The organism is Rathayibacter sp. AY1E8 (assembly GCF_002931415.1).
Classification (GTDB): domain Bacteria; phylum Actinomycetota; class Actinomycetes; order Actinomycetales; family Microbacteriaceae; genus Rathayibacter.
Map to the genome: position 1 here is coordinate 1 of NZ_PSVI01000020.1, position 53,422 is coordinate 53,422.

The window sequence follows — 53,422 nt, forward strand, 5'->3', positions numbered from 1 at the left end:
CTCCGTTCCGGATCATCCGCGCGGCCCTCCCGCACCTGCCCGCGGGCGCCACGATCATCAACACGGCGTCGGCGGAGGCGCACAAGCCCGCCCCCGACCTCAGGACACCGTGAACCCTCAGGACACCGCGAAAGCCCCCGCCTTCCCCTGGATCGGCCTGCTCACGCTCGCCGGCGCCGTCTTCGTCTCCGTGACGAGCGAGTTCCTCCCGACCGGGCTCATCCCCGACATGTCGCGCGACCTCGGGGTGAGCATCTCGCTCACCGGCCAGCTCGTCACGATCTTCGCCGCGACCGTCGTCGTCGCGACGACTCCGCTGACCCTGGTGACCCAGCGCTTCTCGCGCAAGAGCCTCCTCCTCGTGGCGCTGTGCACCATCGCGGTCGCCAACGTCCTCGCCGCGCTCGCCCCCACCTTCGGGCTGCTCATCGGCGCCCGCATCCTCGGCGGGCTCGCCCACGGCCTCTTCTGGGCGATCGTCGCCGCCTACTCCGCGCATCTCGTCGCTCCGGAGCAGCTCGGCCGCGCGACCGCGATCACGGCGGGCGGCGGCTCCGCGGCCTTCGTCCTCGGCGTCCCCCTGGGCACGGCGCTCGGGCACGCGTTCGGCTGGCGGCCCACCTTCGCGATCCTCGGCGGCGTCGTGCTCGTGCTCGCGCTGATCGTGGTGAAGTTCCTGCCCGCGGTCGACCACCACATCCCGCTGCGGACCGGCGAGATCCGCCTGCCGGCGCGGAAGGACCGGACGCTCCCCCGCATCATCGGGGTCTGCGTCGTCATCCTGCTGGTGCTGATCGGCCAGAACACCCTCTCGACCTACATCACGCCCTGGCTCGAGAACGCCTCCTTCGCCCCCGACACGGTGCCGCTCGTGCTCTTCGCGTTCGGCGGCGCGGGGGCGGTCGGACTCGTCCTGGCCGGCTTCGCGACCGACCGGTTCCCCCGCTCGGGCTTCGTGGTCGCCGCGATCGCGGTCGTGCTGGCGCTCGCGGGCCTGGCCGTCGCCGCGGGCACCGGCGCCGCCACGGCCGTGGTCGTCGCCGCCGTGATCTGGAACATCGCGTTCGGCGGCATCCCGGCGATGCTGCAGACCCGGATGCTGCGCACCTCCTCCTTCCAGCTGCGGAGCCTCGCCGCGGCGCTCCAGACGACGGCGTTCAACATCGGCATCGGCGGCGGCGCGGTCGTCGGCGGACTGGCGATCGACGCGAGCGGGCTCGACGTGCTGCCGTGGGTCGCGATCGTCATCGTCACGGTGGGGCTCGTCGTCAGCCTGATCGTCGACGCCCGGGCGACGGCGGCGGTGCGGGCGGAGGCGGTTCCTACCCGCTGATCGTGTTGATGACGGAGGAAGAAAGTGCTCCGGCGCATGCCGATCCGCGCGTTCACGCTCGAGCTGGAACGATCTTCCTCCGTTGTGAAGACGGCGGCCTCCGGCTTCGTGGACACGGCGGCGTTCCTCCGGCGCGAACACCGGGATGTCGTCCGCACGGCCGACGCGGCGGCGCGGGGAGCAGGGGATACGGTCGAGGGATGAGAGACGGAACCCGATGAGCCCGAGCACCCTCGAGCCGCCGCTGACCCTCCCCTACTACGGGGCTCCGCCGATGGCGGCGCTCCGCCGCTTCTTCGGCAACTACCTCCGCTTCCGCGGGAGGGCGAGCCGGGCCGAGTACTGGTGGATCATCCTCCTCGGCAGCGTCCTCACCGCGCTCCTGCAGCTGGCCGACGGCGGTCCGTGGCGCCTCGACTTCACGCTGACCCCGTACCCGAGCGGCGCGCCGTTCCAGACATTCTGGGTGTCGCTCGCCGCGGGCGCGATCGCCCTGGCGACGTTCCTCCCGTCGCTCTCGCTGATCTGGCGGCGACTGCACGACGTGAACCGCAGCGGGCTGTGGATCCTCGCGATCCTCGTGCCGATCGCCGGCTACGTGTTCCTGCTGATCCTGTTCGTGCTGCCGCCGCGGCCGGAGGGCGCGCGGTTCGACTGAGCGGCGGACGCCTCGGCGGTGGAGTGCCGGACCCGGCCGACGAGTCAACGGCCGGCAGACCGGCCGGCGCCTCGACGGGCGCACCAGGCCGCCACCTGTAAGCGCTGGCGCATCGGATGGAAACCTCCGCGGGTCGCCTGATACCGTGCTGCGCAGGTCAGGGTCTCCGCGCGCATGTCTGGGCGTGAGCGCTAGGAATCCGGCCGCACACCTCGGCCCATTCGACGAGAACTCGAGATACTGCACAGCAGTCCTCTTCGCCGGAGACGGTGGAGGAAACCTCCGGACCTCACGAGTCGACGGACGGCCTGGAGGCCCTTTGTAAAGGCGCAGCGGGGCCGTGGGAGCCCCCCGCCTCATCCGGGTCGGCTCGGGGCTCCAGGAGCCTCACCGCGAGCCGGTCGGTCGCAACGACCGCCCTCGAAGACGCGCCGCATCAAGTGACCGTTGGGCACTCGGCTTCACTGCTCTCCCTCAGGGAGCGGAAGGGTGACGTCGACGGCGCGCAACTCCGTCATGTTCGAGCGCTCGACCGCCCGGTAGACCGCCGAGCGCGTCGCCCCAAACTGCTCCGAGAGCTCGGCCACGATGTAGTTGCCCTAGCGGCACTCCGCCACCAGGTGCGCCTCGATCTTCGGGAAGCGCTTCGGCTGGCGGCCGCGCAGGCGCCCCTTCGCCTTCGCGATCCGCATCCCCTCGCGCGTGCGCGACCGGATCAGGTCGCCCTCGAACTCCTCGATCATCGCCAGCACGTTGAACAGCAGCCGGCCCATCGGGTCGTTCGGGTCGTGCAGCGACCCGCCGATATTCAGTCGCACTCCCCTGCGCGCGAGCTCGTCCACGACGTCGCGTGCGTCGGTGGTCGAGCGGGTGAGCCGGTCGAGCTTCGTCACGAACAGAGTCGAGCCGGCGTCGCACGCCGCCAGGTCCTCGCGCAGCGCGGGCCCCTCGCGGTTGCTGCCGGTGAGGCCGGCGTCAACGTAGATCCGCTCCGCCGGCACACCGGTCGCAAGCAGCGCGTCGCGCTGCGCCTGCGCGTCCTGCTTATCCGTCGAGACGCGGGCGCCTCCGACAAGCTCATGACGTCCGCCTACGACCACAAACCGGGCCTCAGACCGACCGCCCCTCTACGGACCTCGAGCTGATCGCGGTCCAGATCGCGCTGAACCTCGCGTCATCGGCGGCCTTCATACCGAAGAACGAACGGTCACCGTAGGGGGCGAGCACGACCGATCCGCCCTCCTCGAGGACGACCTCGATCGATCGCCGGGTGAAGAACCGGTCGAGCAGCGGAGTCGGCCGGACGGACGCGATTCGCGACCACGGGAAGGTGACCCGCCGCGCATTCGCCTGCGACAGGATGCTCAGCCCGGTCTCGTCCAGGTGAACGACCGGGTACGACCCCATGCTGACGTCCGGGTCCAAGCCCCTCACCAGCGACCGCAGGTGCTGATGGTAGACGCACGCGAAAGCCTCCCCCGAGGTCCCGGGATCAAGTTCCGCCACCCTCCGCGCGGAGCGCCCGGCTGACGCCCTCGCCCAGAGGAAGAGCCCCACCGCCAAAACCACTAGAGCCCCATCGATGACAGCGACCACCGAATATGACCCGCTCCGGCTCAGAACGAAGAAGTGCTGCGCGACGACGGCACCGACCGCGAGCACGAGCGGAAACCAACGAACCCGGAGAGCAGGAATCGCAGAAACGGTCACGGCATTGGTCATTTGTTCCTCGCTTGTCGCCGAAGTAGCGCCGCAGTCTTCCAGTCCAGATGCGGCTCGCCTGCCTCCCGCAGGATGACACCGGTTCTCGAATCCACCGTAGGAACCGTGATGCGCCCGAACCCCAGGGTCGTGTAACTGGCTTCCTTCTCAGCGGTGACCCTGGATGTGCCGATCGCGAGACAGATCATTGACCAAGCGAGAGCGGCGAAGAACAGCACCAGCGGCACGAAAAGGGGCAGACGCGATCCCGGAGGAAGGACCGCGAACCCGATGACGAGCCAGATCCAGGCGATCGCCTGGGCGAGCGTTCCCCACCCGGTGTTGAGAATACGTGTACGCGCAGACCACCCGGGCAGCACTTCCACCCTCCCCGGCACCAGCGCAGGTTCCCTCTCCGCCCCCGACATCACGCGCCCTCCGTCGGCAGCGCCAGGGCGACGGCCCCAGCGGCGCGCGCATCAGCCCGCTGCACCGCCCGATAAACCGTCGAACGCGCGACCTTGAACTCCGCCGCGAGCTCGGCAACGGTGTAGTTCCCGGCACGATGCTCTGCGACCAGATGCGCCTCGATCTTCGGCGACAGCTTCGGCTGACGGCCACGCAGACGCCCCTTGGCCTTCGCGACCTTCATCCCCTCACGCGTGCGGGCGCGAATCAGGTCCCCCTCGAACTCCGCGACCATCGCGAGCACGTTGAACAGCAGCCGGCCGATCGGATCCTCCGGATCATGGACCGACCCCCCGATGCTGAGCTTCACGCCGCGGCGGGTCAGCTCATCAACGATGTCGCGAGCGTCTGTGATGGACCGCGCGAGCCGGTCGAGCTTCGTCACGAGCAGAGTCGATCCGGCGTCGCATGCCGCCAACGCTTCCCGCAGCGCGGGACGCTCGCGGTTCCGGCCCGTCAGACCGGAATCGACGTAGATCCGATCGGATGGAACGCCGGCCGCCCGGAGTGCGTCGCGCTGCGCGGTCGCATCCTGCTTGTCGGTTGAGACGCGGGCGTATCCCACGAGAGCTGCCATGCGCTCAGTGTGTCAGTTGACGCCCCATCATCGGGCATTTCATCGGGCGGGTCTATTGCGACGAACAGCGCCGCGAGATTCCGGTCTCATTGTCAGTTCTCGAGGTCCTCTGCACAGATCTTCGAGGTCGTCTGCACAACTACCGGAGCCGTCATTTGGAGCCTACGCCGGTGTCAGCGAGCTGCGTCTAGGTGCTCTTGCGTCCGAGGACGCGAAGGCCGTCCGGCCGCACTTCGCCGGTTGGCGAGACGTGGCGGTAGAGCGTCTGGCGCGAGATGCCGAGTTCTTTGCAGAGGGCGCCGATGTTCGTTTCCGGCTTGCCCATCGATGCCATCGCGAGTCGCACCTTGGCGGGCGTCATGGTGAACGGGCGCCCTCCGACCCGACCGCGTGCTCGTGCTGACGCGAGGCCCGCCATGGTTCGTTCGGAGATGAGCTCGCGCTCGAACTCGGCGAGGGCCGCGAAGATCCCGAAGACGAGCTTGCCGGCCGCGGTGGTCGTGTCGATCGCCGCCCCCTGCCCCGTGAGCACTTTCAGTCCGATGCCGCGAGCGGTGAGGTCATGGACGGTATTCACGAGGTGGTGAAGGTCGCGTCCGAGCCGGTCGAGCTTCCACACCACGAGCGTGTCGCCCTCACGGAGCGCTTTCAGGCACGAGAGCAGACCCGGCCGATCATCCTTCCGGCCGGACGCGAGGTCGGCGTACAGCTGCGCGTCATCGACGCCGGCCGCGAGCAGCGCATCGCGCTGCGGATCTGTCGTCTGCGTTCCATCGGTCTTCGAGACGCGCATGTACCCGACGAGCATCGCGGACCCCTGTCACTTATACGGCCGAATACGTGACATGGAGCTGTCAGGCCGGCACGCCGAAAAGAGTAGTCACGTAACTGGTCACTCATTCTAAGTGTCGTGAACGGCCAGTATCCGATTCCGTGACGGCGCGCGGTCAGCGAGAATCCGATTGCACCTTGACTGTCTCGCCGTCGAGCGAGAACCGGAGCCCAGTGCCCTGTCGGAACTCGGCTACGAGCTGCGCAGGCATCTCCTCGGCAACGGTCATCTGCACGGCAGCGGGAAAAGACCCGGCGGTGCAGCCGCGCGAGGCCAGCCCTCCGTCTGCCGAGTCGGTAGGGAAAACGAGAAGACAGAACTCTTGGCTGTCTTCAGTTCGGATGACGGTGAGGCCGTAGAAATCATCCGTGGTGAGGGCGTCCCCGAACCCACTGTCCGCCCCCTGCTCCACCTCGCGCAGTTGCAACGCGCCGACCTCACGTCCCCAATCGCCCGTCGCCCACACAGTCGCGGCGAATACGAGCAGTCCGGTCGCGACGATCGACACCGCCCACAAGGCGATTCCTCCCCTGCCGAGTCGTCTCGCGATTGACGCCGGCGCCTGATGCGATCCGTCACCTGATGACTCCGTGTCCGCCCGCGCCGCTGATTGCTGGCCGGATGACGTACTGAGGGTTCCTGTGTGATCGGCGGGCTCCGCGCGCCCCTCGAGGAGTCGCAGGCGCTCTCGCTCCTCGGCGTCGATTCCCGCTGTGGCGTCTCGCCCGTACGCGCGACTTCGAAGGCTCTCCAGTTCGGTCCGCTCTGACTCGTCCATCTGCTGGATTCTTCCAGCAGACAGCGCTCACGACCGGCAGTCGATCCCCTACGGGACGGACACCCGAAGGACGATCCCGTACGGAACGGTTCAGTGGCGCCCGCATCGCGCGTGCAGGGGACCCTGAACATCTAAATGGTTACGGTTGTCTGCACGAGTGGCGCGATAGCGCGAAGAGTCGTACAGGCGACCGCGAGGAACGACAGCAATTGCCAGCACCCGCGCACGCGTCCCGTTGCGGCAGACCCAACCTCCATGAGGCAGTGGGTGTCGTGCTCAGAACGTGCCGGCGGTGGAAAGCGGCAAGCGCTCGAACTGTTCAACTCCGAAGTCGTCGTCCCATCGGAGTCCGAGGACATACATCCGAGCTCGGCTCGGCGCGCCGGGACGAAACGTGAGGGGCACCCCGGCGGGAAGCACCGGCACAGGGATCGTGACACCTACTGGCCGTGGTCGGCGGCCGCGGGTGAAAACGTCGACGCGGAGGTCGTGGACTGGTCCCGGTCCGCGGTGCTCGAGGCTGTATGCGGCAAGGTTCGGCTCGTACGTCACGAACCATCGCGCCGGCCCGTCCCGGTGCACTCGCCTCGTCGCCATTCGGTTCAAGAAGCGCTGTCTGGCGCGACGATTCGCGGCACTCGCCTTCGGAGTCCTCGCTGCGTCGGCAGCCTTACGATCAGCCCGCCGATCCAGCAGCTTGTTCAATCGGTAGAAGACGAAACCCACCACGCCTACCGCCGCAGCGCCGATCACCGCGCCAGGCGCCTCAGCGATGCTGCGCACCATGTCCTCGATCACGTTCACCACTCACTACCGACCTTGAATCGCATGTTGACGACTCCACGGCTCGCCGGATCCGACGGTACCTTGGACTTCCACGCTGAGCGTGTGATCGGGTCAGGAAGGCCGCAGGTGCAAGAAGAGGGCTCTTCGCAGCAAGTCTCTGGGGTCGACCTCCTGGCTGCTGATCTTCGTCGGCTACGTCTGAGAGCGGAAAGTCCGACGCTCGTCCACCTGGAGCAGCTGACGGGAGTCTCGAAGTCGTCGCTGTCAGACGCGTTCAAGGGCAAGCAGCTGCCGTCCGAACGGACTCTCGATTGCCTCGTCCGCGCACTTGGCGAGGACCCGTCCGCGTGGCTGGACCGGCGCACCCTACTAGCGTCCCCCACCACCAAGACGCGCTCGGCGCCCGATGAGCCGGCGCCACCGACCGCCGGTCCGCAGCCACAGCACGCGTTGACTCTTCGCGGGGCTGTGGTTCTCGCTGTCGTAGCGTTCGGGGCGGGAGCCGCAGTCGCGACCGGCATCACTGCCCTTGTTGATCGCCCCGAGGCAGTTGCTGCCACCGAGCCGGATCCGGGAAGCCCGTCGATGCTTCCCGTCGAGAACGGCGTCGACCCCGCAGCGACCTCCTGCCTGGACGACGCCCGACCGGCCGCATCGGAGACACGCAACGAGAGCGTCCTACTCGAAGTCATGTGGTCAGATCGCTGCCAAGCCGCATGGGGTCGGATCACGCGATACGACAACCAGAGCTTCAACAACAGCGTCCACATCGAGATCTACCCACAGAGCGCTGACCGCGACAACCACCGACAGGAATCCACAGTCGAAGGAGTCCAAAGCGCCTACACCGCCCTCATCGTCCGGTCAGACGCCGACACACGCATCTGCGCGCACGGGAACATCACCCTCAACGGCGACACCATCGACGTTGGCGACGCACTCTGCACCTGACTGAACGGACCGGAACCAGCGCAGCTCTCATCCGATCACTCAGGAACGCCCATTCAAGGCCGGCCGGGTCGACATCGACACACCTGGTCAGAGCACCAGGACCCGTCCCACGCCACCCACGCTCCGCTCGCTTCGATGCAGCTGATTCTCCAGCTTTTCCGGAAATGACGGTTCTTCCAACGAGGACCCCAGAACCGCCCCACGCCTGTCACCGTCACGTCGACGGCAGATCGCCGGCTCATCGAGGAGGTAACACCCATGAAAGTTTCCCGACGTCTGGCCTCACTGGGCGCAGCACTCGCGCTCGCAGGTGGTCTCTCAGTCGCCACCGCAACTCCCGCTCTCGCAGCCGACTACGGCGTCAACATCGCCAACTACTGCGCCAGGAACGTCAGCAGCGGCACCCTCGCACCCAGCCAGGCCACCAACATCAACAACCGCTACGACGGCTGGCGCTGCGGCACCCGCTACGGCCTCGTCGGCGTCAACGTCGCCGTCGCCTGCCAGCAGCAATACAACTCCCGAGCGGTCGCCGTCACCGTCAACACCAGCGCCAGCGGCTGGCGCTGCCGCTTCTAACCCGACACCACACCAGCCAGCAGATCAGGGCCGGCCGAGCGCTCAACTCGGCCGGCCCTCCGCCGTGCCCGCGACACCACCGTTGTACCCACGTGCCGCCCTGCGGCCGGCAGGTCGGCTCAGAGGTGCTTCTTGAGCCACTCAGTGGTTGACGCCCTCAGCCCACGCCAGCTACCCGCGCCGCTGAGCTTCAGTACGAGGAGCTTGTCGTTGGCATCGACGTACTTCGTGGCAGCGTCCCTCACCTCGTTGCTGGTCATGTCTGTGACGACGACCCATGTGCTCTCGAGCGTGTGCTTCAGATGAGCGATGAGCTCGTCATAATTACGTCCCGGTGCAGAGAGGTCATAGCTCACGAGGTAGCTCGTCATCGGTTCCTCCATCGGGGGCGGTAAGAGAAGTCTTCCACCATCGCGACGCCGAGCATCCCCGGCGCATCGCCCCGCCTGCGCACCCCGCAGGAGGCCGCCTTCGCTCACGGCTCGACGTTCACACGAGACCATCTAGTTGGGGTACCCCTATCGGACGCCCGCTCAGCGATCACCTTCGAGACGTGATCCGCCCCGACCGGTGATGCGGTTCACTGTGGACATGAATCAACGTCGCCTCGTGGTCCTTGCTTGCGCAGCAGCGCTCGTGATCACAGCAGCAGGTGCAGCTGCCCTCCTGCTGACCGCGCAGAGCTCGCTACCACCCGCCGGCTCCGCGCGCTCCACGCTCACGGCTCTCGAGCCGGGCGTTCTGACCGGGGATGTCGAAGCGATCCGTGCTGCCGCTGGCGCGACGTCGGAGGAACAGGCTTCCGGGATCCTCGATTCCTGTGCTGACGTATCAGCGACGGATACGCAGTTCGACGTGTTCGATGAGCTCGTGCCGACCTCTGCCCACGCTTACCTCGCCGGCGCATCCCGCTCTGGAGCCGCCGCGCGCAGTGCGTGCGAAGTGTGGATCAGCTGGGATGGCGAAGCATGGGTCGCCAGCTCGAAGCACACCACCGCATCTCCGACACCTCTCCCCACGAGCTGACCGGACCTGCCGCGCTGTGGGAGACGGAACAAGCATCGGCGCCTCAAGCGACCGGTGAACGACCCGCTAACGGGCGCGTGGACCACGGTGGTCGAAGCGGGAGGCAGAATGGGCGCGTGGCTTCACGGATCTTGAACACGCTCACGGAGATCTCGACTGCCTCGGCGCTCGACCCGACTCTTCAGGCATTATTGGCGATTTTCGGGGGCGCCCTGCTTGCCGCTCTCGCTGGGTTGGCGGGCGCCGCGGTTGAGGGTAAGCGTGAACACAAGCGGTGGCTCCGAGAACGTCGGCACGAAGCGTTCATTCGCGCATACACCCTCATAAAAGGCTTCGACCTCAACACGTCGAAGCAGAACAAGGTTGCCGCGCGTCTACTCAGCGCCAACAAGATCGACGAGAGCGCGGCAGCGGACTTGGCGAAGCTTCAGGCTGAGGCAGATGCGCTGTTTGGTACGGTTGCGGCAGAACTCGCTCCGATCCTTGTCTTAGGTCCTGCCTCGGTCGCACAGCAGGCGATAGACATGCAGCTTGCCTATGAGGCGGATGACAAGCAAGCGCAACAGCGCGCGGAAGCCTCTTTCATCCTCGCCGCCCAACAGGCTCTCGCAGTACCCCGGCATCAGCGCCCAAGGCGGACCCGCCTGTAACCTCGCGCCCTGGACCAGTCGAACCAACGAACTACCCTCCTACGGAACGACTGCGGTGACCACCGACGACTCCCGTCCAGGAATCACTAGGCCCGTCTTAGCTTCTTTTTCCACCCAAGGTTTGAGCGTTGGCGCACTTCAAGTCGAACCTCAGCTAGCACCTGACGACCCCATCATTAGCAGGGGTCTGCAAAAATGTGCAACGTATTCCTAAAGCGCCACCAAGAGGGATCCGCAGCGTATTCGGCTCTATACGTCGGCCCCACCCCCTCAACGTAGATGTTGATCAGAACTCCCACCACAACTTCCACCGATAGCACGCCAAGAACACCCATTGCCGAAGCGCCTCGAGGCTTAGACCCGCCGTCTGTAACCTCGAACGGAGGTACTAAGTTCTGAATAGCGAATCGCCCCCAGATCCCAGAACTCATCACGACAAGCCATACTACAATGCTTGCAACAATATTTGTGAGATTATTGAAGCCTATGGCGTTAGTTATCGCTGTGCCAAGAACTGAAGTAGCGGCGACCACACCCAGAGCACCCCAAGTTCCACGGATACCACTCCACCAGGCGACCGATTTTGATATTTCCTCAGAGACGGCCGCAAACGCGGATGTTGTCCAATCCTCCGGGCCAGCGACCGAAAGTCTCAAGCCGGCGCGAGTGACTTCGATGTGTATTTTCGCGCTACTCCCGTAATAATCAGGAGCTTTGAGCAGAAAATCTCCAAGAGTACGAGAATCAAATTTCCCGGCGAGCATTTCCGTGTCACCCTGATGATCGACACTTCCGGTGGAAGTATACATTCTCACACTTATCGAGTGCTTCTCGACCGCGGCGATTCGAGCCTCTGCGAGGGCCTTCTCCGCGGCGTCAACTTGCTCGATATTAACTTCGACTTTCTTTTTCGAGAAAGCTACTTCCTTTTCTAAATAGGTTAAGTATGTGGATTCTTCTCCAGTCCCCGCCGGGCGATCATCAACTTCTTTTGCAACGCGCTGTTCGTCTGCTTCAAGAGTTTTGCCAGCTCGATCAAGTTCATTTTCTGCACTCGATAGACGCGACTTCGGCCACGCGAGGTCATTCTCGACTGCATCATCCCGAGCCGTTGCTATGAGCCTGTCCAGGAGTTCCAGCAACGACCGAAGGTCTCGGCGCGTCCCAGCCCATGCATTCCATCTCTTGTTCTTTGTCGACGTCGTTACCATCATCACTCTCCACAAAACTTCTATGCCGTCTTAGACAGTACTCGATCAGCACGCTCAGGCTTCCGCTCGGCAACCAGCTTGACCACCGGGCAGATTGAAACGGAGGGAGACCATCGCTGAGACCACTGTCATGCGAAGGAGCACCCCTCGCGATCACGTTCTCGGTCACAATTTCAGACCCTTCGTTCTCGTAGAAACGCACCCACGATTATCCGGTGAGCCTCGACCGATGGCGAAGGCGAGTGGTCCCTCGGGCCGGCCGCCTTCGCCACCTCCGTTCACTGGCCGTAGCGCTGAAGCGTCCGGTGAACGATCCCCTATCGGTACGCAGTTCCCGTGGCTCGGAGCTCGGGATCTCGTCACGCTCTCCAACGAGTAGGTGTGGGAAGGTCTCATTCATGAGCAGTGACGAGGAGCGGCGAAACGACGCAGTACAGATTCGCGTGTTCACCAGCGCCGCGTGCGTTTACCTCGCCGCTGCCGTCGCGTTCGTGGTCCTCGAGCTCACGACGGACCTCAACGGCGCGAGTGGCGCGATTTCCTGTCTGACGTTGTTCGTCGTGAATGCCGCAATCGTTCTCGTGCGACGGCGACAGCGGCGTCGCGACGGCGCATGAGACCGCGCTCCTGATGGAGCGCCGCAGCTCTGGAGTCGGGGTCGTCGCATAGGTGGCCACACGGAGGCGGTGGATCGCTTGGTCACCGATCCCCCTGTGGGACAGCGCCTCGACCGGCTCCCGCTAGAGCGAGCGCGACCTCGTACGCTCTGGTAAGCAGTGGGTGTGATCTTCACCCAGGGCCAACTCATCACCGGAGGTGGCGTCTTCATCACACTCTGTGGCATCGGCGTCGTGACGACGGGCCAGGCAGGCGGCTGGTTGATCGCCGTAGCCGGTGCTGTGATCGCCGCATCGGGTGCCATCCTCTGGCGCCGCGAACGTCGTTTCTGACGTCCGGTCGCACGGATCACAGCGACCCGCTGAGAGATAGTTCACCGGTACACGCAGACGCGACACCGAGCACCTGTTGTTTCTCGAGGTCGCCTGCACAATCGACGCGAGCGCGGCGGAACCGTTTCTGCAGGGGATCGTCAAACCGTTGTTCGCGGATGCCTCGGGTTGCAAAGCCCGATGGCGCGATGTCGACCGGGTGCGGAGCGCGATGACGACGACGGCCGCGCAGGTGCTCAAGCTACGGGCGCAGCTCTTCGCCTGTTCGACCGGTGGCCTCACTGGGGACTCCGAGCGTGACGACCAGGTAGCCGTCGTCGTCATCGCGTGGTCGGGGTGACTCCTCCACGAGCGGGACTGTTGAGGGCGGAGGCAGCAGATCGGCGTCGACCGCCGGCAGCACTTCGTCATCGTCGAGCGGCCACTCAAGCCGCCCGGCGGTCACGACCGGGCTGAAGTGGAGGAAGTGCGTGCGGCCGACGACGGCGGCGGTGAGCGCGTCGAGCAGTGAGGCGAGGTTCGGGTACAGCGTTCCGCCCGTGTCCGCATTCTCGGCCGCGAACTCCGCTATGCAGCCGTGGGCTGCGCCGGGACGTGCGTCGCAGAAGAGCAGGTACCCGTCCAGCCCGGCGAACGGCAGGAATGAGGGCAGGAACGTGTTCGCAACCATCCCCGCTTCGATCGGTGGCGTTGCGTAGAAGCTCGCGGCGTCGGCATCATCCGGCCGTTCCCACGAGTCCAGAAACATTGCGTGCTGGCTCACGACGTCATCAAGGGAAAAGAGCGTGAAGCCGGGAAGGAGGAACCCTGCCTCTCCCCACGTCTCCGGAGTCTGCGTCGAGCCGTTCACGCAGGCGAACCACTCCCGATAGGAGTCCGGCCAGGACACTCCGGTCCGTTGCTCCGCGACCGCGATCTCCTCCGGCCGCGCTCCGGGCCGCAGCGCGGCAAGAGTGATCGGCGCCTCCACCCGGAGTGCGTCAACGAGCCGGCCCCATGCGTCGGTGACATCCACGCGGTCAGCATAGAACGCGGGCACTCAACACAGGCTTTTGAGCTCGGGGCCCTGCGATCGACGGCGCTCTGTGGCGAGGTTCTCGCACTTTGCCTTGTTGCTCAGGCAGGAGGTTCGGAAGTGATGGTGACGAGAAGTTCGGCGCCGAGTCCACCTTCGACAGCGAGGAGGGCCGGGCCCACAGCGAGGTCAGTCGGTAGGTCGAAGGATCCGCTGACGGTCGCACTGGGCGGCTCGGGCTTGGATCGGCCGAGAAGGACACGATTGCCATCCGCTGTCGGAGTGATGCTGATGATGGTGTCTGATGCGGCTGGGGAGAGTCCGCCGCCGGTGTCTTCGCAGTCTTCGATCAACCCGTCAACGGAGAACTGCACTACCCCGCCGGGATGCAGGGAAGACTCTTGAAGCTCGATCGTCGGTGCAGCGCAGGCCGCAGATCCACTGTTGCCGTTGACGCCTGGCGCGCAGCCGTTGACGCACAGGGCGATGAGAAGAACGGCGGCGCTTGATCCATACGCTCGTGACCGATTCCAGCTCATACCGGTCAGCTAAGCACGGTCGCGGTGCGGTGCCGGTAACGATTAGAAGTTCCCGAGACGGTCAAGGTGCCGTGCTCTCGCGACTCCCGAACCTCAACTGGCGCCCCACGTCCATCCGGGGCCGACCAGGCCGTCCCGCATGGAGATCCCCATACGGGACGGCCGGTACGCCGGCTCTCTCCCCGACAGAATCGTGCGACGATCACCGCGTGAATTCACAAATCAGGGCCTTCGAGAAACGCTGGCGAGCCGAGTGGGGCGATGACGTGGCGCCAATCGGATGGCACATGCGCGCGCTCGACTCCGGGGCTGACCGCTGGAGGAGATTTCACACTCTTCCGAAGTCGAAGCAGTACCCCGAGAGCCCGGAGGAGATGCAGACGGTTCTCGATCGCTACGTCACCTTGCTGACCGAGGTCGCGGGCGATTCTGCAGCCTCTCTGCTCGTCATTGCGCAGGAATGGGATCAAGACGACCTCGCCCGGACTCCGTGGATCGAAGCTCTTCTTCCCGATGCCGTCCACTGGAGAAGCTCCGTGCACGACGAGGACCTCTACGATCTACCGGCTCTGACGATCAGCTTCGGGCCACACCGACCCGAAGAACTCGAGCCACTGTTCCGCGCCGTCTCGAACGAGGAAGCGCACGTCGCCGTCACCGACGCCACCGCTAGCTGGCTCTTCGCCCCCTACGACGGAGGCGTCGACGTCTTCCTCAAGGACGAGCGACAGCAGGAAGACCTGCGAGCGAGATTTTCGGACTGGCTACCGGCGCCAGGACTTCCCGGTTCACCACTCGACAGCAACTGACGACCGGAACGGGTTCCAGCAATCGCAGAGGAGCGTTCGGTGAACGATCCTCATACTGGACGAGGCGGTCGCGGGGTGGAACACTCTGCGGTAGCTTCACGACCGGGGGTGGTCAGGGTGGAAGTGCTCAAGGGCGTGAGCCTGCTCGCGTCGGGTGTCGTGATCGCCTTCCTCTGCTCGGTGTCGGGGTTTCAGGCCGGCGTTCGTGCGGACCTGGATCAGACCGGGGGCCACCTCAGCCCGGTCCTGCTCGTGGGCTTTCTGATCGGACTCGTCGTGTCAGCCGTCGGCGCGATCGTGCTCTACCGGTGCTACGAGCGTGCCCGCGGCGTTCGCTAGCTGCTAGCCGGAATCCGCAACCGCGGCGTCACGCGCTGTGGACACGCGGCCTGTGGCGGGTGCAGTCGAGAAACGGAGACTTCGCTGACGCCTCACGCGACAGACCGACGGGGGCCGCCGGCGCCGCCCTGCTCTGGGCCGCGACGCACAGCGCGGCCGAGAGCAGTACCCGCCCGCTCACCGGCCACTGAACGATCCCTATACGGAACGACGAACGGGCGGGCGCCCCCTAAAATCAGCGCTCGTGCGGTTTCGCCCGAATATCCAGCTCCGTTTCGGCATACTCCTGCCCGCAGCTCTGATCTGCGTGCCGGCAGCGACAGTATGGAAGCCCGGCCTCGCGCTGGACGAGCAGCTGGTCTTCATCGTCATCTTCGCGGTCGTCATATCGCTCGCTGCGCGGTGGGTTGTTTTCAGCGGTGTCAGCCTGCGAGAGAACGACCTCACCGTCCACGGGGTCTGGTGGTCCCGACGCGTCCCTCGCGACCAGACCATCCGAGTGCGCCAAGAAGCCGGCTTGATGGTCCTGCACTGGCGCGACCGTCACGGCCGCATCCGGCACACACCGATGATCGCCTTCACGTCCGCATCCAACGATCCCTCATGGGCCGCAAGTCACAACACTCACGTAGCTCGAGCGGTCAACGACTGGATTGCCGGCGGAGACGGGCGCGGCGCGGGTCGCAGAGTCAAGGAAAACTAGAACCCTGCGTGCCGGTGAACCATCTTCTTTCGGGACGGCCGGAATGCCGGTCCTCCCGCTGCTACACACGGGGGCCAGGACGCTGCCGATCGGAAGGTTTCTTGGCGGCGAGAGTCCCGTCGTGGTCGATATGCTCGCGGCAGCCGGTCATCGGCTTCCCGTGAGGAGAGAGCCGTGCGTCCTGCCAGAGTGCTTGTCATAGCCCTGAGCGCTGTGTGCGTTGCGGGAGTCGGTGCAGCGGTGGTCGTCGGCCTCGCGTCCTCGTCGTCGCAAAACGAGGCGATCTCGACGGCAGTAATCGCAGACCTCGAGCACCGGAACGCTCAGAGCCTGGTCGAGGGATCGCCGCAGCTCACCGGCCTCGGCGTCCCGGAGTCGACCTCGACGCCGAAACGACTTGCTGCGGTCATGGAGGACGACGCCCGACTGCGCGCTCAGCGGGACCACTACCTCGAGCTCGGGGAATCCTTCACCGCGTTCGAGACCCAGGTGGCGCTGAACTCGGTGCAGATCACGGGCGACTCGGCCACGGTGACGTTCACCGAGAGCACCACCCTTCAGCGGAGTCCGTACGAGACCGGCGAAGCGGCTCCGGAGTACGCCTATTCCTTCCCCCAGGAGGCGACGCTACGGCTGCACGCGGGCACCTGGTCAGTCGACACCCTCACCCACGAGACGGCGCACACACCAGCAGATTTCCCGGAAACCGTCGCACCGGACGTCTCCCCCGCCAGCTGACGGCGCGTCCCCTTGACTCGGATCGATCTGACCGCTCTCCCTTGCAGCAGACCCGGTGAACGATCCCCATGCGGGACGGTGTTCCGGTCGAACAGAACGCTGGTACGAGAACTACGGGGTCCTCGTGCTGCAGAGGGTCAGAGTCCGAACCCATCGAGCACTCGGTCGGCGTGGAAGCCCGACCGGATGACGGCTGCACCTAGTTCGTGGAGCAGGTCGTCGAGGGCAGTATCGGAGAGGTCATAGAAGCCGGCGCTCGGACGTCGGGCGATCAGCTTTCGCGGCGCGACGATGACGGACCAGCAGTCGTCGTCACGAGAGATGATCGCGTACTCACCGCTGTAGGGTCCCTTCGTGACCAGGGCTGCATGCGGCCGGTCGCGTTCGAGGCGACGAGCGGGAACGTTGATCGAGTACTCGCGAGAGCGCGAGTCGGTCACGGCTCGGGGCGCCGACTCGGTGCTCCAGAAGTTGTAGACGATGCCGATGGCTGCACCCGCCAGGACGAGCAGGGCCCACTGAAAGTTGCCGTTCAGAAGTGCAAGCACGAGCATGACGCGACAGCAGGCGATCGCGAACACGAACTGCACGTTCGAGATCCGCAGACGGCGCTTCGTTGGGGTCACCCTGACGATCATCCTCCCGACAACGCAGGAAGGATGACATCGCCGCCGGCCCAAAAGGCGCCATCGCGACTCGAGCCCAGCGTTCCGGTGAGCGATCCCCATCCGGGATGGCGCGGCCGAGCGCAGCCGGCTAAGCGACGGCTCATCTCAGTCGGCAGACTGTGCTGGTGTCCTCTACGAAGGAGATCCAAGCACTGCTGACCACCGCGCAGCGCGACCAGACGCACGTCACGGTCCGTTTCGCGTTCGGGAACCGATGGTCGATCGACGGGTTTGTCGTCGGTGTGGGTCGGAAGTGGGCGCTCCTCGCGGAGACGATGACCGGCGGCTTCTTCGACGGGTACGCCGCCGTCCGTCTCGCGGAGATCGAGCGGGCGCGACCGAGTCGATCCTGGGAAGCACGATTCTCGCGCACCCGACCGGAGTGGCCCCCTCGCCCGCCAGCCGATCGCCCCGCGATCGATCTGGACACAACCTCGGGGCTGCTGGCCACCTTCCTCGACCCGAAGAACCTGGTCAGCATCGAACGCCGCAAGAAGTACAGCGCGATGTGGGTGGGCGTCCCCTACGCACTCACGCGCAACTGGCTCTCCCTCTGGGAAGTGGACGCGAAAGCGATCTGGCATGAACGGCCGCTCGGCTACCGACCCCGAACCATCGCCCTCGTCCGGACCGGTGACCACTACCTCAGAGCACTCTCGGCCGTCGTCGGCGATCGACCTCCCCAGGACCTGCCGTACGACTGGGCCGCACGCTCGAAGCACGCACGACGCCAACTGTGACGACAGACTGCCGATGGCCGGTCGACCACCCCTCATCGGACGCCGGACGCATCGACGCACTAGCCCTCCGAGGCTCGCGCCGCACTACCGTCGAATGCGCCCGCCCAAGGCACCCCTAATCCAGTAAGGGGGTGTCCTGCCCGCAGCACGGTGAGGGTGGCAGCCCGTTCGAGCCGGGCCGGGTCAGAGGAGCCTCGCGCTGCGGGCGCGAGGCTCCCGCTCGACGCGGAGAGCGATTCCCTATCGGTACGCATGTCCAAATCCTCGCGCATCGAACAGGGGCCGGAGAGGCTCCTCGACGCCGGAGCGGCTGTCCTCATCTACTCCGGAGGTGTCCGTTAGGGGGACTTGGGTTCAGCCGGTCGTTGCAATACCACCGTGAGTCGGAGTGTTGGCGATGGGATCGAAGTTGAAGCAGCGTGCCCGGGGTGGCGCGGTTCTGGGAGCTGCCGAGGGAAGGGTCGAGTCGGTCGGCGGCCCGTGATGCTGTCGGCGTGCCGGTGAAGAGCCGCTCAACGGAGCAATCAGCTGCTTTCCGTCCGTCGCCTCGCAGGGGGTGTCTGCTCGGATCTTATGCTTGATTCGTCACATTGTTTAGTGGTTCAGTATCGCGTCGACGTTTTCGGTCGTTCCGTATCCCACCATTCGATGAGGTTGGCGTGCAAGATTAGCGCGAAGGCTTCGACTGCAAGGTCGCCTCCGGTGGTCAGGGAATCGATTGCGGCAGGGTCCCACTGGTCGAGATTCACTACCTCGTCAGTGGAGGTGGGTGTAGCTCGAATGGTTGTGTCAACGCTCCATCCGTTTGAGCTGTGGGTTGCGGTAGCCGCGATGACGTCGTACGGGGTGGAGTAGTGGCGGCGCATCCACCCCACGACGTCGGCGAGGTCGCGGGTGTCGGTCAATCGTTCTCGATCGGGGTGTAGACGGGGCATCCGGTCCCGTAGGGCGGTTGGATGATGGGTGCGGCGGTGGTGCTGCTGGTAGATCGGGTGTTTATGGTGCTGTCGATTTTGTAGGCGTTGACGATGCCGATGGGGTTAGCGAGGGCATCGGAGCCGTTGTAGGCGTTATATCCGAAGAGAACGAAGTAGACGGGTGTGCAGTTCGCGTCGTAGAGCGTCTTAGAGCCTGAGCTCCCGGGTGCGTAGAGGCCATAGCTGAGTGTCTGCTGAATATCGAAGTTGGTGTCCGCGTCAAAGTGGCCGCGAGCGATGATGTGATTCAGTCCGAACCGGGAATTTCCGCAACGCAGCGGCAGGTGCGACAACCGTACCCAGGACGAGCGCAACGAACACCGTGGCGATTTTGCCAGCGGACCGATTTCGTGAGGTGTGCATGACTATTACGACCTTCATCCAAGTCCCCGCGCTCACCCCTTGTGAGCGGTCGTCGTGCACGTCTAGGTCTACTCCGCATAGCTCGGCAATACAACCCTGGGTGTTGCCGACACCCGGGCTTGGCAGCGGGACACGCATGCCCTTCGAAGATCATCAGTGGGACAGTGTTCGTGGCAGCGAGCTGCAAGTTGGCGTCTGCGGGAGGGCCGTTCCCCGCACCAGCCCGGCGCGCGGGATGCGCCGCGCGCGGGCGCGGGCGGCAGCGTTCCGCAGGACAGCCGCTCGCGGCCATCACTGCTACTGCAGCGACCAGCGCCAGTTCCGAGCGCAGTAGGAACATCCCGCGCTGATGTCCTCCGGCCCGAACGTCGGAGTAATGATCGACGGTGCGAGCTTCACCGCCACAGGCTTCGCGGGACGATACCGCTGCCCGCAGACGTCTAGGCGCCCGGCCAACCATCCCCATACGGGACGTCGGCCGCGCGGCGGAAGCCAACCATTTAGAACTTGGACGGCGTTCCTGAGACGTTCCGCGCCCGACCGGCCATGTCCATAGTGAAGAGCAAGGTCTGCTCGAGGAGGAAACGATGGACGACGACGGATTCGATGAGTTCCTGGCCCGCTCGGGACGTAGTCCGATAGGTGGGCTCGCGTCTCGCACTGTTATTGAGGACCTGGTGTCTGCCACCGCGGAGAGCGCGACACCACGGCGTCCGTGGTGGCGTCGCCCGCTTCTAATCCTCCCCGTGATCGGTGTCCTCGCCGCGACGACAGCCGGGGCCGTCGTCTTCACCGTGGGATTCGATGCGGACGCGATCGTCCCGATCAACTACACGACCGACTCGGGTCGACAGGTCAGCTGTCACTACGCGGTCGAGGCCGGCATCGGCGGCACGAGCGACCCGGCAGCGGTAAAGGACTTCATCGCTGAGCACGACTGGTCAGGGATCGGCCAGCGCGTCTACGAAGAAGCCCTCGCACATCCCTACATCCCACGGAACAGCGAAGAGGCCGCCGGCCTCACGCAGGCCAACCTCGACAAGTTCTCGTTCGGGGCGGCTCTGACCACGGTGATCTGGGCCGAAGTCCCCGACGAACTGGTGCCCGAGGACATGCTGAGCGGAGCCGAATCCGACTGCGAAGGAGAACTGCGGTGACCCTGGACGACCAGCTGTCATCGAAAGCCTCCTCGACGCGGCGAGGCGACGACGAGCGCGCCAGACGGGTGGAGCTCCTGCTTCTCGCCCAGGCGGAACCGCTACTGCGCTACTTCTCCCGCCGAGCTCCCCTGGATGACGCCCCCGACCTCCTCAGCGAGACCATGCTCACCGTCTGGCGCCGCGCGAAAGACGTACCCGCCGGCAACGAAGGGACGCTCTGGATCTACGGGGTCGCACGCCGAGTCCTCGCTACTCACCACCGCTCGAATCGCCGCCGAACCAGCCTCGTTGACCGCCTCCGAGACCAGATTGTCGTTCACAACCCGGCCCACGACCAGCTGGACGACATCAGCGCGCACCTCCACCACCTCATCGAGAGGTTGCCCGCCGTTGATCGCGACATCATCGGCTTGGTCCACTGGGAAGGCTTCACCCTCGAAGAAGCCGCACGCATCCTCGAGAAAAACCCCTCCACGATCCGGACCCGATACGCGCGACTTCGACAACAGCTGAAGTCGGAACTCCAAGCCGAGGTCTAGCTCCGTCAGATGGCCATCCCCTTACGGGACAGACTCTCGACTGATTCCATCGTCGCGTCGTCAATTCGGGGTCCTGCCGGACATGTACAGAGTGAAGGCCACTCGAGCGCACAGGAGCAGATCATGACCACCGAACCTCACGACGCGGGCAGCGATCGGGCGATGAACGCGCTCCTGGACGAATCGGCGCCGCCGACCCCACTGGCGGAAGCCGTCTCCGACTCCTCTCTTCGAGAGATGATTCGCGGAGCGGAGTGGAACGCGCGACGCGGCAGGCGACAGGCGACGCCTCGTGCGCTCGTGATCGGGACCGTCGTCGCTCTCACGCTGGGCGGCACGGGTGCAGCAGCGGCAGCGACGCTCTCGGGGTGGGAGCCGTGGGTGGCGAATCCGGATTCCGTTGTCCACTTCACCCTGCCCAGCGGAAGAGAATGCGAGCTCCGAAGCGTCGCCAAGGAAGGCGACCCGGAGGACATCAAGGAGATGCAGGACGTGCTTCGCACCACCGACGTGCTCGCCCTCGCGGACGTCGACGGCGAGCTTGCTCGGATCGTCGCCCGGGACGTGACCGTCCGCGGCGACGACGGCGACACCGTGGTGCCCGCGACCGAGTTGTACTCCGAAGATGAGCTGTACCGCCAAGCCGTGGAGGGCGCGATCATCAACGTCGTCTGGGACGAGCTCGAAGATCGAGGAGTGGTCGATCCCGTCACCGGATCGGATCTCTCCTTCGGAAGCCAGGACGACTGCGCAGACCTCACCCAGGCAGACCGCACCCAGTGAGCCGCCGCGACACCCGAGCCGATCGCGTGGTCACGATCCTCGACGCCACAGCCCGTGACCTTCTGAACTACCTCGAACGCCGAGTCGGCGCCGACGACGCTCCCGACGCGCTCTCCGAGACAATGACGATCGCGTGGCGCCGATCGTCATCCATGCCCCTGCCAGACGAGGACGCCCGCCTCTGGCTGTTCGGGGTCGCGCGGAACGTCGTCCTGAACACCAGCAGGACCCGCCGGCGCCAAGACCTCCTCGCCGAGAAGCTCCGCGGCACCATCGACCCCACCGTCGTGATCGCAGAACCCTCCGACATCGCCCTCGACGTACGGGCAGCTCTGGACAAGCTCGCTCCAGAGCTCGCAGAGCTCGTGCGACTGGTGCACTGGGACGGCTTCTCTCTCAGCGAGGCAGCTCAGATCGTCTCCGTCCCGCCGTCAACGGCGCGCAGTCGGTACCAGACGGCGAAGCGCGAGCTCGGTGACCTGCTGTCCCCGCAGCCCTCGGAACGAGCACTTAGGTCTGCAGAGAAACGCTGGGTCTGACGCGCTAGCCCATCGGCTATCGAGACAAGTTCCGGCAGCGGCGGGGGTGTCGGACCACGCGGCCGTTGGCGAGAACCGCACATTGCGAGCCGTATTTCCTGAGTCCGACGACCCACGTCTGAGCGATCCGTCCGACCAGGCTGTGACCATGACTGAATCGCCCATCACTCGATCAACTCTTCTCCACCAGTCGCTTGCAGGCGGCATGGACGTGTCCCACGTCGAGGTGCGCCGAATCTCAATCGCAGCTGGCACGAAGGGCGGTGCTCACGTTCACAACGGCCCTGTCTTCGGAGCCATCGAAAGGGGGTCGGTCACATTCCAGATCGGTGAGGAGGCACAAACCACCCTTCGCGCCGGCGACGTCTTCTACGAGCCTGCCGGGGTCATCGTCTCCAAGTTCGACACCACGAGCGAAGACGTCGTGTTCATCGGCTACTTCCTCCTGGCGGACGGGGCAGCACCCGAGATCGAGTTCACTGCGCAGGACTGACCGCTAGCCCGTCCCCGTACGGGCGGCCTCCCGCGACGGATCGCACGCGCACATAACGCTGGTCGAGTGGTCGGAACGTGGAATCCTCGTCCCATGATCGTGAGCGACGGACAGGCCTGCGCCCCAGGGGACCTCGACGTGCTCACCGACCGACTCCGACTGTGCCGGCCCGCCGAAACCGACCTCCACGAGCTGTCCCGCCTCTACACCGATCCGCGGATCGCGGAAGAAGATCCGCTCCTCCTCCATCTCTCCGCCGATCAGACCCGGGCCGTCATCGCGTACCGGAGGACCCAGTGGACACAAGACGGACTCAGCAGCTGGGTGATCCGCCGGCGCGACTCCCCCACCGACAACCATGATCTGATCGGAATGGGCGGATGCACCCTCCTCTCCGACGCGGCCTGGAACGTGGCGTTCACCCTCGACCCCGACCACTGGGGAAAGGGCTACGCGCAGGAAGTCGCCCTCACCGGCATCGAACTCGCCCACTTACTCCGACCGGAGCTGCCCGTCACCGCGGTCGTCGCAGAACGCAACGCACGCTCCCGCCGCACGATTGAGCGACTCGGCCTCCAGCGGAGGTGGGAAGGTCCGGATGCGCACAGCCCAGACCCGACCGCTCGAATCGTCCTCTACGCCGACCGCCAGCTCTCCATCGAACAAGTCCGCCAACTCACCAGCTAAATCCGGCCACAGCACGACCTCATCAGCCGGCCAGGGATCCCTCACGGGACCGTCAATGGTGATGAGGCGATGAGTGAGCACGTTCGTGCCTGCGTCAAGACAGTGGATCTGTCGCGGTGGAGCATCCCCTACCGGACGCATGGTTGACGGTCCCATGGAGGGCGGCCGCCTCCACTAGACCTCTTTATCCGACTGGGGTAGCTACCCTCGAGCCCATGACCGACCAGCAGAACGATGCACGGTTGCGCGCGAGGCGGATCGCCGGTGCGACGGCGATTGTTCTCACCGTTGTCGCCGCGCTTCTCGTTCAGGCCGGCGCGAGCTTGCTGACCCTCGCCTCACCAGCCATGACGGACTGCCGGCCGCGCGAGATCCCGCTGAGCGCAGCAGCCTGGTACCTCGGCGCCCTGCTCGTTATCGGAGGATCCGTCTATGCGGCGGCGAAGACCGCGCGTGCGCTCACGTCGACCGCGCTCCCCTACGCCCTCCTCCTCACAGCGATCCTCGGAATCGTGACGTTCTCGGGACTAGCGATCCTCATCGCCGGGCTGATGGGCTTCGCGGAGATGGATGACCCTGGACCGCCTCCGACAGGCGGACCCGTCCTGCTCCTCATCGCCGCACTCAGCACACCTGCCTGGGCGCTCGGCGCATCCAGCATCCTCATGCTGACCAAGAGACGCAGAGTGCCGTCTCGTCCGGCGGCGTCGCTCATCGCGTTCGCTGCCATCACTGCGACGAGCGTTGGTCTCCAGCTCGTCAGGTTCACCCTGACCTGCTGACGGTGATCACAGAGGTCCTCTACGAAAGGGGCAACGACGGTACCGCCACACGGCACCGATCATCGGCACCGCGGGACTCGAGAAGTTCCTGCTCAGCGACCCCCTTACGGGACGCCAGAAGCGATGGAAGCACGGCGGAGCGCGCGACGGCGTGGCGATGCGCTCGCTACGCTCACGGGATGTTCGGCCTCCCGCGTTGGCGCCCGCGAGCTGACGCTCGCCGTTCGCGCCGCGCTCGGTTCCGCTCCCTGCTCGCTGAGGCCTGTAGCGCGTGCTCTCACCCGTGGGTGGAGCACGTCGCGGATGCCGGACCGGCCGGCGGTCACGTCTGCTCGGAATGCGTCTACGAGCTCGAGCACGGGTTCAGCCACGGGCCGACCTGTCACCGACCGGTTCCGATCGACGTGTCGAGTCGCGCTGACGCCGCCGCCGCGACAGCAGCGCGGGGCGGCAGCGAGCGACTGGTCGGAGGAGGTCGGATGCGAGACGATGCAGAAGACCGTGATGACCCTTCGATCCCGACCCTGCGCGAAACGACAGCCGCTCTCCTCTTCGGGCTGGTCCAGCCCCGAGACGTGATCGCTCTGGCAGCGAATCTCGTCGCAGCAGGGAGTGACAGCGAGTCCCTTGTCGCTCTCGCGTCCCTCTACTCCAGCGCCACTCCCGCCGACGTCTTCGACCTCAGCTCGGCGGCACTCATCGAAGCGGGCGCGCGGCCATTGGATCGGGACGGTGAGGAGATCCCGCTTCTCGCGCTGCGCGTCGCATGCCGTCGTTTCCTCACCGGCGACTGGGATCTCCGCTCCTTCTCATCCTGGGTGCACGACCGGATCGGTCACGACGGACCGGCAGCTGCGCAGCCGCTTATCGAGGTCGATGACGAGCTCGACGCGCGAGGCATCGGAGCCGGCGAGCGATACCGCCAGAAGGTCGCTCGACTCGCCGCCACCTTCCTCGCTGACACAGAAGGGCCGGCGAGCGAGAACCCCTAACGAATCCGTCCGGTGCACGATCGGCTATCGAGACTGAAACTCCTACCGCCTTGGTACGGGACTGGTTCCCCCGCATCGACCGCGACGCCTGCTGACATGATCGTGGTCATGCCCTCAATTCGTTCGGCAAAGTTTCGGGCAGAGTCGTCGGTGGACGCTGTGCTCCCGCGGGCACTCGCCGGGCACGAGTCGAAACAGGTGCGCATCGCTGTTGCCGAGAACGCCGCTGCGGATGACCTGACGATCGGGCGTCTCCTCGCTGATGACGTCGACGCCGTGCGCCTCGCCGCCGCCAGCAGCCTTCGTGAACGCCCGCAACTCCACGAGATCGCGGCGAAATCAACGGACAAGTGGGTCCGTGCGATCCTTGCCCACCTGTACGCGGACGACGACCAAAGGTCGCTCGCCCTTGCGGTACAGAGAACACTCGCGGCGGATCCCTTCGGGGAGACTCGTGGCCGGACGGCTCAGACCACCGACGACTTGGAGATCTTCGAGTCGCTTCTCACCGACCCGTCACCGGTTGTCCGCGGCATGTGCGCGCGCAACCCCCGCATCTCCCTGACACAGATGGAGCGTCTCATCACCGACCGCGATCGCGCCGTCCGCGCCGGAGCCGCAGAGGGCGGACTCCAGTACCCCAATGACGAGCAGTTGCTCCGGCTGGCGCGCGACCGGTCGGTCGAGGTGCGCTGGGCAGTACTATTCCGCGCCGACCGACCCAGACGAGCAATCGAACTCATCGCAGAGGACAGCGACGAGATTAACCGACACCACGCGCGGATCGCCCTCCACGACGAGCACGACATCATCGCGCCAGCGGTGACGCACCGTGCACGCGCAGAACGTCGACGGGCACAGCTTGTTCGCTCATTCGGTGAGTGAACGGCGGGGAGTGAAGAGCGCCTTGTACGGCACGCGGTCTCGTTAGCCGATCCCCATATGGGACGGAGCTGAGCGGGTAGCGTCACCGGCATGACCTCGGGTTCGCGTCACCGCATTCCAGTTGCTGCCGCACTCACAACCGGAGCGGCGCTGCTCACCGCCGCCGGCTGCGCGCCGGCGGTGCAGACGTCGGGATGCCCGGGCTGGGCGTATTTTGGATCCGCGGAAGCCCGCTACGAGGTCGCCGAAGCGGTCATCACGACCGCCTCCCCTCGCGCCTCGGGAACTCAGAGCGTCTTCAGCGTCGCAGCATCCGCATACATGGTCACCGTGGATGAGACAGAGAAGGGACCGTTCATTGCAGGAGAGACAATCCGCGTCGTGTCGATGCCTGATGCGTGCAGCGGCACCGACCTCTACCCGGACGGAGACCCGATGGACACCGACCAGCCCCTCCGCCTGTACCTCAGTTCCGGGAACGGATTCTGGGCGACGCTGACTCCGCTCGAGGGCGCTGAACCGATCGAGGAATAGCCCGCCAGTCGATCCTCTTACGGGACGTAACGCCTTCCGTGGGATGGCTCAGTCGGCAGATGCCGCGAGTGCCGGCGCTGCCAGGCCGAGTCCTTCGCAGAAGGGGCCAGTGGGCTGGCCCGCTCTGTTCGGGAAGACGCCGAGCCTGGTGTCCGCGAGGACGCAGACCGTCGGGTTAGGTACGTTGATGGGTCCGCTTCCCGGGTAGGGCTCGTCGGGGACGGCGCTCCAGCTCGCTTCGCATCGTTCGAGGGCGGCGGCGACCCGCTCGGACAGTGGAAGCAGCTCGAATGCGTTGCGGTCGTCGTCCACGAGGATGCTCGTGGTGTGGTCAGCGCGGACGTCGGCGACGGAGTAGCAGTCGAAGCTCGTGTTTGCTTCGTCGTTGCTGGCCTGCGTTACGGTGATCGCGGCGGCGCTGGTGCCGATCGCGACGACGGCCGCGAGGCCGAGCCCGACGAGGCGGCGGCGCTTGGTGGAGCGGTGGCGGGCAGCGATGTCGGTGAGGATGGTGGCGCGCATCCTGGTGAGCTGTTCCGTGGTGGGGCCGAGGTCGTGGGTCATCAGTTCTCCCTTTCGAAGGGGCGCAGGGTGGTGCGGAGCGTGATCCGCAGCCGGCTGAGCCGGTTGCGGATGGCGCCGTGGGTGGAGCCGAGTGCTTTCGCGGCGTCGGCGTAGCTGCTGCCCTGTTCGATGCACAGGTAGTACAACGCTTGATCGGTCTCGGAGAGCTCGGAGACGGCTTCCTCGATCGCCGCGGCGAGCTGGCGTCTCGTGACTTCCTCGTCAGGGGTGCCACGTCGATCCGGGTGCAGCGACAGGTCCGCGTCCTCGGTGCGGTTCCGTGCACGGGTCTTGGTTCGGAGGAGGTTCAGCGCGGTGAACCGGGCGGTGGTGAGCAGCCACGGGAGGGCGGACGCGTCCACGATCGCGACGTCGTTGATCCGCGTCCACGTGGTGAGGAACACGTCTTGCACGACGTCTTCGGCGTCGGTGGGCGTGCGGACGATGCTGAGGGCGTAGCGGTAGGTCGTCGCCGCGTGCCGGTCGTAGAGCCGGCCGAACGCAGCCCGGTCGCCTCGCCTCGCGCCGTCCATCAGGGCGGCGTCATCGGTGCGCGCCGCAGCGTCTCGCGCGAGTGCTGCTGCTTCCGGTGGCGTGCTCATGCCTAGTGGTGTCCGATCCGAGCCGATCGTCTCAGACGAGATCCGCTTTGCAACTCTCCGCTCGAGGATCCCCAAACGGGACTGGCTGACGTCTCCTCAACGCCCTGCCGGTTTCACGTCGAGTTGTATCACTTGAGTTTGATTTGGAACCAACTCGATCAAGCGGACACTTCTAGGCATGGGTGTGGAATGGGAGACGGATCGCGAGGTCTGGCGGCGCGCGACGGGGGCTGATCCGCGGGCATTCGCGCTGATCTTCGACCGGTATCACCTGCGCGTTCGGGCCTACTGCCGTCAACTGCTCGGGGAGTCCGTCGACGCGGAGGATGCCGCGGCCGTCGTGTTCCTTGAGGCGTGGCGTAAGCGCGCCGACGTCCGCTTCGTCAACGACTCGCTCGCCGCGTGGCTGCTCGTCGTCGCCCTGAACGTCACCCGGAACATCGGTCGCGGTCGACGCCGATACGAGCGGATGCTGCGCACTCTTCCACCTCCTGTCAACGCGCCCGATCCAGCAGTGACGGTGGCAGCCGCAGCGGCATCCGCCGAACGCAGCCGCACCATCAGAGCTGCACTGACGATGCTGCGGCCGGCGGATCAGCAGATCCTCGCGCTCTGCGTCATTGAGCAGCTCACCCTCGAGGAAGCAGCCGCCGTGCTGCGCATTCCGGTCGGGACGGTGAAGTCCCGACTGTCCCGCGCCCGAGGTCGCCTACGCGATGAGTTCACACGCAGGCGGACACTTCCCCACACCTTCCGACCCGCGGAGTACTGACATGACAGCACCAGAGCACGACCGTACCCTCGCCCTCCGAACGGTGATCGCGCAGGCCGCAGAGAATGACCCAGGCAGCGGGCGCCACCGACGTCACCGGATCGCGATCGCCGCGGTTCCCGCGGCCGTCATCCTCGCCGCGGTCTCGGGCGGACTCGTCTTCGCCCAAGCGCCGGTGTCCGACACCATGACGGTCGCTTGCTTCGCGCGAGCAGAACGCAATGGGTCCGAGTTCCCCGGCACCACAGGAGCCCTCGCAACACAAGACGGAATACCCGGCAGCGGCGATCAGGTGCCGATCCCGGACGCGATCGCGTTCTGCTCCGACCTGTGGAGGCAGGGCGCACTTGACGTCGACACGGCGAATGGCTCACCAGTCGACCTTCGACCAGGACAGATTCCCTCCGAACTGACCGTCTGCGTCATGCCCGACGGCATTGCAGCTGTCATTCCCGGTACCTCCGACGTCTGCGGGCAGCTCGGCCTCGCCAACCGCGTCAAGTGACTACCAGCGCACCCGATGAACCATCCCCTACCGGACGCCCGCTGGATAATCCTCCGATGAAATACCCGTGCGCCCTCTTCGGCACTGCTCTGGGAGGCGCCGAACTACAGCTAGGGAGAGACTTGAGGCATGTGGTTAGAGGGAATCGCGCTTGAGCGGCGGTTGCGCGAGCTGGACATCCCTGGGCCCGGCGATGAGCCGGTTGACTTCGACGGTCAGCGACTGGCGGCAAAGGTGGACGCCCTCGTCGCACTGCTCGATGAGAGCTTTCCCAGTGCTGTAACGGCGGATCGTCCCTGGGAATGGCAGGACTCCGCGACCTTCACGCACGTCACGGTCGACGGTGCAGCAAACCGCACTTCGGCGAACCTCGTCATCTGCATCAGCCGACACGGGGACCTTTGCTTCATTGCCCTCGAAGCCCAGGAAGCGTATACACGCGAGGAGTTCGATGCGCTGGTCGAACCAGAGGACTTGTCACCGATACTGGCAGCCCTCGACACCGTGAACTTCACAGTCACTGCCGAAGAAACGCTCTGGGCCCGATACGACGGACCGCGCGTGATGAGCAACTCGAGCTGGATCGAACGCTACTTCGGGTATCCGATTTGAGCGCGCCCGGCGAGCAGGTCCGCGCGCCGAAGCTGCGCTGACCGGTAACCCATCCCCGTACGGGACATGTCGAGCTACACCGCCCACTGCTTGGGTCCAACTCCACGCAGCTCATCAGGCGTGCCGGAAGAGCTAGGTTTTCCCACGACCAGAACTGCTGGCGGTGAGCGGGCGGCCGGCAACAGAATCGCCGCTTCGGGTTTCTCCTGTGGCGACGAGTGCGTTGTCCCTACGAGCAGAAGAGAAGTATAACCAATGGACGAACGATATATTCAACTAGTAGCAGGCATTATTTTCATTACCGCCGCAATATTGCTGACATGGAAAGGAAAGGCTTACGCGCGCTTCAACGCGAGGATGATACGGAGAATTTACGGGAACAGGGCGGAACGTGTCGCCAGGTCATCAACCCCGGCCACCGTATTATTTGTTTCTATAGCAATGCTTGTTCTCGGGATTTCTTTCTTAGTATCATCTATTGTTAAAATCAGCGCCTAGTCGAAGCGATGCTTAGACAGCAAATTCCGAACGACTCAACGGTGCGGATCCACCCCGACGACGCTGTACTGGACGATGCCACAGGAGACCGCTGGACGCAGCCCGGCAATACCCTGTCCTGCACCGACGCAGCCAGCGAGACCTCGCCAGAGATCACGATCCACCACTACAGGTGGGACGCCACCGCCCTCTTCACCGTAGCCGCCGCCCTCGCTCTCGCGGGAACCGTCGTCGCGCTCAGAGCCGAACGCAAGCAGGAGCTCATCACCGAGTCGCAGGAAGATCGAGCGAGGACATAGCGGAGAGCCCCTCTGCCGGTCAACGATCCCCTTACGGAACGGGGTGCGTTCGACGTCGCCTAGCTAGCTGGTGCCGTCCGTGACGAGCTCGTTCTCTGTGAGCAGTTCGCGGAGAGCTGTGCGGGCGCGTTGGTATCGTCCGCGGGCGGTGCTGGCGGAGAGGCCGAGGATGTTGCCGGCATCGATGACGGTGAATCCGTCCCAGAGCACGAGCTTGATGAGCTCCGCCTGGTCGGGAGCGATCGCGTCGAGCGCTCGTCGGACGTCGAGATGCTCCGCGGTGGGGTCCTCGAGTGGCATCGCCCGCAATGTCCCGGCGAATTTCATGGCCAGATCGGAGCGGCGGGCATTTCCCCGCTGAGCGTTGGCGAGGGTGCGGCGGGCGACGCCGAACAGCCACATTCGTGCTTGCTCGGGATCCGTTGGGATGGAGTCGACTTTGCGCCAAGCGACGAGGTAGGTGTCGCTGAGTAGATCCGCTGCATCCGCGACGGGCGAGACGCGTCGCTCGAAGTAGCTGAGCAGGTCGGAGGCGTTGGCGAGGTAGACGGCCTTCAAGACGGCGGTCCTCTTCGCCTTCACGGCGCCTGCTCCTCGGTAATGTTGCAGCCGCCAGCCGATTCAATGGACACGCCTTCGCCGTATCCGGCCTCTCTGAACTGCTCGATGATGCGGTCCGCGATCAGCCGGGTCACCGCGATCCCAGGATCCGCCGTGAAGCCACGGGTGTCTGCCTCTGTTTGCTCCTGCTCGATGACGGTACGTCTGGCTTCGGCGTCGACGCTCGCGATCGTCGGGTCCCAGTCGTGGGTACTGAGGAAGACGCGCGCTTCGCGCGCCTCACGCTCGACGTCTGCGCCCTGGCCGGCGGAGTAGTCCGGCTCGACGCGAATCGCGACCTGGCAGAGAACGTTGCCCTGCCCGTCTCCGAGGTCGAAGGAGCGCTGCACGGCTGCGTCGGGGGTGAAGCCTGCCCAGTCGAGGATCGCGGGGCCTGCCACCGCGCCCGTGATGCCTAGGCTCAGGCCGGCGACGCTCAGCGCGCCGACCAGCCACAGGTTGCGACGTCGCCGCGGACGACGGGTGCTGTCGCCGACCTCCTCGATCGTCAGGCGAGCAAGACGGTCCGCATCGCCGCGCAACGCGGGATACGACTGGCGGGTGGGTGGTGCGGCGCGGCGGATCAGGTCGTCGAGTGGGTCGGCCACGGGTGCTCCGTTTCGGGTGCTCATACCGAGTACATGTCCGGCACCAGCCCGAACGTAATGGGAGCCGTACGAAACGGCCCCATCCGCCCGGGTGGCAATCCCCTAACGGACACCACCCGGAGCAAGGCAGCGTGAATGAGCGACGACTCCTTGGCACGACCACGGACACAGGCTTGGATGAGCACATGCAGACGCTCATCCCTCTGTCAGGCCGCGAGCTGTGGACCACGACTCATGGCGCCGGCACCGATGAAGACACGACGATCGCGATCGATCGCGGACTGCACGTCGCGCGTTGCTCGGTCCGCACTATGGTGCGACCCGGGACTCGCGTCGGACCCCGCGATCACGTACACGGGATGGTGACCGACCCTGTGACGATCGCCTCCCTCGCCGCCGGCTGTCTCCTCCTTGGCACGCTCCCCACAGACTCCCGAAAGCGCGATGGGGTCGCCGTGATCGAGGAAGTCGAAGCTCGTTCGCTCGCTCTCGCCCAAGACCGAGACGGATGGACCGTCTCGATACTCTCTGTCGACGGGATCGACTACGCCCTCTTCTCGCGCACCATCCCGGAGGGCACGATCGCACACGCCGACCTCGGGTGGGCCGTCATCGCCATGTGGAGCACCGGCAGCGTCTACGACGGACCTCTACAGCGAGCGGACATCAATCCGGATGATCACCTGCCCGACCGGTAACCCATCGTTCAGCGGGACGGTCGGCGGACTAGCATTTCGAGCATGGGGCGACGTCAGCACACCAAGGCTCTGGTCCGGTTGGCGTGCGCAGCTACGCTCATGGGCGTCGCGCTGTGGGTGACCTGGGCAACGTCGTCCTACTGGCAGGCATGCACAGGCGCTAGATGGAATAAAATGAACCCGTCCTGCGCTGACGCCATGTCGTCCTACGACCTCATGCCCCTTCTGTACCTCTGGGGCGCCCTCGCTCTCGTCGTTGTAGCCCTGGTGGTCGCACGCCTCGTTCCCTGGGTTCCCGCAGGGGTAGCGACGGTTGCAGCAGTTGTTCTCGCCTGCCCTGTGGCAGACCCCGGGTTCTTCTGGGTCGAATGGGGCAGCGCCGACGGCACTCCCGGACACGGCCTCTGGACGGCGTGCTGGATTGCAGCTGCCGGTCTCGCCCTCGTCTACCCATCACGCACCTGGAACCCTGGGGCTCGCCCAAACACACCGGTTGAAGCAGCTGCTACACGGTCCTTCGCTAGCTAATTGTTCGGCCCGGCCCGCTGCGCACTCCGGGCTGAACACTGCGGCTGGACCCAGCTCGGCAAGAACCTGTAGGTCTGCGCGAGCTGACAGCAAGGGCACTCTCTCACTGAACCGCCGAACCCGGCGGAGAGACGACCCACTGAACGATCCCCATACGGTATGCGCGCGGAACGGCCTAAGCCGCTCACCTCGTGCCATAACCTCGTGCCATGCGCACCCTTGAGCGGCTACTGCTCGCGGCGCTCATCACTGCTGCCTGCGCTCTTGTGGCGACGATCACCCTCCTGGGGTTGGCGTCCCTCGACTCCCCTCGGGACACGACTCCGCCATACGACCCCACCCCCTCGGTCCATCCGACCGCTCGTCCGATACCTCAGAAGATCGATGGCTGACCGGTCAATGATCTCTATACGGAACGTGCCGTGGTCTGCTCAACCGACGATCACGGCGGTACGCAGAGCCAGAACCCAGCTGGTGACGGCGCCGACCACCCCCAAGGCGAGCAGCAGCGACCTCCATCGAGCGTGGGAGCGCGTGCTGACGCGCATCGCTACGACCAGGAGAACGAGGTTCGCGAGGGCGACAGAGCACAGAGCCGGCCACGCGACGTGGAACCCCGTGCACTGAGGAGGAAGGGACTCGTTGCACGCAAACGTGAATCCGTCGAGGAAGACGCCCGCGACGAGGGCGAGGAGAGTGATTACGCCCGCGATCACGGCGGAAGCATTGAGCGACAGTGTATGCACACCATCACTCTCGGACCAGCGAGTGAACGGCAGGAGCGCACTGGTCCATCCGGGTCGGATCTGTCCCGGAGACCGATCCGCATACGGGACAGCGGCGGATTGTGCAGTCGCTGGCGATACTGCGTGACGCAGAGTATGGCGGCAAGCCCGCCACCAACTATTTCAAGGCCTAATTCGCCGCGCACTGCGCGCAATCGCCCTATGCAAGAAAAACAAAACTACGCAAAAGGACGACGGTATGCCAATTATTAGCAATAATGGCACTATCAAAAAACCGAAAGCGCTGGCAAGGGTTGCGGGAATTAAGCAAACCCCAAACGCAACTAACGAAATAAGCCAAGCTTGTCTCATGACGCTTAGTGGTTGACGAGAACCACCATTAGTGCTGCCACTAATTGACCTCGATATCTTCGAGGTCAAAGGCGACAGTGCCAGAAGAACTACAGCAACCAAAGCAAACGGCCAGGCGTATTCAATAATTGCATCTGCCAACGCGTATTGCACTCCCGAAGCCGCTTCACGCATCGGTCCAGCAATCATAAGAGCAGATATCGTTTAAGAAACCTCTACAAGCAGGGCTATCCACGCGTGCGCAAGAAAACTTGCTCCTGTCGTTGCCGAAGCGGAAAGGTCACTTGGTCGACTCGAAGACACGAGTTGAACCTAGCCGAACGTAGGACCGGCGGCGGCGAGAGTTATGCGGGCCTGCGTCGGGCGCGTTCGGCCTCAGACGCGCACTCGGACTCGTTCCGCTGCGGGCGACGGAGACCGCTGATCGAGGCTCTCAGCCAGCCGCCGCCATCCGCTGAACGATCCCCTACGGGACGACTGAATCTGCGTCGCGCGTAACGCTGCGAGGCCGGCCGGACACTACTAGGTATGGACGCGACGAAGAGCGGTGACGCGGAGACGTGGGAGCGAGGCTCCTCCGGGGATGGCGCGGCTTTCGCGCTGATCTTCGATCAGCATCGCGCCCGCGTCTTCAGGCACGCCTACCGACTCCTGGTCGACACCGACGATGCCGAGGACGCGACGGCAATCGCGTTCCTCGAGCTCTGGCGCCGACGCGCGTCGGTGCGGCTCGTGGACGGCTCGGTTCTGCCGTGGCTGCTGGTCACCACGACCAACGCCGCCCGGAACCTCACCCGCAGCCGCCGCCGCTACCGCACCCTCCTCGACGCGCTCCCCCACGGTGAGCATCACCGTTCAGCCGAGGACGTCGCCCTGAGCGACGAACTCGCAGACCAACGTCTCGCTGCTGCGCTGGCGCAACTGTCCCCGACCGATCAGCACCTGGTCACGCTCGTGATGATCGAGGGCTACAGCCCTACCGACGCCGCACCCGTGCTCGGCCTCAGCGCCGGCACGACCCGGACGAAGCTGCATCGCGCTCGGACCGCGCTGCGCGAACACCTCGGACACCCCACGCTCGACCTCTACCTCCAGTCGACGCTAGGAGAAACGTCATGACCGCCCCGCAGATGAGCGACGACTTCGCCGGCGCCTTCCGAACCGCCCTCATCGACCACATCGACACTCCCGCCCGCTCACGATCCACGCGGCGCCGGTGGTGGCTCGGCGGAGGAATCACAGCCCTCGCCCTGTTCGCCGGCACCGCGACCGCCGCCGCCACCGGGCTCCTCCCCCTTCCCGGAGCGATGGACATCACCACGATCAGCACCACGACCACCGGCACCTTCACCGGCACCGACTCCATCGACCTCGGCGCCACTCCCGACGACGCGAACGGCGTCGTCCTCTCACTGCGCTGCCTCACCCCGGGCCGGTTCAGCTTCCCGGACGGATCGAGCCTCGGCTGCTCCTCGACCGACTTCGGAACGGGGACTGAACCGGGCATCGCACCTTCGCTCTTCCCGCTGTCGAACGTCATCGACGGCAGCGTGCAGATCACCACGTCACCGGACGCGAGCTGGTCGATCACCGCCACTTACGCGACCGCAACAACCACCGACTGGGCGACCAACGAGCAAGGACAGAGCTACGGCGTCATCTACGAGAACGGCGAACCGGACCTCATCGCCGTCACTGCCGACGACGGCCGGCAAGGCTACGTGCGCCGGAGTGACCTCGAGGACGCGGACGGCACCACCGCGCAGCGCTCGTTCACCACTCCTGAAGACGCCCTCGAATGGCAGGAACAGAACGACGGGATCACGCACACCATCCCCGTCTACGCCACAGACGGGACCACCCAACTTGGTGAGTTCACCGTCGGCTGACTCACCACGTCGACTGACTCGGTGAACCATCCCCATACGGAACGGTGAACGACCGCCCCCTGGTGGTTACCGCTTCGTCGACCACGCCTTCTCTATGGCGGCGAGCACGTCCGCTAGCTCGACGTCATCTCGCCGCACGTCCCGAACGAATGCTTCTGCAGCTGCGGTGACGTCGATGGCGATGATTCGCCCGGGTCTGACTGTGGTGCCTTGGGAGCGTCGTGTTTCGACGTGGCCCGCTTCTTCCAGTTCCCGATAGGCGCGCGCTGCCGTACCGACCGCCACTCTGAGGTCACCCGCAATCTGTCGAACGGTCGGGAGGCGCTGGCCTGCCTGCAACCGGCCAGACGTGATTTCTGCCGCCAACGCTGCGCGGATCTGCTCGTAGGGCGGTCGAGGATCGTCAGCGTCGACCTCGATGCTCATCACGCCATCACCGTCGACACGTCAGCGGCACCCCGAGGAAGGCGCGCCAGAGACGTGGCGGCCAGTACCGCCATCACCATGCCGACGAGGAACACGACGCCGGCCACACCCAAGAGCACCAGTCCAACGATCCCCGCGAGCTGTGCCGAATCGGGCGTCATGCCCGTCTCGAGAACAGGTGCGTTCATCAGCGGAAGCGCCGCCGAGCCCAGGAAGACCGTGCTCGTGAGTAGGAGTGAGGCGTTGGCAACACGAAGAACGAGCCGCACCGCGCCGCGCCGCAACGCGGTATCTGTTTCGCTGAGCTCGGGCCAAGCGGTAGCGGGAGAGGTGACGACGCGGCGCAGAGCGTGCCGAACGGCAACGACGAGCAGACCGATCAGGGGAAGAGCCGGCGCTGCGAAGAGCCATCCCGGGAACAGGAACGGCCCTCCAGCGAGGCAGGGGTCCGAGAACATCACCGGACAGATCCAGCGACCATCGTCCGCCGGCTTCGACAGCAGACCACTCAGGAGTGCGATGAGCGCAGTCATCGAGGCGATCGTGGCGAAGGTCGCGCGTTGTCGAACCGTGGAGTAATCCGAAAGTCGTCTCGGCATCACGCTCGCCGTGCGTCGCCTCATCGCTCCATCGATGGAGGGCACGGGCATCACACTGAACACGCCGAGCCCTACAGCCGCTGCGAGCAGCAGCCCGAGCAGGAACGGCACCGACTCCAAGCGCGGATTCGCTATGTGAATCAGCACCGCGACCGCGAAAGCGACGAGCGCGGCGGCGACCGAGGTAACCATCCGCACGACGCCGACGCGATGAGCGCGCACTACGGCAGGCGGCTGTCGACGTTGAGTCAGCAGCGACACTCCTCCCGCGACGACGCTCGCCACGACGAGCACACCGATCACGACCAACGTGATCTCCGCGAAGCCCCAGTTACCCATGACCGTCCCCTTTGTATTGAGTAGACGATACAAAGGGGCGAGGGTTTGTGTCAAGCGTGCGAAACAAGGGCAGATCACCGAAGGGGTCGACCAGAACAAGTATCCAATCCCAGAGAATCCTTCAACCAACCCGCCCGGTAGACGATCCCCATACGGAACGCTCCCGGCACCTTGGTGCGGTTGGACGGTCGAGGAAATCACTGCTCATCTGCTCAGGGGCGTCAGAATGGCGAAATGATCGACGTCGACCTGGCACTGAGCCGCTTCGTAAGCGGAGTCGACGCAGAGGGGCTCCGCGCCCTGGGCGTCGTCATACGGGTCGGTGATCAGCAGAGACAACACCGCTGGCGCAACGACGACCGCACGAACATCTACTCGGTCTCCAAGGGCGTGTCGGTCCTCGCCGCTGGACTCGCCTTCGATGAGGAACTGCTGACCCCTGCCTCGCGGGTCGGACAGCTGCTACCAGCCGCCTCCCTCGGAGCGGACGTCGACGGAGTGACGATCGAGCACCTGCTGTCGATGACCAGCGGTATCGACTTCCCGTGGTTCGAGAGCGACCCCTGGCCGGAAGCCGACCTTGCACACGCCATGCTCAGCAAGCCTTCCCGCGGGCCCGGCCTCGTCTTCCAGTACTCCGACGCCAGCACGTACGTCGCGATGCGGATGCTGGGCGCGATCGTCGGCGACGTCCGAGACTGGCTGATCCCCAGGCTGTTCACACCGCTGGGCATCGACGATCCCGAGTGGCACCGATGCCCGCACGGATGGATCATCGCCGGCAGCGGCCTCGAGCTGCGAACGGAGGAGTTAGCCAGCGTCGGCCAGCTCCTCCGCGACCGCGGGATGTGGAACGGCCGACAGTTGATCAGTGCACAACGGATCGACCGCATGCACAGTTCGTGGATCGACACGGGCGGCCCCGCTCCGTTCACGCGCTACGGCTTAGCGGGCTGGGACGGACCGCGTGACTGCTGGCGACTCGACGGTGCACGAGGACAGTACGTCGTCGTAGACGCTGCACGCGACGCCGTCATCACCATCACCGCCGACGAGCCAGAACGCGACCACCGGCTCGCTGAACTCGGCGCGGACGCCCTACTCGGATAACAACGCCGGAGGGGCATAGGCACCCGACGACTCCCTACAAGATCACCGTTTCGGTGGACGATCCCCCTACGGGACGGCTTTCCGGGCAGCCAGCCAGTCGCACTGGGCTCGGTCTAGGCGCTGCGCACGGTTAGGAACCAGGCGGTGTCACGACTGGCCTTTGTCGTCGCGATACCGAGCAAGTCGATCGGGTCGGCGCCCAGGGACGCCGGGTCCATCTCGTGCGGGCCCGCGGTGCAGTCGATCGTCTCCACCGCGCTCGTCGTTGTGGTTGATGCGCCAGTTACCGCCGAGGAGTCGAGATGCAGGTCGAGAGTGCCGTCGCCGTAGCAGTAGAAGGTGATGGACGTTGGCGAATGCGGCTCACCGAAGACCGATTGCATGCGGTCGCCGTCCTGACCAGCCTCGGAGTCGGACTACAGCACGGCGAGGTAGGGGCCGTCAGCATCGATCTCGACCTGGCGATCCAAACGCCACTGCGCCACCTCGGCCGGGTCGACGGGGCTCGGTGTGCAGGCCGTCAGCGCACAGAGGCTCACCGCGATCACCACGAGTGCTGCTGGGCGACGGCTCATGTCCACACCCTAGATCGGTCCCCCCGCTCTGAGCGAGGGATGAACCTCCGGCCGATACAGGCGGCCCGTTCAGCGATCCCCTTACGGGACGCTCTCGGTCGCGAGTCGGTTGCTCCTCGTGGTGAGAGCCGCGTCACGCCTACTGTTCTCCCGTGGGAGAACTCAAGGGAACGAGCGCGGCGGCGGTCGAGGCCGCTTCTCGTCGCGCCGAGGGGTGGATACGCCGTGGTTGAACGTCTGGACAGTTGGGATCCGAGTGGACTCTCGCCGGACCGGCAGACATCACCCCGCCAACGACGGTTGTTGAGACTGTCGCTCGTGCTGGGCGCTCTAGCCGTCCTGGCGGCCGCGGTTCTGTGGGTGGGTGATCTGCTGTTCGGCGTGCATGGCCCTTCGCACTACGTCAGCATCACTAACGACACCGGAGCCTCACTCACCTGGTCCTGCTCCTGGTCCGATCTTCACCTCGCCGCCGGGGAGACGGGTCAGCTGCGCATCCTCGACCAGCCCGACCAGGACTACGGCTGCGTCCCACAAGCAGCGACCCCCTTCGTAGCGGCGGCGCACAACAACGACATCTGCCCGTCGCTCAACTCGATGACCGAGGGAAGGCAGTTCACGGCAACCGACTTCGCGAAGACCTACCGCTGCCCGTAGCTGCATACGCGACCGGTGAACGATCCCCAAACGGGACGCCTGTAAGACGGTCCGTCAAATGGGTCGAGTGCAGGCTTCGTCAATCGCTTCTTGCTCGTCGTCGGTCAGCCACGCTTCGCTCGTGCTGGGGAACCATCCCTGGTTCGGCCACTGGTCGATGAAGTCGGTGCGGCTGGGCGCGTCGGGGTTCTCGATGCCGTTCGCTTCGTAGCAGGGCACGAGGTACTCGGTCAGGTAGCTGTAGAGGTAGTCGATCTGCTCGGACGTCATGGGCACCACGGGGGTCGTGGGATAGCTCGACCAGCAGGTGAACGCGGCGACCGATTCGGCTTCCGTCGAGGCGGACGTCATGATGCTGACGGGTCCGCCGCCGGCGGCGTTCGAGCCGAGGTCGACCGTTAGGCCGGCCGCGGTGAGGCAGCCCAGGAGTGCTGTCGAATCGTTCGGGTCGCGGTATTCCTGGAACGGGTCGGCGGGTCTCGTCGCGTCAGGGAAGCCTGCCAGGACTCCTTCCCATTGGCGGTCCTGCTCCTGGATGCGCAGCTGCTCCTGCTCGTCGGGCGCGAGAGGTGTTGGGGCGGGAGAGGGACCAAGATCGGGCATCGGGTAGGCGACGACAGAGGAACTGGTCGCCTCAGGGGTGGGGCCAGGTGCGAGAGCCCACGTCGAAACCAGGGCGACCGCGAGGACGATGACGGCTCCGGCGGCGACGATCCAGATCACCCTCGCGCGGCCGGCTGGCGTGGGGTGGGTGCGGCTCTCGCCCAGGGCGGCGGCCGCGATGGATTCCGGTTCGTCGAAGGACCGCACGCGCTCGATGGCTTCTGCCGGCTCGAGGCCGGCCAGCTCCTCATCTATCCCGTCTCGGATCGCGGAGGCGACGTCACGAGGGACGGGCCGTAGCGCCCGATCGAGCCGCTTCAAGTAGGTCTGGACCTCGCGGGGTGCGCTGGTCGGGGTCATGTGTCGTCTCCTGCCACGATCGCTTGGACGGAACGGGTGAAGGGCTCCCACTGGCGGCGGAACTCGCCCAGCTCGGCCTGTCCGGAGGGGGTGAGCTTGTAGTACTTCCGGACCGGGCCCGAACCGCTCTCCCCTGCGTAGGAGGTGATCAAACCGCGATCCTTCAACCGCCCGAGCACCGGGTAGAGCGTGCCGATGCTGGCGATCATGCCCAGCGACACCAGCTCCTCCGACAGGCGCCAGCCGTACATCGGCTCCCGCGATAGGAGCCCGAGGGCGCAGTACTCCACCACGCCCTTCCGGATCTGGGCCCCCACGTCGACTGTCATGCTTTGCATGTTAGCGTGCGATGCATACTAGCGGTGGTGGGAATCTGTCGGTCCGACTACCGCGCAACAACCAACGAAGGTGTCCCACGATGACGACTGCTTCCACCGCGTCACGTCTCTCGACTTCAGCATCCGATGGATCTGTGAACGCGTTCATCGGCTGGACCGCCGCCGGCGTGGTCACTGTGCTCGCCGCCCTGGTTCTGGTGTTCAGCAGCTTCATGGTGGCTCTGGGGATCACGGACGCGGATCCATCCGAGGGAGCCATCGCGATCGGCGCCGGCGGTGTAGGTGTCATCATCTGGATCGTCGTTGCCGCTGTCGGAGGTTACGTCGCTCCCCGGAGGCTCTCGCGTCGTCCTGTTCTCGTCGCGTGGCTTCCAGCTGTGGTGAGTGCCCTCTGATGCGGGATCGCTATCGGCCTGTTTCCCGTCCTGCTCGAGAACGTCGTCTTTCCGATGTCGTTGACCCCCGTGCCGATGAGCCAGCCGCTCCTTTTCCAAGCGTTGATTCTTACGGCCGGTGCCATCCCGGCTGGAGCGGGGTTGCTGGTGATCAATCTCGTGTTGCGCGTGATCAGAGCGCGCCGGGGCCGAGTCGGGACGCATACGAGAGGTGATGCGCCTGACGTCGGGAGTCAGAGCTCCTCGTGATCCATGGCGAGAGAGGACTGGACATCAACTAGATGAGGCACGGCGTCGGCTCAGCGCCCAGACCAGCGCGCCCGCGAGGAGCACCGCGCAGGTCAGCCCGGCGACGTGCAGGACGAGCGAGAGCGTCCCGTTCTCGGGGAGCAGGAAGCCGTAGGGCACCCACCCGTCGGTCGCTCCGCGGACGAGCACGACGACGACCCAGACGATCGGGTAGGGCAGGACCACCCACAGCCGGCGCCAGGAGAGCGGTCCGCGGTCGGCGACGACGATCCAGTCGAGGAGGACGAGCGCGGGGAGCACCACGTGCAGGACGGCGCTGACCCAGGGCGGAGCCGTCCCGGTACCGGGTACGAGGGTGTTGTAGATCACGGCGACGACGATCGAGTAGGCCGTCGCCGCGCCGCGGACGTAGCTCAGCCACACCGGCGTCGGACGGCGGGCGAGCGCGACCGATCCGGCGACGATGAGCACCGCGCTCGCGAGGAGGCTGGTCTGGTTCGTGAAGTAGCCGAAGTAGTCGAACGGATTCGGGTCGCCGGCAGGGATGCGCGTAGGTGTCGAGGATCACCGCGATCGCGGCTGCACCGACCGCGATGCGCACTACACCCACGAAAGGGCTGGTCGGTGCCGGGGAACTCATCGGGTCAGCCTAGGAGCCGTTGGGCTTCCTGCTGGCCCGCGACAGACGTTCCCCTTTCCGAACCGTGCTGAGCATCTCAGGCCGAGACGCGACCACGAGGAAAGCGATGACGTCGCTTAACCTGAGCCGGTGGGGACGTTCTCGAAAGTGCGCAACACGGTCGCGGTCGCGGCATGCCTAGTGGTCATGACGGGATGCACGGCGCAGCCTGCACCACCGACTCCGCCACCGGCGACGAACACGGACGACGGCTTCACCTCCCCGCTGACCGGCGATCTAGGCGTGGCGACCTTCACCGGGAACGACGGGACCACCGGCGCCGTCCAGTTGAGCGCGGCGGACGGCCGGCTGGCCCTGACATCCGACGAGCTCGTCATCCCCACCGCGTCTTCCGGTTCCGTAGCGGTCATGGGAGCGCTCGATCCGATCGACGCGGATACCACCTGTTTCGACGTCGATTTCCCGATGCGTCTTGCGGACGCGGAGTCAGGGAAGCCCTACAAAGCGTGGCGGAACCTCGCAGAGTTCCATGGCGACCCGACAGCGATCAATCAACTCGTTCTCACGACCCGCCCGCAGGACGACCCCGACTGCTCAACCAAAATCCTCGCCATCGCTGACGTCCAGTGGAACGTGGAGCCGCAGCGCAGCACCCTCGTGGCCCGGGACGCCGGCCCACGTGCAGCAGCGCGTGGCGAGGTGTCATCCACGGACGGAGTGCCGACGTCGTACACGGTCGCTCGCAACGACCTCGCAGAGGACGTCGCGGCACGATTCGGCATGACGGCCGATGACCTGTTCTACCTCAACCCGTTCCGCTTCCCTTCGGACGAGATTCTGCGCGTCGGTGAAGAGCTGAACCTCACTGTCGCGGCGCGATGACCTCCCCCCGCGGGTACTCGATACCGGGCCTGGCGTTCCGGCTCTTGATCAATCCTTCGGAGTGCAGTGCATGATGTCCCGATGAACGTTGGAGAGCCCCCGCAACCGAGTGCAGCGACGCCCATCGTTCTCGCCTTGGTCTTCGGCGGTCTTGCAGCCGCCCTGGGAGCCGTAGCCTCCATCTACATGTGGGACCCGAGCGAGACGTGCAGGACCCGCGGCGGAGGCAGCCTGACGGGAGAGGGGTTCCTCTGGAACCCGCTGTGCTCAGATGGTTCAACCGTTCAGCCGATATGGATGACGTTGTCGACTGCTGCGGCGTTGATCGTGGCCGTGACATGCGTCGTCATTGCGGCCAGCCGTCAAGTTGAACGTGACGGACAGGAAATTGCGTCGCCCGACGTTCTGCACGACTACTCGCGCCAAACCCTGCCGGAGGACAACGGGCTCCGCAAGCTGGGCGATGAGTGGTGAGAGATGGCAACTCCGGGGGGGGCACCCTCCCGATGAGCGTTAGACAGTCTCCTCGGCCGGATCACGCGATCCCCCTCGTTTTCGCCGTGATCTTCACCGTTTTCGCCGCCGCTCTCGGGTTGATGTCCTCTCTCTACATGTGGGATCCGGCAGAGGCGTGCGAGGTTCGTGGAAGCTACTCCAGCTCCGAGAGCTTCCTGTGGAATCCGCTGTGCGTGGACGGTTCGGCTGTCCAACCGCTGTGGATGACGGTGGCTGGCGCTGCCGCATTGATCGGTGCCGGCGTCTGCGTCGTCCTCGCGATCGCTTTTCGAGTGCTCAACCACGAGCGGGAAGTCCCGCCGCCCGTCGTCTCGCACTGGGAGTGAGCAGTCAAAGGTAGATTCGCCGGATGACGACGACTCGGACCTCCCACTCGACTCTCGCCCTGCTGCTCGCCGTTCCGGTGTTCGCGCTCGTCGGTTGCGCCGGTTCGACGGCGGGGGCTCCGGCATCGACGTCGGCCGCCGCGCCGGCGTCGACCGCGACCGCCGCCCCGACGTCCGCCCCCGCTACTCCGGCGGCGACCGCGACTGCGGGTGCGGCGGCGGCTGGTCCGGTGTGGCCGGCGGACCCGTGCCGGGACACGCAGCTCACGGTCACGGTGGAGGACCGGCCCGAGCTTTCCGGGGCGGGCCAGGAAGGGTTCGCGATCGTGCTCACGAACGCCTCGGATCAGGCGTGCTCGTACTTCGGGTGGCCGGGCGTTCTGATGCTCGGTGCCGATGGGACGCAGCTCACCACCGCCGGCACGTCGGGTGCGGAAGCGTTCCCGGGGGCTCTCGCTCCGGGTGAGTCGGCGCAGGCGGAGGGCCAGCTCTCGGCGGTCGGCGCATACGACTGCACGCCGACGACCGCGACGACTGTCCGGGTGCTCGTCACCTCGGACGGCGCCGGACCGGGAATCGACACGCCCTCCGATTTCCAGGTCTGTGGCGGGGACGGTCGGAGTGACTTCACGACCGGGCCGCTCACGCCGGCGTCCTGACTCTTCTAGAGTCGCGGCTGCGGTCATGGACGGGCTCGAGGGTGGAGACAGCTTCGTGCTGTTCCTGGTTCTAGGTGCTCTTCCCTTCCTCCTTCTGGTCGCCGTGGTTTCGGTCGTCACGATCGGCATCCTTCAATGGATCGGAGGGCGGGGGCGGCCCCGTCCGTAGACTGAGTGCAACCACCCCTTCGGCACGGCGCCGACCGGAACTCAAATGAGTAAATGAAGCAATGAGCACATGGGTGTGGTGTTGATCGCTTTGTAGCGGCAGTCTTTGATCGCTCCTTGACGTCGCGCTACGCGTGCGTCGGATCACCGAGGATTTCAGCGAGTCAGGAATTTTGCGAGAAACGTGCAGTAAATCACTGTGAGCTGGTGCAGATCGCTTACCACGACGTGTTCGTCGATCTGATGGATTGTGCTGCTGATGAGGCCGAATTCGGCGACCTCGCCATAGTGGGCGATGAATCGCGCATCGGAAGTTCCTCCGCCGGTATCCAACGAGGGAGTTTGCCCGGTCACGGATGTTACCGCCTCGGATAACAGCGCGACGTGGCTCGATCCAGCAGTGATGAAGGGGTCGGCACTTACCTCGACTAAGAGGGTGAAGTCGGTTGCGAACTCTTCTGCCGCCCGGCGGATCAAGCCCTCGAGGCTCTCGGCTGAATGAAGGTCGTTAAAGCGAATGTTCAGATGCGCGGTTGCTTCGGCGGGCACCATGTTGTTCGCCGCATTGCCGACGTCGATCGTGGTGATCTGGAGACTCGACGGCTCGAAGCACTCGGACCCCTCGTCGAGTGGTGTTGTGGCGAGTCGGTTGAGAAGGCGGATGAGGCGGTGCACCGGGTTGTCGACGAGGTGGGGGTAGGCAACGTGCCCCTGGAACCCGCGCACCGTCAGGTTGGCGTTAAGGCTTCCGCGCCGTCCGATCTTGATCACGTCGCCGATCCGCTCCGGGTTCGTCGCTTCGCCGACAAGGGTGAAGTCCGGCATGTCGCCGCGATCGGCGAGCCACTCGAGCACACGCACGGTGCCACCCGTGGCCGGCCCCTCTTCGTCTCCGGTGATCAGGAGGCTGACCGACCCAAGGTCGAGCACTTCGGGCTGCGTCTGCGAGACCGCTGCGAGGAAAGCGGCGATGGCGCCCTTCATATCGCTGGCACCTCGACCGATGATCGTCCCGTCGCGGAGTGTCGCATCGAAGGGGTCGGAGCTCCACTCGTTAGAGCCTGGGGGAACGACATCGGTGTGACCGGCGAAGCACAGGTGCGGTCCGTCGATTCCTCGGCGGGCGTAGAGATTCGGGGTGCCATCGAAGTCCAGCCGATGAACGATGAAGCCAAGGCTCTCAAGTACGCCTGCCACGACATCGAGGGCTCCATCGTCGCTCGGGGTGACCGAAGCACATCGGATCAAAGACTGCGTGAGCGCGACGGGGTCCACGGGAGCGAAACTATTCGGCACGGAGACACCGTACCTGCAACATCAACTGCATCTCGGAAAACAACAGCTTTCTGAGACGCCCGGTCGGCATCGCTGTCGCGGTGTCAGGTCCGCGCGATTCCGAGGTCGCAGATGTCTCGAAAATGCGTCTCAACAGAAACCGTCTCAGGGTCATGACTGCGAGGAGTTTGTGAGTCACACTGGTCGAGTGAGACTTCTTGGATACACCCGCGTGAGCACATCGAGTCAGGATGCGCAGTTGCAGCTCGACGCGCTGGTGGCTGTCGGCGTTCAAAAGCGCGACGTGTTCGCTGATGTCACCTCCGGGAGCAAGACCGCGATCGAGCGCCGAGGGATGAAGAAGCTCCTCGAGCATGCAGAGTCCGGTGACACCGTGGTCGTGTGGCGAGTTGATCGGCTTGGCCGCTCCTTGATGGACGTCCTGAACACGGTGAACCTGCTGCGTGACCGCGGCATCCACGTCCGGTCTATCTCTGATGGCATCGATCCGGCGACGTCGACGGGCCGGCTGATGCTCAACATGCTGGCCACCCTCGCCGAGTACGAGCGCGAACTGATCGTCGAGCGGGTGAATGCGGGGATCGCAGCGGCGCGGCAGAACGGCACACGCTTCGGCCGCCCACTGTCCGATCCTGCAGTAATCGCCGACAAGCTCGCCATCGACTCCGATGCTCGAGCGAAGGGCCGCACCGCCGAAGACGCAGCACGACTCGTTGGCTGGAGTCGCGCCACCCTCTACCGTCACCAGCAAGCCCTCGCCGGCCGCGAGAGCACCGCCATGTAGCAAATGCCATGGACGGTGACGAGCGGTGGCGAATTCTCCGACTTCACGTCGAAGATCAGATACCCCTCGCCGCCCTCGCACGAGACATCGGCATCGGCCTCCGCACACTACAGCGCTGGCATCAGCTCTACCGAGGAAGCGGCGTCACTGCTCTCGATCCGCACCAGCGATCGGACGCTGGTGTACGTCGAACGCCGCCTGAGCTCGTGGCGTTCATCGAACGACTGGCTTTGAGCAGGCCGCGACCAGCGCTGACCACGCTGCACCGCCTAGCAAGCGCTGAAGCAGATCATCATGGCCTGTCGGCGCCGAGCTACGCCACCGTCAGGGAAATCGTGCAAGCTCTAGACCCGGCGCTCGTAACACTCGTGTTGGAAGGACCGGCCGCCTATCGAGACAAGCACGAGCTGGTGTTTCGCCGACGCGCCGAACGTCCCAACCACATGTGGCAGGCGGATCACACCGAACTCGACATCCTCATCATGGGCACCGGGGGCGCGCCCGATCGGCCGTGGCTGACGATCGTGATGGACGACTATTCGCGCGCGATCTGCGGCTACATCGTCTTCGCCGGGGCACCGTCCGCGATGAGCACAGCACTTGCTCTCCGTCAGGCGATCTGGAGAAAGCCCGACCCGACGTGGGCTATGTGCGGGATACCTGACGTTCTCCATGTCGACCACGGCTCCGACTTCACCAGCCACCACCTCGAGCGCACCGCCATCGAGCTGCGCATCCGCATCATCCATTCCATCGTCGGCAGACCCCAGGGCCGCGGCAAGATCGAACGCTTCTTCCGCACCATCAACACCGAACTCCTCGCTACCCTCCCGGGGCACCTCGGGCCCGGCAGCAGAAGCCCCCACCCAGTACTTGATCTGGCGGCCCTCGACCAGGCGATCGGCGCCTTCGTCAGGACCTACAACGAGTGCCCGCATCGCGAGCTCGAAGCCTCTCCGCGAGACGCATGGGTCGCTGACGGCTGGCTCCCGCGTATGCCTGACAGCCTCGAACAGCTCGATGGGCTTCTTCTCACTGTTCCGAAGAATCGCGTCGTGCAGCGCGATGGCATTCACTTCCAGGGCCAGCGCTACCTCGCCCCGACGCTCGCACCCTTCGTCGGGCACACCGTCACGATTCGATATGACCCACGTGACGTCTCAGAGATCCGGGTCTACGACCGCGACACCTTCGTCTGTGTTGCCGTCGACGAAGCTCACCCCAACCTCCGACTCAGCCTCCGCGACATCGAAGCCGCCCGCCGCGCCCGCCGACGACAACTCCGGCACGTCATCAACGACCGCATTCCCACCGCCACCGTCCGGGAGGAGCCGCACAGCGTCGCGCCCGTTCCCCATCGGCGCCGGCTACGCACCTATGAAGAGGACGAGTGATGAACCAGGCCTTCATCGTGACCAAAGAGCACCGACGCTTCACCGAGTTCGCCAACGCCGTCCGCAAGGAACGAACCATCGGCATCTGTCACGGTGATGCTGGTGTCGGCAAGACCAACTCCGCCCGCCGCTATGCGAACTGGGACGCTCTCGAGCCCTACATCAACGAATGGGGCCCGCGAGGAGATCACGACGCCAAGCACTACGCCCTCGCCAACCGATCCCGCACCGTGTTCTACACACCCGAAGTACTCTGCCTACCCAAAGACCTCATGCACGACATCGACCATTGGCAAATCAAAGTCGGCCTCTGCGCCGACGAACATCTGCGCTCCCTCGAACCTGACCCGCCTTTCAAAGCACGACCAGTGGCTCACCTCGTCGAGCTACTCATCATCGACGAAGCCGAACGACTCACACCCACCGCACTCGAGCTGCTCCGCGACCGACACGACCGCGAACACCTCTCCATAATTCTGATCGGCATGCCCGGCATCGACCAACGCTTCCGCCACTACCCGCAGCTCTACAGCCGCCTCGGCTTCTCCCACCATTACCGCGCCCTCGGTCGCGACGAACTCCTCTTCGTCCTCGACCGCCACTGGAAGCGCCTCGGCCGCACCCTCGACCCCGACGACTTCACCGACGCCCAAGCCATCGCCTCCATCGAACGCATCACCCGCGGCAACTTCCGCCTACTCGAACGACTCTTTCCGCAGATAGCCCGCGTGCTCAAGATCAACGACCTCGAAACCATTACCGACGACGTCATCGAAGCCGCTGCCAGCATCCTCGTCATCGGCAACCAGCGCCACGCAACAATCAAGAGACGCTGCCACTTAGCGATCAACTGCACAAACGCGGCGCGCCGAGCAGTGTTGTCCTATAACTTGTCACTCATTCTACGACTCGTGAAAGGGTCGGGTTCGGGGTTCTGTGACGACCGATGCTAGGCGAGGGACGATGATCTCCGTGACTTCGCTGGTGCCATTACCGGGTTTTGATTCCCAGGCCCACGTCTCCTTCATTCGAAGCAGCCCAGTTGGGTCGAGAACAATCTCGGAGACGCAGGATCCCGTCGAGGTCTCGCCGTCCTCGTTGAGCTGGCAGTAGCGGAACGCCACCGTGTCACCGGTTCGAGTGCCGACAAGGAATCCCCGCCGGACTGCGCCGCCGGCGTAGGTGGCCCACACCTCGCCGTCCGCTTCGTGGTAGTCGAAGACAGTCTCAGGTCCTACTTCGCCGCCGACTGTGTCGCGGACAGCCGCGAAGCGGTAACCGTCAAGAGAGGGCAATGAGCTCGATGCGTTCATAGGAAAAGACTAGGGACGAAGTGACGGCAACTCCGGGGCAGGGGATCTACCGCGTCCAGTGCAACATCTCCGGCGAGGAAGATCATGCGCGAGCCGGCGGGAACTGTCGCGGCGTACGCATACTGCGCTGCGCCGGAGAGGCTGTTGGAGCGGATGAGGCTCACTACTGAAGTCACTGGCGTCACGCTCCGCTGTCGTCGGCCCAACGAGTCTTCCACGGCCGGGCACCAGATCGGCCCGGTGAACCATCCCGATACGGGACGGTGCCGGCCCCGCCTGCCGGTTGCAAGTAGACAAAGGCGCGGTCTTGAGTACGGTGGCGCCGTGAAACGAACAGGCGAGGGAATGGCGGGACCGCATTGCGCCGCTACGGCGCTCATTGCTGCTGGCGCACTGATGCTCGCCGCGTGCTCAGGTTCACCAGCTCCGGAGGGTGATCCGATCCGGGCAGCTCGCGCGTTGCGCGACGCGCCGCTGATCGTGCAGGAAGGCAACGCTGCCGACACCTGCGGAGAGTTCGTGCTTGATCAAACCGAGCTCGTGCCCATCAACGCGGTCGCATGCCTCGACACGGCAGCAGCAGCGGGCGAGGAGGCGGAGCTCGCCTGGAGTTCTCTCACGGATGAAGGGGATCCCGTCGTCTCTTTCGCCTACACGGCACCCTGGAACGCAGGGATCGTCTTCTCTCTGACAAACGAATACAACTCCTACGCGGATGATCACGGTTGGACCACCGGCCTCTGCCCGGACGCAACCACCGCAACCTCCGATTTCAGCCCCGAGACGTGCCCCGGTCCTGTGGAGGGATGAGTCCACGCGGACGACGAAGATGGCCCGCTCAACGATCCCCTTACGGAACACATGATCGTGGAGTGCTGAACGTTCTGATTCATGGCGTGTTCACCGACGTGCCGGACCATGATGCTCATGGAAACACGAGAACTGGCATGGGGCATTCTGGCGTGGCCTGCCGTTGCGGTCCTCGCGCTGGTGCGAACCGCGGGCAGCTGGGATGTATCGGGCGGGTCCGCAGCAGGGCTCATCGCGGGCACGGCAGCTGCGTTCACTGTCGCGGGCGCACTCCTATGGCTTCCCTCGAGTCTCTGGCTCGACCGGCGGACACGCCGCACCCCGCGCGTCGGGCGGGCGGCCGCGTTCCTGGGTCTGGGACTCGTGATCGGCGCCGCCGCCTCCACCGCGCTGGTACTCGCGTCGGGAAACGCGACCTGGCCCTCCTCCGCGGGCCTCATCACGGAATATGCAGTCACGGCAGGAATCGCTTCCCTCCTCGGCTGGCTCCTCGCCGCCACCCTTCGTGCGAAGAAGCTGCCGATCGTTCAGACGGCGGCGAATCGCGTGAACCGCTGAATGATCCGGGTCGTCGATCGATCAGCGTGCCAGCAGCAGTCCGGCCAAGCCGATGACGACCGGCACCACGGCAAAGGCCAGGAAGAGGTAGGAGAGCACGAGTCCCACCGTCGACTCCCAGCGAGGACCGACGTGTCGTCGCGCTTGATGACCGACGAGGACGCCGGCCAGCGGGAGAAGGTACTGCAGCGTGGTCGCGACTCCGATGACCAGGGGATCGCCCACCCACAGGTGGGCCACCGCCAGGTATCCGACGGCGTAGGACACGACGGCGAGAACGCCCAGCACGAACGCAGCCCGCGTCCACCCTCGTCCGCTCCGCCGCGCGGTACCCGTCTCCTTCATCACACTCATACCTCCACTGTACGAATCGCTCCTCGCGCACGCCCGCCCCTCGGAGCATGTGCCGGTCCTTCGCCCGACGTCTCGTTCGGTGACACGACCACGCCTCGGCGAGCTGCTGTCCAGCGTCAGCCGGCGAGCCGGCGTCCACAACGAGGACGCGACTCGGATTCGGAACATGTCCGATGGCTGCGTCGATAGCCTCAGCGCATGAAGATCCGAGCCGGTTCGCCTGACGATCGCGGGCCCTGCATCGACCTCTGGCTGGAGGCACTCAGAGCACGAGACGGATGCAGTCAGGACGACGCGGTCGCCGAGAGGGCTCGAGCGAAGTTCCACCGGCCTCTCGTTCGGTTCGCCGTCATCGGCTCGGATCCCCTCGGGTTCGCTCTCACCGTCGACACGGGCGATGGTCCGGGCCGACACAGTGCGCTGCTCGAACTGCTCGCCGTCGCACCGAGCGAGACAGGGCGCGGGATCGGCCGGACACTGCTCGACGACGCGGTCCAGTCCGCCTCTCAGCTCGGCTACCTCGTCCTGAAGCTGCACGTCCGCGCCGGAAACGATCGGGCGGAAGGGCTTTACAAGGCGTCCGGCTTCGAGCCTCACGGGGATCCCGCGCCGCATCCGCTCGGTGGTCATCCGATGATCGAGTACGCGCGGACTCTGACTCACGTCAGCAACTGAGGACCTCCGGCCACCGATCCCCGTACGTGCCACCTCGCGCGACCGGATCACATGCGCACTCAACGCTGGTCGAGCGGTCGGGTCATGGCAACCTCATCCCATGAGCGTGAGCGACGGACAGGCCTGTGCCCCACGGGACCTCGACGTGCTCACCGACCGGCTCCGACTGTGCCGGCCCGCCGAGACCGACCTGGACGAGCTGTTCCGCCTCTACACCGATCCGCGGATCGCGGAAGAGGATCCGCTCCTCCTCCATCTCTCCGCCGATCAGACCCGGGCCGTGATCGCGTATCGGAGGACCCAGTGGACACGGGACGGACTCAGCAGCTGGGTGATCCGCCGGCGCGACTCCCCCATCGACAGCCAGGATCTGATCGGAATGGGCGGATGCACTCTGCTCTCCGATGCAGCCTGGAATGTGGCGTTCACCCTCCACCCCGACCACTGGAGCAAGGGCTACGCGCAGGAGGTCGCCCTCGCCGGCATCGAACTCGCCCACCGCCTCCGACCGGAGCTGCCCGTCACCGCGGTCGTCGCAGAACGCAACGCACGCTCCCGCCGCACCATCGAGCGACTCGGCCTCGCGCTCAGATGGGAGGGTCCGGACGCGCACAGCCCAGACCCGACCGCACGAGTCGTGCTCTTCGCCGACCGCCAGCTCTCCGCTGAACAGGTCCGCCGGCTCACCGGCTGAACCCGATCGCCGATCGGCTCATCCGCCAGCTCAGCGAGAGCTCCCCTCACGGGCAGCGAGTCGGCACCGCCGGTGAGCATGGCGATCCTCCGCTGCGGGAACTGCAAGCGAAGCCGACCTGTCGGTCCACCAGCCGGCGCCTCCCCCTCCCCGCTCCTCGATCCCCGACCGCAGGGCAACGAGACACGACGACGCTGCGCTCGGGAGTCCACCGGCAACTCCTTGAAGGGGCACGGCCGTCCGTCGCCGGACGGATTCACGTCCACCTCTTGTTCATTCCGGCTTCGTTGTCCAGCGCCGTCGGCTGCCCTAGCGTTCGGCAGGTGGACACCAGGAGATCGACCTCGACCGGCTCTAGCTCCGTTGTGTCCTGGGTCGCTCTCGCGTCAACCGGCGTCGCCGCCGCGACACTCTGGATCGCGGACGCCGTCTGGTACGGGATCCCCGAGTCGGGTGGCCCGGGAGTCAGTCTGCTCTTCATCGGCGGATGGGGTCTTCTCACGTGCGCCGCCCTGCTCACGGTCGGCGTGCTCATCCATCTGGCGCCCTCCGCGCTGAGCCGCCACGGAAAACGCCCCGTCGAGTTCGTGCTGCCGAGCGCCGCACTCGTCCTCATCGCGGGGATCCTGCTCGCGCATCCGCTGG

72 protein-coding genes and 1 pseudogene (1 of these 73 cut by a window edge) are annotated in these 53,422 nt (G+C 65.4%); 46 read left to right on the plus strand and 27 right to left on the minus strand.

Annotated features, from left to right (window positions below; all coding sequences use genetic code 11):
* Positions 1–109: 109 nt before the first annotated feature.
* The 3 genes from C5C74_RS07770 to C5C74_RS07775 are packed head-to-tail and all read left to right on the plus strand — an operon-like array spanning position 110 to position 1,991.
* A complete protein-coding gene (locus C5C74_RS07770) occupies positions 110–1,333 on the plus strand; it encodes an MFS transporter (protein ID WP_104351276.1) in 1,224 nt (407 codons plus the stop codon).
* A gap of 36 nt (positions 1,334–1,369) precedes the next feature.
* Positions 1,370–1,537: a hypothetical protein gene (locus C5C74_RS17345; protein ID WP_181074925.1), complete on the plus strand. Its 168-nt coding sequence runs from the start codon at positions 1,370–1,372 to the stop codon at positions 1,535–1,537.
* Positions 1,538–1,550: 13 nt separating this feature from the next.
* Positions 1,551–1,991, plus strand: coding sequence for a DUF805 domain-containing protein (locus C5C74_RS07775; RefSeq protein WP_181127784.1), 441 nt, complete (start codon positions 1,551–1,553; stop codon positions 1,989–1,991).
* A 461-nt stretch (positions 1,992–2,452) separates the two neighbouring features.
* Here C5C74_RS07775 and C5C74_RS17975 read toward each other — a convergent pair whose 3' ends face one another.
* The 8 genes from C5C74_RS17975 to C5C74_RS17350 all read right to left on the minus strand — a co-directional run bounded on the left by C5C74_RS17975 (position 2,453) and on the right by C5C74_RS17350 (position 7,154).
* On the minus strand, positions 2,453–2,578 hold the full coding sequence (locus C5C74_RS17975; protein WP_258061582.1) for a hypothetical protein: 126 nt from the start codon (positions 2,576–2,578) through the stop codon (positions 2,453–2,455).
* A gap of 12 nt (positions 2,579–2,590) precedes the next feature.
* Positions 2,591–3,091: a recombinase family protein gene (locus tag C5C74_RS07780; protein ID WP_308471007.1), complete on the minus strand. Its 501-nt coding sequence runs from the start codon at positions 3,089–3,091 to the stop codon at positions 2,591–2,593.
* A gap of 10 nt (positions 3,092–3,101) precedes the next feature.
* Complete coding sequence (locus C5C74_RS07785; protein WP_104257712.1) at positions 3,102–3,713, minus strand: hypothetical protein; 612 nt, start codon at positions 3,711–3,713, stop codon at positions 3,102–3,104.
* Positions 3,710–4,078 carry a hypothetical protein gene (locus C5C74_RS07790; RefSeq protein WP_146076914.1) on the minus strand — a complete coding sequence of 123 codons (369 nt, stop codon included), beginning with the start codon at positions 4,076–4,078 and terminating at the stop codon, positions 3,710–3,712. Before C5C74_RS07790 ends, C5C74_RS07785 begins: the two co-directional genes overlap by 4 nt.
* A 41-nt stretch (positions 4,079–4,119) precedes the next feature.
* On the minus strand, positions 4,120–4,737 hold the full coding sequence (locus tag C5C74_RS07795) for a recombinase family protein (protein ID WP_104292875.1): 618 nt from the start codon (positions 4,735–4,737) through the stop codon (positions 4,120–4,122).
* A 187-nt stretch (positions 4,738–4,924) separates the two neighbouring features.
* Positions 4,925–5,545 carry a recombinase family protein gene (locus tag C5C74_RS07800; RefSeq protein WP_104226407.1) on the minus strand — a complete coding sequence of 207 codons (621 nt, stop codon included), beginning with the start codon at positions 5,543–5,545 and terminating at the stop codon, positions 4,925–4,927.
* Positions 5,546–5,684: 139 nt separating this feature from the next.
* Positions 5,685–6,077 carry a hypothetical protein gene (locus C5C74_RS07805; protein ID WP_104351277.1) on the minus strand — a complete coding sequence of 131 codons (393 nt, stop codon included), beginning with the start codon at positions 6,075–6,077 and terminating at the stop codon, positions 5,685–5,687.
* A gap of 546 nt (positions 6,078–6,623) precedes the next feature.
* Positions 6,624–7,154 (minus strand): hypothetical protein, encoded by a 531-nt coding sequence (locus C5C74_RS17350; RefSeq protein ID WP_181134666.1) that lies wholly within the window; start codon positions 7,152–7,154, stop codon positions 6,624–6,626.
* Between the two features lie 105 nt (positions 7,155–7,259).
* On the opposite strand from C5C74_RS17350, the gene C5C74_RS17355 reads away from it, so the two are divergent.
* Positions 7,260–8,084 (plus strand): DUF2690 domain-containing protein, encoded by an 825-nt coding sequence (locus C5C74_RS17355; RefSeq protein ID WP_181065499.1) that lies wholly within the window; start codon positions 7,260–7,262, stop codon positions 8,082–8,084.
* 258 nt (positions 8,085–8,342) lie between these two features.
* Positions 8,343–8,663, plus strand: coding sequence for a hypothetical protein (locus tag C5C74_RS07815; protein ID WP_104226404.1), 321 nt, complete (start codon positions 8,343–8,345; stop codon positions 8,661–8,663).
* Positions 8,664–8,782: 119 nt separating this feature from the next.
* Here the strand turns inward: C5C74_RS07815 and C5C74_RS07820 are convergent, their stop codons facing one another.
* On the minus strand, positions 8,783–9,034 hold the full coding sequence (locus C5C74_RS07820; protein WP_104327625.1) for a SinR family protein: 252 nt from the start codon (positions 9,032–9,034) through the stop codon (positions 8,783–8,785).
* A 220-nt stretch (positions 9,035–9,254) separates the two neighbouring features.
* Between C5C74_RS07820 and C5C74_RS17015 the strand changes: the two genes are divergently transcribed.
* A complete protein-coding gene (locus C5C74_RS17015) occupies positions 9,255–9,689 on the plus strand; it encodes a hypothetical protein (RefSeq protein ID WP_146083024.1) in 435 nt (144 codons plus the stop codon).
* 116 nt (positions 9,690–9,805) lie between these two features.
* Positions 9,806–10,339, plus strand: a complete 534-nt coding sequence (locus tag C5C74_RS07825) for a hypothetical protein (protein ID WP_104226402.1) — start codon at positions 9,806–9,808, stop codon at positions 10,337–10,339.
* 176 nt (positions 10,340–10,515) lie between these two features.
* Here C5C74_RS07825 and C5C74_RS17020 read toward each other — a convergent pair whose 3' ends face one another.
* On the minus strand, positions 10,516–11,481 hold the full coding sequence (locus C5C74_RS17020) for a hypothetical protein (RefSeq protein ID WP_146083025.1): 966 nt from the start codon (positions 11,479–11,481) through the stop codon (positions 10,516–10,518).
* Positions 11,482–11,948: 467 nt separating this feature from the next.
* Here C5C74_RS17020 and C5C74_RS17025 point away from each other — a divergent pair, with 467 nt between their 5' ends.
* On the plus strand, positions 11,949–12,167 hold the full coding sequence (locus C5C74_RS17025) for a hypothetical protein (RefSeq protein WP_146076916.1): 219 nt from the start codon (positions 11,949–11,951) through the stop codon (positions 12,165–12,167).
* 165 nt (positions 12,168–12,332) lie between these two features.
* The gene (locus C5C74_RS17030; RefSeq protein WP_181065500.1) at positions 12,333–12,500 is read left to right on the plus strand and encodes an LPXTG cell wall anchor domain-containing protein; all 168 of its coding nucleotides are present in this window, start codon (positions 12,333–12,335) and stop codon (positions 12,498–12,500) included.
* A gap of 241 nt (positions 12,501–12,741) precedes the next feature.
* Here C5C74_RS17030 and C5C74_RS07830 read toward each other — a convergent pair whose 3' ends face one another.
* Positions 12,742–13,515, minus strand: a complete 774-nt coding sequence (locus C5C74_RS07830; protein ID WP_181134667.1) for an SMI1/KNR4 family protein — start codon at positions 13,513–13,515, stop codon at positions 12,742–12,744.
* An 826-nt stretch (positions 13,516–14,341) separates the two neighbouring features.
* Here C5C74_RS07830 and C5C74_RS07835 point away from each other — a divergent pair.
* The 4 genes from C5C74_RS07835 (at position 14,342) to C5C74_RS07850 (ending at position 16,643) form a co-directional block, all read left to right on the plus strand.
* Complete coding sequence (locus tag C5C74_RS07835) at positions 14,342–14,863, plus strand: hypothetical protein (RefSeq protein WP_104226400.1); 522 nt, start codon at positions 14,342–14,344, stop codon at positions 14,861–14,863.
* Between the two features lie 117 nt (positions 14,864–14,980).
* Complete coding sequence (locus C5C74_RS07840) at positions 14,981–15,202, plus strand: hypothetical protein (protein ID WP_146076918.1); 222 nt, start codon at positions 14,981–14,983, stop codon at positions 15,200–15,202.
* 244 nt (positions 15,203–15,446) lie between these two features.
* Entirely contained in the window at positions 15,447–15,905 is a 459-nt protein-coding gene (locus C5C74_RS07845) for a hypothetical protein (protein WP_104351280.1), read from the plus strand.
* Positions 15,906–16,145: 240 nt separating this feature from the next.
* A complete protein-coding gene (locus tag C5C74_RS07850) occupies positions 16,146–16,643 on the plus strand; it encodes a hypothetical protein (RefSeq protein ID WP_104327628.1) in 498 nt (165 codons plus the stop codon).
* A 137-nt stretch (positions 16,644–16,780) separates the two neighbouring features.
* Here C5C74_RS07850 and C5C74_RS07855 read toward each other — a convergent pair whose 3' ends face one another.
* Positions 16,781–17,233, minus strand: a complete 453-nt coding sequence (locus C5C74_RS07855; protein ID WP_146083026.1) for a hypothetical protein — start codon at positions 17,231–17,233, stop codon at positions 16,781–16,783.
* 203 nt (positions 17,234–17,436) lie between these two features.
* On the opposite strand from C5C74_RS07855, the gene C5C74_RS07860 reads away from it, so the two are divergent.
* Positions 17,437–18,051 carry a hypothetical protein gene (locus tag C5C74_RS07860; protein WP_104351282.1) on the plus strand — a complete coding sequence of 205 codons (615 nt, stop codon included), beginning with the start codon at positions 17,437–17,439 and terminating at the stop codon, positions 18,049–18,051.
* Between the two features lie 901 nt (positions 18,052–18,952).
* Here C5C74_RS07860 and C5C74_RS17035 read toward each other — a convergent pair.
* On the minus strand, positions 18,953–19,321 hold the full coding sequence (locus C5C74_RS17035) for a hypothetical protein (RefSeq protein WP_146076920.1): 369 nt from the start codon (positions 19,319–19,321) through the stop codon (positions 18,953–18,955).
* An 816-nt stretch (positions 19,322–20,137) separates the two neighbouring features.
* On the opposite strand from C5C74_RS17035, the gene C5C74_RS17360 reads away from it, so the two are divergent.
* The 10 genes from C5C74_RS17360 (at position 20,138) to C5C74_RS17040 (ending at position 26,785) form a co-directional block, all read left to right on the plus strand.
* On the plus strand, positions 20,138–20,548 hold the full coding sequence (locus tag C5C74_RS17360) for a hypothetical protein (RefSeq protein ID WP_181065502.1): 411 nt from the start codon (positions 20,138–20,140) through the stop codon (positions 20,546–20,548).
* Entirely contained in the window at positions 20,545–21,090 is a 546-nt protein-coding gene (locus C5C74_RS07865; protein WP_181065503.1) for an RNA polymerase sigma factor, read from the plus strand. The genes C5C74_RS17360 and C5C74_RS07865 overlap by 4 nt, the downstream gene beginning before the upstream one ends.
* A 9-nt stretch (positions 21,091–21,099) precedes the next feature.
* Positions 21,100–21,873: a hypothetical protein gene (locus C5C74_RS07870; RefSeq protein WP_146084687.1), complete on the plus strand. Its 774-nt coding sequence runs from the start codon at positions 21,100–21,102 to the stop codon at positions 21,871–21,873.
* A gap of 26 nt (positions 21,874–21,899) precedes the next feature.
* Positions 21,900–22,412 (plus strand): RNA polymerase sigma factor, encoded by a 513-nt coding sequence (locus C5C74_RS07875; protein ID WP_146076922.1) that lies wholly within the window; start codon positions 21,900–21,902, stop codon positions 22,410–22,412.
* Between the two features lie 148 nt (positions 22,413–22,560).
* Positions 22,561–22,905 (plus strand): cupin domain-containing protein, encoded by a 345-nt coding sequence (locus C5C74_RS07880; RefSeq protein WP_146076923.1) that lies wholly within the window; start codon positions 22,561–22,563, stop codon positions 22,903–22,905.
* Between the two features lie 93 nt (positions 22,906–22,998).
* Positions 22,999–23,592 (plus strand): GNAT family N-acetyltransferase, encoded by a 594-nt coding sequence (locus tag C5C74_RS07885; RefSeq protein WP_104327629.1) that lies wholly within the window; start codon positions 22,999–23,001, stop codon positions 23,590–23,592.
* Between the two features lie 215 nt (positions 23,593–23,807).
* A complete protein-coding gene (locus C5C74_RS07890; protein ID WP_104351283.1) occupies positions 23,808–24,374 on the plus strand; it encodes a hypothetical protein in 567 nt (188 codons plus the stop codon).
* Positions 24,375–24,853: 479 nt separating this feature from the next.
* On the plus strand, positions 24,854–25,366 hold the full coding sequence (locus tag C5C74_RS07895) for a hypothetical protein (protein ID WP_104351284.1): 513 nt from the start codon (positions 24,854–24,856) through the stop codon (positions 25,364–25,366).
* Between the two features lie 96 nt (positions 25,367–25,462).
* Positions 25,463–26,251, plus strand: a complete 789-nt coding sequence (locus tag C5C74_RS07900) for a hypothetical protein (RefSeq protein ID WP_146083027.1) — start codon at positions 25,463–25,465, stop codon at positions 26,249–26,251.
* A gap of 90 nt (positions 26,252–26,341) precedes the next feature.
* Positions 26,342–26,785: a hypothetical protein gene (locus C5C74_RS17040; protein ID WP_146083028.1), complete on the plus strand. Its 444-nt coding sequence runs from the start codon at positions 26,342–26,344 to the stop codon at positions 26,783–26,785.
* A gap of 48 nt (positions 26,786–26,833) precedes the next feature.
* Here C5C74_RS17040 and C5C74_RS07905 read toward each other — a convergent pair whose 3' ends face one another.
* Together C5C74_RS07905 and C5C74_RS07910 are read right to left on the minus strand one after the other, a co-directional pair.
* The gene (locus tag C5C74_RS07905; protein WP_104258115.1) at positions 26,834–27,349 is read right to left on the minus strand and encodes a hypothetical protein; all 516 of its coding nucleotides are present in this window, start codon (positions 27,347–27,349) and stop codon (positions 26,834–26,836) included.
* On the minus strand, positions 27,349–27,882 hold the full coding sequence (locus C5C74_RS07910) for an RNA polymerase sigma factor (RefSeq protein WP_181134668.1): 534 nt from the start codon (positions 27,880–27,882) through the stop codon (positions 27,349–27,351). The genes C5C74_RS07905 and C5C74_RS07910 overlap by 1 nt, the downstream gene beginning before the upstream one ends.
* Positions 27,883–28,129: 247 nt before the next feature.
* Between C5C74_RS07910 and C5C74_RS07915 the strand changes: the two genes are divergently transcribed.
* The 4 genes from C5C74_RS07915 to C5C74_RS07930 all read left to right on the plus strand — a co-directional run bounded on the left by C5C74_RS07915 (position 28,130) and on the right by C5C74_RS07930 (position 30,637).
* On the plus strand, positions 28,130–28,723 hold the full coding sequence (locus tag C5C74_RS07915) for an RNA polymerase sigma factor (protein ID WP_104226387.1): 594 nt from the start codon (positions 28,130–28,132) through the stop codon (positions 28,721–28,723).
* Positions 28,724–28,766: 43 nt separating this feature from the next.
* Entirely contained in the window at positions 28,767–29,228 is a 462-nt protein-coding gene (locus C5C74_RS07920) for a hypothetical protein (RefSeq protein ID WP_146083029.1), read from the plus strand.
* Positions 29,229–29,357: 129 nt separating this feature from the next.
* Positions 29,358–29,840, plus strand: coding sequence for a hypothetical protein (locus C5C74_RS07925; RefSeq protein ID WP_104258118.1), 483 nt, complete (start codon positions 29,358–29,360; stop codon positions 29,838–29,840).
* A 506-nt stretch (positions 29,841–30,346) separates the two neighbouring features.
* Positions 30,347–30,637: a hypothetical protein gene (locus tag C5C74_RS07930; protein ID WP_146083030.1), complete on the plus strand. Its 291-nt coding sequence runs from the start codon at positions 30,347–30,349 to the stop codon at positions 30,635–30,637.
* Between the two features lie 63 nt (positions 30,638–30,700).
* On the opposite strand, the gene C5C74_RS07935 is transcribed toward C5C74_RS07930, so the two are convergent.
* Positions 30,701–31,219 carry an RNA polymerase sigma factor gene (locus tag C5C74_RS07935; protein ID WP_104263150.1) on the minus strand — a complete coding sequence of 173 codons (519 nt, stop codon included), beginning with the start codon at positions 31,217–31,219 and terminating at the stop codon, positions 30,701–30,703.
* Positions 31,216–31,845, minus strand: coding sequence for a hypothetical protein (locus C5C74_RS07940; protein ID WP_104258120.1), 630 nt, complete (start codon positions 31,843–31,845; stop codon positions 31,216–31,218). Before C5C74_RS07940 ends, C5C74_RS07935 begins: the two co-directional genes overlap by 4 nt.
* Before the next feature lie 185 nt (positions 31,846–32,030).
* Between C5C74_RS07940 and C5C74_RS07945 the strand changes: the two genes are divergently transcribed.
* The 3 genes from C5C74_RS07945 (at position 32,031) to C5C74_RS07960 (ending at position 36,057) form a co-directional block, all read left to right on the plus strand.
* Complete coding sequence (locus C5C74_RS07945; RefSeq protein ID WP_104351287.1) at positions 32,031–32,543, plus strand: hypothetical protein; 513 nt, start codon at positions 32,031–32,033, stop codon at positions 32,541–32,543.
* Between the two features lie 2,153 nt (positions 32,544–34,696).
* Positions 34,697–35,287: an RNA polymerase sigma factor gene (locus C5C74_RS07955; RefSeq protein WP_104351289.1), complete on the plus strand. Its 591-nt coding sequence runs from the start codon at positions 34,697–34,699 to the stop codon at positions 35,285–35,287.
* A complete protein-coding gene (locus C5C74_RS07960; RefSeq protein WP_104351290.1) occupies positions 35,284–36,057 on the plus strand; it encodes a peptidase M56 family protein in 774 nt (257 codons plus the stop codon). The genes C5C74_RS07955 and C5C74_RS07960 overlap by 4 nt, the downstream gene beginning before the upstream one ends.
* Before the next feature lie 66 nt (positions 36,058–36,123).
* Here the strand turns inward: C5C74_RS07960 and C5C74_RS07965 are convergent, their stop codons facing one another.
* Positions 36,124–36,483 (minus strand): GntR family transcriptional regulator, encoded by a 360-nt coding sequence (locus tag C5C74_RS07965; protein WP_104263145.1) that lies wholly within the window; start codon positions 36,481–36,483, stop codon positions 36,124–36,126.
* Positions 36,483–37,421, minus strand: coding sequence for a hypothetical protein (locus C5C74_RS07970; RefSeq protein ID WP_104263144.1), 939 nt, complete (start codon positions 37,419–37,421; stop codon positions 36,483–36,485). Before C5C74_RS07970 ends, C5C74_RS07965 begins: the two co-directional genes overlap by 1 nt.
* Positions 37,422–37,655: 234 nt before the next feature.
* Here C5C74_RS07970 and C5C74_RS07975 point away from each other — a divergent pair, with 234 nt between their 5' ends.
* A complete protein-coding gene (locus C5C74_RS07975) occupies positions 37,656–38,531 on the plus strand; it encodes a serine hydrolase (protein ID WP_104351291.1) in 876 nt (291 codons plus the stop codon).
* Between the two features lie 113 nt (positions 38,532–38,644).
* Here the strand turns inward: C5C74_RS07975 and C5C74_RS07980 are convergent, their stop codons facing one another.
* On the minus strand, positions 38,645–38,914 hold the full coding sequence (locus C5C74_RS07980) for a hypothetical protein (protein WP_104351292.1): 270 nt from the start codon (positions 38,912–38,914) through the stop codon (positions 38,645–38,647).
* A 33-nt stretch (positions 38,915–38,947) separates the two neighbouring features.
* Complete coding sequence (locus C5C74_RS17365) at positions 38,948–39,106, minus strand: hypothetical protein (RefSeq protein WP_181134669.1); 159 nt, start codon at positions 39,104–39,106, stop codon at positions 38,948–38,950.
* Positions 39,107–39,409: 303 nt separating this feature from the next.
* Between C5C74_RS17365 and C5C74_RS07985 the strand changes: the two genes are divergently transcribed.
* On the plus strand, positions 39,410–39,763 hold the full coding sequence (locus C5C74_RS07985) for a hypothetical protein (RefSeq protein WP_146082270.1): 354 nt from the start codon (positions 39,410–39,412) through the stop codon (positions 39,761–39,763).
* A 54-nt stretch (positions 39,764–39,817) separates the two neighbouring features.
* Here C5C74_RS07985 and C5C74_RS07990 read toward each other — a convergent pair whose 3' ends face one another.
* Together C5C74_RS07990 and C5C74_RS07995 are read right to left on the minus strand one after the other, a co-directional pair.
* Positions 39,818–40,726, minus strand: coding sequence for a hypothetical protein (locus tag C5C74_RS07990; protein ID WP_104223362.1), 909 nt, complete (start codon positions 40,724–40,726; stop codon positions 39,818–39,820).
* Positions 40,723–41,055, minus strand: coding sequence for a PadR family transcriptional regulator (locus C5C74_RS07995; RefSeq protein WP_104223417.1), 333 nt, complete (start codon positions 41,053–41,055; stop codon positions 40,723–40,725). The genes C5C74_RS07990 and C5C74_RS07995 overlap by 4 nt, the downstream gene beginning before the upstream one ends.
* Positions 41,056–41,198: 143 nt before the next feature.
* Between C5C74_RS07995 and C5C74_RS08000 the strand changes: the two genes are divergently transcribed.
* Positions 41,199–41,459: a hypothetical protein gene (locus C5C74_RS08000; protein ID WP_104223363.1), complete on the plus strand. Its 261-nt coding sequence runs from the start codon at positions 41,199–41,201 to the stop codon at positions 41,457–41,459.
* 273 nt (positions 41,460–41,732) lie between these two features.
* On the opposite strand, the gene C5C74_RS08005 is transcribed toward C5C74_RS08000, so the two are convergent.
* Positions 41,733–42,179, minus strand: coding sequence for a Pr6Pr family membrane protein (locus C5C74_RS08005; RefSeq protein WP_258064122.1), 447 nt, complete (start codon positions 42,177–42,179; stop codon positions 41,733–41,735).
* Between the two features lie 298 nt (positions 42,180–42,477).
* Here C5C74_RS08005 and C5C74_RS08010 point away from each other — a divergent pair, with 298 nt between their 5' ends.
* The 4 genes from C5C74_RS08010 to C5C74_RS08025 all read left to right on the plus strand — a co-directional run bounded on the left by C5C74_RS08010 (position 42,478) and on the right by C5C74_RS08025 (position 44,731).
* On the plus strand, positions 42,478–43,230 hold the full coding sequence (locus C5C74_RS08010; protein WP_146083031.1) for a LysM domain-containing protein: 753 nt from the start codon (positions 42,478–42,480) through the stop codon (positions 43,228–43,230).
* 297 nt (positions 43,231–43,527) lie between these two features.
* Positions 43,528–43,704 carry a hypothetical protein gene (locus C5C74_RS17370; protein ID WP_181027276.1) on the plus strand — a complete coding sequence of 59 codons (177 nt, stop codon included), beginning with the start codon at positions 43,528–43,530 and terminating at the stop codon, positions 43,702–43,704.
* 86 nt (positions 43,705–43,790) lie between these two features.
* Positions 43,791–44,072, plus strand: coding sequence for a hypothetical protein (locus C5C74_RS08020; protein WP_104223367.1), 282 nt, complete (start codon positions 43,791–43,793; stop codon positions 44,070–44,072).
* A gap of 23 nt (positions 44,073–44,095) precedes the next feature.
* The gene (locus tag C5C74_RS08025; protein ID WP_104248284.1) at positions 44,096–44,731 is read left to right on the plus strand and encodes a DUF4232 domain-containing protein; all 636 of its coding nucleotides are present in this window, start codon (positions 44,096–44,098) and stop codon (positions 44,729–44,731) included.
* A gap of 324 nt (positions 44,732–45,055) precedes the next feature.
* On the opposite strand, the gene dapE is transcribed toward C5C74_RS08025, so the two are convergent.
* Positions 45,056–46,174, minus strand: a complete 1,119-nt coding sequence (gene dapE / locus C5C74_RS08030) for a succinyl-diaminopimelate desuccinylase (RefSeq protein WP_219813448.1) — start codon at positions 46,172–46,174, stop codon at positions 45,056–45,058.
* Positions 46,175–46,382: 208 nt separating this feature from the next.
* Between dapE and C5C74_RS08035 the strand changes: the two genes are divergently transcribed.
* The 3 genes and pseudogenes from C5C74_RS08035 to C5C74_RS08045 all read left to right on the plus strand — a co-directional run.
* On the plus strand, positions 46,383–46,979 hold the full coding sequence (locus C5C74_RS08035) for a recombinase family protein (protein WP_104340386.1): 597 nt from the start codon (positions 46,383–46,385) through the stop codon (positions 46,977–46,979).
* Between the two features lie 8 nt (positions 46,980–46,987).
* Positions 46,988–48,373, plus strand: coding sequence for a Mu transposase C-terminal domain-containing protein (locus tag C5C74_RS08040; RefSeq protein WP_104351295.1), 1,386 nt, complete (start codon positions 46,988–46,990; stop codon positions 48,371–48,373).
* Positions 48,373–49,179 (plus strand): annotated as a pseudogene (locus C5C74_RS08045) (AAA family ATPase); the annotation flags it as partial. The gene C5C74_RS08040 and the pseudogene C5C74_RS08045, both read left to right, overlap by 1 nt.
* A 96-nt stretch (positions 49,180–49,275) precedes the next feature.
* On the opposite strand, the gene C5C74_RS08050 reads toward C5C74_RS08045, so the two are convergent.
* Positions 49,276–49,686: a hypothetical protein gene (locus C5C74_RS08050; protein ID WP_104223373.1), complete on the minus strand. Its 411-nt coding sequence runs from the start codon at positions 49,684–49,686 to the stop codon at positions 49,276–49,278.
* A gap of 324 nt (positions 49,687–50,010) precedes the next feature.
* Between C5C74_RS08050 and C5C74_RS08060 the strand changes: the two genes are divergently transcribed.
* On the plus strand, positions 50,011–50,496 hold the full coding sequence (locus tag C5C74_RS08060) for a hypothetical protein (protein ID WP_146078953.1): 486 nt from the start codon (positions 50,011–50,013) through the stop codon (positions 50,494–50,496).
* Between the two features lie 108 nt (positions 50,497–50,604).
* Complete coding sequence (locus C5C74_RS08065) at positions 50,605–51,054, plus strand: hypothetical protein (RefSeq protein WP_104263128.1); 450 nt, start codon at positions 50,605–50,607, stop codon at positions 51,052–51,054.
* A 21-nt stretch (positions 51,055–51,075) separates the two neighbouring features.
* Here the strand turns inward: C5C74_RS08065 and C5C74_RS08070 are convergent, their stop codons facing one another.
* Positions 51,076–51,408: a hypothetical protein gene (locus C5C74_RS08070; protein WP_104226378.1), complete on the minus strand. Its 333-nt coding sequence runs from the start codon at positions 51,406–51,408 to the stop codon at positions 51,076–51,078.
* A gap of 198 nt (positions 51,409–51,606) precedes the next feature.
* Here C5C74_RS08070 and C5C74_RS08075 point away from each other — a divergent pair, with 198 nt between their 5' ends.
* The 3 genes from C5C74_RS08075 to C5C74_RS08085 form a co-directional block, all read left to right on the plus strand.
* The gene (locus C5C74_RS08075) at positions 51,607–52,083 is read left to right on the plus strand and encodes a GNAT family N-acetyltransferase (RefSeq protein WP_104351297.1); all 477 of its coding nucleotides are present in this window, start codon (positions 51,607–51,609) and stop codon (positions 52,081–52,083) included.
* A gap of 100 nt (positions 52,084–52,183) precedes the next feature.
* Positions 52,184–52,777 (plus strand): GNAT family N-acetyltransferase, encoded by a 594-nt coding sequence (locus C5C74_RS08080; protein WP_104351298.1) that lies wholly within the window; start codon positions 52,184–52,186, stop codon positions 52,775–52,777.
* 323 nt (positions 52,778–53,100) lie between these two features.
* Positions 53,101–53,422, plus strand: partial view of a hypothetical protein gene (locus tag C5C74_RS08085; protein WP_146081495.1) — the 5' portion only. 20 nt of this gene lie beyond the right edge of the window; only the first 322 of its 342 coding nucleotides appear in the window; its start codon is at positions 53,101–53,103; the stop codon falls past the right edge of the window.

Bases quoted from the DNA above. Each gene is read 5' to 3' on its own strand.
- C5C74_RS17345 (WP_181074925.1), top strand. From the start codon at position 1,370: ATGCCGATCCGCGCGTTCACGCTCGAGCTGGAACGATCTTCCTCCGTT.
- C5C74_RS07775 (WP_181127784.1), top strand. From the start codon at position 1,551: ATGAGCCCGAGCACCCTCGAGCCGCCGCTGACCCTCCCCTACTACGGG.
- C5C74_RS07785 (WP_104257712.1), bottom strand. From the start codon at position 3,713: ATGACCAATGCCGTGACCGTTTCTGCGATTCCTGCTCTCCGGGTTCGT.
- C5C74_RS07795 (WP_104292875.1), bottom strand. From the start codon at position 4,737: ATGGCAGCTCTCGTGGGATACGCCCGCGTCTCAACCGACAAGCAGGAT.
- C5C74_RS07800 (WP_104226407.1), bottom strand. From the start codon at position 5,545: ATGCTCGTCGGGTACATGCGCGTCTCGAAGACCGATGGAACGCAGACG.
- C5C74_RS07815 (WP_104226404.1), top strand. From the start codon at position 8,343: ATGAAAGTTTCCCGACGTCTGGCCTCACTGGGCGCAGCACTCGCGCTC.
- C5C74_RS07820 (WP_104327625.1), bottom strand. From the start codon at position 9,034: ATGACGAGCTACCTCGTGAGCTATGACCTCTCTGCACCGGGACGTAAT.
- C5C74_RS17015 (WP_146083024.1), top strand. From the start codon at position 9,255: ATGAATCAACGTCGCCTCGTGGTCCTTGCTTGCGCAGCAGCGCTCGTG.
- C5C74_RS17025 (WP_146076916.1), top strand. From the start codon at position 11,949: ATGAGCAGTGACGAGGAGCGGCGAAACGACGCAGTACAGATTCGCGTG.
- C5C74_RS07835 (WP_104226400.1), top strand. From the start codon at position 14,342: ATGCGCGCGCTCGACTCCGGGGCTGACCGCTGGAGGAGATTTCACACT.
- C5C74_RS07870 (WP_146084687.1), top strand. From the start codon at position 21,100: ATGGCCATCCCCTTACGGGACAGACTCTCGACTGATTCCATCGTCGCG.
- C5C74_RS07880 (WP_146076923.1), top strand. From the start codon at position 22,561: ATGACTGAATCGCCCATCACTCGATCAACTCTTCTCCACCAGTCGCTT.
- C5C74_RS07885 (WP_104327629.1), top strand. From the start codon at position 22,999: ATGATCGTGAGCGACGGACAGGCCTGCGCCCCAGGGGACCTCGACGTG.
- C5C74_RS07890 (WP_104351283.1), top strand. From the start codon at position 23,808: ATGACCGACCAGCAGAACGATGCACGGTTGCGCGCGAGGCGGATCGCC.
- C5C74_RS07895 (WP_104351284.1), top strand. From the start codon at position 24,854: ATGCGAGACGATGCAGAAGACCGTGATGACCCTTCGATCCCGACCCTG.
- C5C74_RS07900 (WP_146083027.1), top strand. From the start codon at position 25,463: ATGATCGTGGTCATGCCCTCAATTCGTTCGGCAAAGTTTCGGGCAGAG.
- C5C74_RS17040 (WP_146083028.1), top strand. From the start codon at position 26,342: ATGACCTCGGGTTCGCGTCACCGCATTCCAGTTGCTGCCGCACTCACA.
- C5C74_RS07905 (WP_104258115.1), bottom strand. From the start codon at position 27,349: ATGACCCACGACCTCGGCCCCACCACGGAACAGCTCACCAGGATGCGC.
- C5C74_RS07910 (WP_181134668.1), bottom strand. From the start codon at position 27,882: ATGGACGGCGCGAGGCGAGGCGACCGGGCTGCGTTCGGCCGGCTCTAC.
- C5C74_RS07915 (WP_104226387.1), top strand. From the start codon at position 28,130: ATGGGTGTGGAATGGGAGACGGATCGCGAGGTCTGGCGGCGCGCGACG.
- C5C74_RS07925 (WP_104258118.1), top strand. From the start codon at position 29,358: ATGTGGTTAGAGGGAATCGCGCTTGAGCGGCGGTTGCGCGAGCTGGAC.
- C5C74_RS07930 (WP_146083030.1), top strand. From the start codon at position 30,347: ATGCTTAGACAGCAAATTCCGAACGACTCAACGGTGCGGATCCACCCC.
- C5C74_RS07945 (WP_104351287.1), top strand. From the start codon at position 32,031: ATGCAGACGCTCATCCCTCTGTCAGGCCGCGAGCTGTGGACCACGACT.
- C5C74_RS07955 (WP_104351289.1), top strand. From the start codon at position 34,697: ATGGACGCGACGAAGAGCGGTGACGCGGAGACGTGGGAGCGAGGCTCC.
- C5C74_RS07960 (WP_104351290.1), top strand. From the start codon at position 35,284: ATGACCGCCCCGCAGATGAGCGACGACTTCGCCGGCGCCTTCCGAACC.
- C5C74_RS07965 (WP_104263145.1), bottom strand. From the start codon at position 36,483: ATGAGCATCGAGGTCGACGCTGACGATCCTCGACCGCCCTACGAGCAG.
- C5C74_RS07970 (WP_104263144.1), bottom strand. From the start codon at position 37,421: ATGGGTAACTGGGGCTTCGCGGAGATCACGTTGGTCGTGATCGGTGTG.
- C5C74_RS07975 (WP_104351291.1), top strand. From the start codon at position 37,656: ATGATCGACGTCGACCTGGCACTGAGCCGCTTCGTAAGCGGAGTCGAC.
- C5C74_RS07980 (WP_104351292.1), bottom strand. From the start codon at position 38,914: ATGCAATCGGTCTTCGGTGAGCCGCATTCGCCAACGTCCATCACCTTC.
- C5C74_RS17365 (WP_181134669.1), bottom strand. From the start codon at position 39,106: ATGAGCCGTCGCCCAGCAGCACTCGTGGTGATCGCGGTGAGCCTCTGT.
- C5C74_RS07990 (WP_104223362.1), bottom strand. From the start codon at position 40,726: ATGACCCCGACCAGCGCACCCCGCGAGGTCCAGACCTACTTGAAGCGG.
- C5C74_RS07995 (WP_104223417.1), bottom strand. From the start codon at position 41,055: ATGACAGTCGACGTGGGGGCCCAGATCCGGAAGGGCGTGGTGGAGTAC.
- C5C74_RS17370 (WP_181027276.1), top strand. From the start codon at position 43,528: ATGACGTTGTCGACTGCTGCGGCGTTGATCGTGGCCGTGACATGCGTC.
- C5C74_RS08025 (WP_104248284.1), top strand. From the start codon at position 44,096: ATGACGACGACTCGGACCTCCCACTCGACTCTCGCCCTGCTGCTCGCC.
- C5C74_RS08040 (WP_104351295.1), top strand. From the start codon at position 46,988: ATGGACGGTGACGAGCGGTGGCGAATTCTCCGACTTCACGTCGAAGAT.
- C5C74_RS08050 (WP_104223373.1), bottom strand. From the start codon at position 49,686: ATGAACGCATCGAGCTCATTGCCCTCTCTTGACGGTTACCGCTTCGCG.
- C5C74_RS08065 (WP_104263128.1), top strand. From the start codon at position 50,605: ATGATGCTCATGGAAACACGAGAACTGGCATGGGGCATTCTGGCGTGG.
- C5C74_RS08070 (WP_104226378.1), bottom strand. From the start codon at position 51,408: ATGAGTGTGATGAAGGAGACGGGTACCGCGCGGCGGAGCGGACGAGGG.
- C5C74_RS08075 (WP_104351297.1), top strand. From the start codon at position 51,607: ATGAAGATCCGAGCCGGTTCGCCTGACGATCGCGGGCCCTGCATCGAC.
- C5C74_RS08080 (WP_104351298.1), top strand. From the start codon at position 52,184: ATGAGCGTGAGCGACGGACAGGCCTGTGCCCCACGGGACCTCGACGTG.